The following is a 54,778-nucleotide window of genomic DNA, read 5'->3' on the forward strand; positions in this document are numbered from 1 at the left end:
GGCCAGCGGCGCAAGGAAGCGAAGAAGGCACAGGTGGAGGCCGAGTTCGAGCAACTGTCCGAGGAGCCGACGGCCGGTGGCTTCCCTGTGCCGCCGCTCGACCTGCCGCACTACCACGGCGTCCAGCGGGATCGCGTCTGACGGACCTCAGGCCAGGCCGAGCAGGGCGGGGATGCTCGCCACGCCCGGCAGGAGGTGGGTGTGGCGGACGGCGCCGAGGGTGGCGGCGTCCTGGCTGCCGGTGAGGACGCCGGCCACGACGCGGGCGCCGGCGTTCGTGCCGGCTTGCAGGTCGCGGACGGTGTCGCCGGCGGTCAGGACGCGGCCGACGTCGTGCACGCCGGTCGCCTCCATCGCCCGGAAGATCATGTACGGGGCCGGCCGCCCGGTGGTGACGTCGTCCACGCACACGACCGCGTCGAGGACGCCGTGCTCCCAGCCGACCACCTTCAGCAGCTCGGTGGTGACCTCGCGATCGAAGCCCGTGGTGAGCGCCACCTTGACGCCCGCGGCGCGCAACGTGCCGATCGCCTCGGGGACGCCGGGCAGCGGCGCGGGCGGCCGGGCGGCATAGGCGGCACCGAGCCGGGCACGGAAGTCGGCGAAGGCGGCGTCGATCACCTCGGCTGCCGGTTCGCCGGTCAGCAGGGCGGCGATGGCCTCGCGCTTGTCGGCGCCCATCCAGCGCTCGATGTCGGCGGCCGACGGTGTGCCGCCCGCCGCCCGCACGGCCTCCTCCAGGGCGAGGTAGACGGCGCCGTGCTCTTCCACGGTGGTGCCGGCGATGTCGAGGACCGCCAGTTCGATCACGGGGTTTCTCCTTGCGCGGCTCGCGCGGCGAGCGGGTGGCTGGGGCTGCGCAGCAGCGCGGGGTGGGCCTGCTGCGAGTTGTCGATGGTGAACGAGACGAGGTCGGGCCGGTAGCGGTCGTCGGAGAACTCGACGGGCTCGCCGGCGGCGGAGGAGGTCTGGCGGCGCTCGCGCAGCAGGGGCGCGCCGCGCGGGATGCCGAGGAGCGCGGCGTCCGTGTCGTCGGCGCCGACGGCGTCGATGACGTGGCGGGCCCGGCTGAGGTCGACGCCGCGTCCGCTGAGGTAGGCGAACACCGACCCGGAGTCGCAGTCGAAGTCGAACAGCAACCGCCCTATGGGCCAGACGAACGTGGTGCGCTCGACCATGGCGGGCAGGTCGTCCATGAGCCTCAGCCGCAGCATCTCCACGACCGGCTCGCCCTCCTCCAGCCCGAGCGCGTCGCACGCCTCCTGGCCGGCCGGGCGGCGGGCGATCTCGAGGGTGCGCTGCCCGGGCGTGCGGCCCATGAGCTGCACCCAGCGCGAGAACGACAGGAAGGTCTCGAACGGCTGGGGCATGCTCTGGCTGCGGACGACGGGAGGCTTGCCGCGCCCGCCGCCGATGAGGCCCTCGGCGCGCAGCGTGGCGAGGGCCTGGCGGATGGGGCCGCGCGAGATGCCCCACTGCTCGCACAGGTGCGACTCGGAGGGGATGGCCGCGCCCACCGGCAGCTCGCCGGAGCTGATGCGGCGGCGCAGGTCCGACGCGACGCGTTCGTGGAGAGGTGCGTCCATGCAACTTGACCATACAGGAGTGCGCACACTCCACGAAAGCCTGATCCCGCCTTCACCTGCGAAAATGACGGCCAGGCAAACGTGAGATGACATGTCCGGTCCGGGATTGACGCCGCCGGGCGGCGAGCGGCAGCGTACCTGTCATGACAAGTCACTTGCCGCGGGACACGTCCCTCGGCGCGGCCGATCTCGTGGTCGTGGGCGCGGGCATCGTGGGGCTGGCCCACGCCGTGGACGCCGTGGCCCGCGGGCTGTCCGTCGTCGTGGTCGAGCGGGACGAGCGCGCCGTCGGCGCCTCGGTACGCAACTTCGGCCACGGCTGCTTCACCGCCCAGGACGGCGACGCCCTGCGGTACGCGATGGCCGCCAGGACCGCCTGGCTGCGCCTGGCCAAGGAGGCGGGGCTCCGGCTCGACGAGAGCGGCACCGTCGTGGTGGCCCGCGCCGACGACGAGTACGCGGTGCTGCGCGAGTTCGCCGCCGCCCGCGACGGGCAGGTCGTGCTGCTCGACGGCCGCCGCGTGGCCGAGCGGGTGCCGGTCGGCGCCGGGGTGGTCGGGGGTGCCTGGCTGCCGCTGGACGTACGGGTGGATCCGCGCGAGGCCGTGCACGCCATCGCCGCCTGGCTGGCCGGGCAGGGCGTGCGCTTCCACTGGGCCACCACCGCGCACCTCGTCGAGCCCGGCCTGGTGATCACCAGCCGCGGCCGGATCAGGGCCGGGCACGTGGTGCTGGCCGTCGGCCACGACGTGGACCGGCACTTCCCCGGCCTGGCCGAGCGCGCCGGGCTGCGCCGCTGCGTCCTGCGCATGCTGCGGGTCGCCGACCCGCACGGCCGCCGCGTCGACCCGGCCGTGCTGTCCGGCTTCTCCCTCCTGCGGTACGCCGGCTTCGCCGCCTGCCCGACCGGGCCCGCGCTGCGCGCCCGCCTGGAGCGGGAACGCCCCGAGCTGACCGGCATCGGCCTGAACCTTATGCTCACCCAGCGCCCCGACGGCGACCTCATCGTCGGCGACACCCACGCCTACGCCGTCACGCCCGAGCCGTTCGGCGCCGACGAGCTCGACCGGCACATCCTGGACGAGGCCGCCCGCCTGCTCGGGTCCGGGCCGCTGGCGGTGCGCGAGCGGTGGCGCGGCGTCTACGCCTCGGCACCCGACCCGTTCCTGATCGCCGCCCCGATGCCGGGCGTGCGCGTCGTGTCGGTCACCTCCGGCATCGGCATGACCACCGCCCTGGGCCTGGCCCCCGAGATCCTCGACGACCTGCTGGCCTGACCAGCCCTTTTCCAGGAGATACCTATGCGCGCACGACCTGCCCTGGCCGCCCTGGCCGTGCTCCCGGCCCTGCTGCTGACCGGGTGCGGCGGCGGTGAGGCCACCACGGCCGCCTCGTCGACCTGCCCGAACGGGAAGATCCGCTTCGGCGTGGAGCCGTACGAGGACCCGGCCAAGCTCAAGCCCGCCTACGAGACGCTGGCCGCCGCGCTCCAGAAGACGCTGAACTGCCCGGTCGAGCTGAAGGTCGTCGAGGACTACTCGGCCGAGGTGCTGGCCATGCGCAACGGCCGGCTGGAAATGGCGCAGTTCGGCCCGCTCGGGTACGTCTTCGCCAGCACCAAGGCCGACGCCCAGCCCGTCGCCTCCTTCGCCGACGCCAAGGGCGCCCTGACCACCTACACCGCCGGCATCTGGGTGCCCGCCGACTCGCCGATCACCTCCGTCAAGGACCTGAAGGGCAGGTCGCTGGCGCTGTCCAGCCCCGGCTCGACCTCAGGGGACGCCCTGCCCCGTTACGCGCTCAAGACGCAGGGCGTGGCAGAAGCCGATGTCAAGATCGACTACGCGGGCGGCCACCCGGAGGCGCTGCTCGCCCTGACCAACGGCAAGGTGGACGCCGCCGAGATCAACAGCCAGCAGCTCGCCACCGTCCAGGCAGAAGGCGGCTTCGACCCCGCCAAGTACCGTCAGATCTGGACCTCCGACCCCATCCCGAACGACCCGATCACCGTGCACGGCAAGCTCGACCCCGCCGTCCGGCAGGCGATCACGTCGGCGCTGCTCAAGCTCGGGCCGGCCGACGTCGCCAAGGTCGGCGCCTTCCTCGACGTGAACCCGCCCGGGCCGCTCGTCGCCGTGCGCAAGGAGACGTACCAGCCGCTGTTCGACCTGGCCACCGCCCTCAACCTGACCGAGAAGGACGTATGACCATGACCTCGCCGACGTGGCCCGCCCCGCCACAGGTGGCGGCGAGGCTCGGCAGAGCCGCGTTGCACGTGCGCGGGCTGCGGAAGTCGTTCGCCGGCCGGACCGTCCTGGACGGTCTCGACCTGAGCCTCGCGCCCGGCGAGTTCCTCGCCCTGCTCGGCGCGAACGGCAGCGGCAAGTCCACCGCGCTGCGCTGCGCCGTCGGCCTGGAACGCCCCGACGGGGGCGAGATCCTGGTGCACGGCCGGCCCGCCGCGCCGCCGGATGGCGATGATCTTCCAGCAGATCCACCTCGTCCACCGCCGCACCGCGCTGGACAACGTCTGCGCCGGCGCCCTCGGACGGCTGCCGCTGCGCCGCTCGCTCGCCCCGCTCCTGTTCCCGCGCGAGCTGCGCGAGGAGGCCATGGTGTGCCTGGACCGCGTGGGCATGGCCGACCGGGCCGCCGAGCCGGCCGGGCGGCTGTCGGGCGGCCAGCGCCAGCGGGTCGCGATCGCCCGCGCCCTGTGCCAGCGGGCGGAGATCATCCTGGCCGACGAGCCGGTCTCCGCCCTCGACCCGGCCGCGGCCGAGCAGGTGGTCGCGCTCCTCGCCGACCTCGCCCACGAGCAGGGCCTGGCCGTCGCCGCCGTGCTGCACCAGCCCGACCTGGCCCGCCGGCACGCCGACCGCGTCACGGGGCTCCTGCACGGCCGCGCCACGCTCGACACCCCGGCCGCCGCCCTCACCGCCACCGACCTCGCCACCCTGTACGCCCCCGATCACCAGCACCACCCGGACGCCGACCAGGAGCACCAGTGAGCACCAGCGCGGGCGCGCTGCCGCCGGACAGCCGCCTCACCCCGCCCCGCCGGCGCCCGGTCACCACGCTCACCGCCGCCGTCACCGTGGCCGTCGTGCTCGCCCACGTGCTGGCCTGGAACGGCACCGAGTTCTCCCCCGCCGCCCTCGTCCAGGGCTGGCGCGGGATGGCCGACTTCGCCGGGCAGGCCCTGCCGCCGGACCTGTCATGGGACGGGGTGCTGCGGCCCGGCCTCCAGGCGGCGCTCGTCACGCTGGGCATCGGCCTGCTGGGCACCACGTTCTCGGTGCCGTTCGCGCTGGTGCTGGCATTGCTCGCGGCGCGCACGACGGCGCCGAACCGCTGGGCCTACCAGGCGGCCCGCTCGGTGCTGTCGTTCCTGCGCGCCGTGCCGGACGTCGTGTTCGCGCTGGTCTTCGTCACCGCCGTGGGGCTCGGCCCGTTCGCCGGCGTGCTGGCGCTGATCTTCCACAACACGGGGGTGATGGGCAAGCTGTGGGCCGAGGCGATGGAGGAGATCGACCTCGGCCCGCGCGACGCGCTGCGCGTCGGCGGCGCGTCGGGCGTCCAGGCCGCGGCGCACGCGGTGCTGCCCGCCGTGCTGCCGCAGTTCGTGGGGCTGCTGCTCTACCGCTTCGACGTGAACGTGCGCTCGTCCCTGGTGCTCGGCCTGGTGGGCGCGGGCGGCATCGGCTTCCTGGTCAACCAGTCGATCAAGCTCTTCCGGTTCGACGAGATGGTGACGCACCTGGCGATCGTCATGGTGCTCGTGGTCGCGGTGGACCAGCTCTCGGCGTACGTGCGCCGCCGCGTCGGCGGTTAGCGCGGGTCACACGGCCAGCGTGCGGCCGTGCTCGCCGCCCTCCACGGCCTGGACGTAGACGCGGGCGACGTCGGCCGCCGGAGTGCCGCCTTCGGGGTCCATGCCCAGGTCGAGGAGGGTTTCGCGGACCCAGCCGGGGCTGACGGCGTTCAGCCGGATCCCGCGCGGCATCTCGATCGCGGCGGCCCCGACGAACGCTTCCAGGCCGGCGTTGACGAGGTGCCCGAGCGAGCTGCCCGGGATCGGCGCGGCGAAGCGCCCGCTGGTGATCGTGACGGAGCCGCCGTCACGGACGTGGGCGAGTGCTCTGCGCACCAGCGTCACCTGGCCGATGAGCTTGCCCTGGAGCCCGCGCCAGTAGTCCTCGTCGGATGCCGTGTCCAGGGAGCTGAGGCCGCCGCTGGCGGCGCAGCACACGACCGCGTCCACCGGGCCGGTCTCGGCGAGCAGGGCGCCGATGGAGGCGGGGTCGTCCATGTCCACGCGGGGTGAGGTGTTGCGGGACGCGCGGACCACGTCGTGGCGTGCCTCCAGCGCTTGGGCGACCGCGCCGCCGATGGTTCCCGTCGCACCGATCACGATGACTTTCACGCTGCTCCTCCGTTGGGAAAGGGTTCGCAGGACAGACTGCGGCCGGCCGGCGGACCTCAGCCAGCCATCCGCCGTGCCTACACCTGACAGGTGCAGGCACCGGGCCCGCCGACCGGCGATACTGGCCCGCATGGACACATCGGGTGAGCTGGGCGAGTTCCTGCGATCGAGGCGGGCGCGGCTGCGTCCCGAGGACGCCGGGCTGCCGACGTTCGGCGGCCGGCGCCGCGTGCCGGGGCTGCGGCGCGAGGAGCTGGCCCAGCTCGCCGGCGTGAGCGCCGGCTACTACACCCGCCTGGAGCAGGGGCAGAGCCCGAACGCCTCCGACGCCGTGCTCGACGCCGTCGCCCGCGTGCTGCGCCTGGACGAGGCCGAGCGGGCCCACCTGTACGCGCTGGCCAGGCCGAAGGCGAAGGCGCGGCCCCGGGCGGCCAGGCCCGAGCGGGCCCGGCCCGGCGTAAGGCTCATGATCGGCTCGTTCGGGGACGTGCCCGCGCTGGTCATGGGCCGCTTCCTCGACGTCCTGGCCTGGAACCCGATGGCGCACGCGCTGCTGGCCGGGCACCTCGATCCCGACGCGCCCGACCGTCCCGCCGACCGGCCCAACATCGCGCGGATGTTGTTCCTCGACCCGCACATGCGGGAGCTGTACGGCGACTGGCCGGCCAAGGCCCGCTCGACGGTCGCGGACCTGCGGCTCATCGCGGGCCGGTACCCCGGCGCGCCGGGGCTGGCCGCCCTGGTGGGCGAGCTGACCGTGGGCAGCCCGGAGTTCGCGGCGCTGTGGGCTGCGCACGCGGTCGGCGACTGCGGCACCGACCCGCGCACCTACCACCATCCGGTGGTGGGCACGATGGAGCTGCTCACCGAGTTCATGACGCTGCCGAACGACGACGGGCAGCGCGTGGCCGTGTTCAACGCCGAGCCCGGCTCGCCGTCGGAGTCCGCGCTGAAGCTCCTCGCCGGCCTGACCGCCGCTCGGTGCCCGGCCGGGCTGGAGGCGCGCGAAGCCGGGCGGTGACCGCTCTCGGCCTGCTGCACCAGCTCGTACACGTGCCCTCTGAGCTGCGCGAAGCGCGGCAGCGAGCGGCCGCCCGCGCGCAGGTCCGCCGGGCCGGACCGGGCGGAGGCGTCACACCGCCGGCAACATCGCGATCCACGTGCCGGGGGCGGCAGTGCGGGCGGGGTGGTCAGCGGCGGAGGGCGACCAGTTCGCCCTTGCCGAGGTTGAGCGTGGTGACGGTCAGGGCCGGCTCGGCGAGGAGCAGGTCGCGGAGCGGGGCGATCTCCTCCGGGTGGGACAGGGCGTTGTCGGCCACCAGCACCCCGCCCTGGCGCAGCACCCGGAAGGGATGGGGCCACCAGGACGGGTACTCGGTGCGTTCGGCGTCGAGGAAGAGCAGGTCGACCGAGCCGTCCGGCAGGCCGGCGAGCGCGGTGCCGCCGTCGGCGACCCGGAACTCCACGTGCCCGGCCAGACCGGCCTCGGCGGTGGTGCGGCGGGCGTGCTCCTGGGCGGCGGCGTCGGTGTCGAGGCTGAGGACGTGGCCGCCGGTCGCCCGGGCGGCGTCGGCCAGCCACAGCGTGGACACGCCGCGGGAGGTGCCGACCTCCACCACGGCCCGCGCCCCGACGCTCTGCGCCAGGAACCACAGGAACTCCCCCGCGTCGGGCTCCAGGACCCGCCACCGGTCGAGCCGGTCCTGCTGGGCGGCGTCGTGCCGGGCCGCGGCTTCGTTCAGGGCCTCGATCGTCTTGCGTACTGTCTCGTCCACAGGAGAAGTGTGCCGTGGCCGCCGTTCCGTCGCGGCCCCGGGAGGCACCTGCGGCCACCAGGGGCCGCTACGCCGAGCGTGAGTAGGACAAGGGTGGCCGCGCCTGAGCCGACTGGAGCAGCTTGGCGCTGATCTGCTTGCGGGAGACGATGCCGAGCTTGGCGAACACCTTGCGCAGGTGCCACTCGACGGTGTGCGGGCTGATGAACAGCTGCGCGCCGATCTCGGGATTGGTCAGCCCCTCACCGGCGAGCCGGGCGATCTGCGCCTCCTGCGCGGTGAGCGCGGCCCGCTCCTCCACGGCCCGCCTGCGCACGGTCTCGCCGGTGGCCGACAGCTCGCGCCTGGCCCGCTCGGCGAACGCCTCCACCCCCATCCCGGCCAGCGACTCGTACGCGATGCCGAGCTGCTCGCGCGCGTCGACGCGGCGGCCCTCCCTGCGCAGCCACTCGCCGTAGAGCAGGTGGGCGCGGGCGAGCGTGGTGCGGACCTCGGTACGGCCGAGCCGCTCGATCGCCTCGCGGTACAGGGCCTCGGCGGCCTGGCCCTCGCTCACCTGGGCGCGCGCGCAGGCGGAGGTGCCGAGCGCCCAGTCGGTGCCGGTGGCCTGCGCCATCTCGTCGAGCGTGCGGGCGACCTCGGCGGCGCGGGGCCGCCGCCCGCTCCTGGCGGCGGCCTCGACGAGCTCGACCATGGACCTCATGTACGTGCCGCCGAGCGCCTGGGGGTGCTCGGCGCCGCGCTCGGCCGCCACGTACGCCTCCTCGTAGCGGCCGAGGCCGTTGCCGAGCACGGCGTTCGCCCATTGGGTGGCGGTGCGCACCTTGCCCTCGCCCTGGATGGCGGTGTCGCGCGTGATGGCCTCGCTGACCTGGCGCATCGTGGTCTCCCTGCCGCGCCACGCCTCCAGGACGAGGGCCGCGTACTGGGCCAGGAAGCGGCTGCCCGTCACCTCGCCGATCGTGGCCGCCTCGGCCACCAGCGTTTCCGCGACGCTGAGCTCGCCGGCCAGGACGCGGTTCGCGACGAGCATGTGCAGCGCCGACGGCAGCACGGACAGCGCTCCCGTCTCGCGGGCGAGGCCGGCCAGCCGCGCGGAGAGCACCGACCAGCTGTCGAAGTCCCACACGTTGTGGGCCATCCGGGAGGCGAACGGCAGCCAGCCGAGCCCTTCCTCCCTGGTCACCGCGTCGGCGCGGAAGGCGTCGAGGGCCCGGCGCACCAGCGGCACGCCCGCCGCGTACCCTTCGGTGGCCGACCGGGCCACGCCGTTCAGCAGCAGGTCGTGGCGCGGCGGCGGCGGGCCGGCAGGCGCGGCGAGCGTGGCCGCGGCGATGTCGGCGGCCTGAGCGCCGTCGGGCAGGTGGCCGGCGGTCATGGCGGCGTTCAGCGCGTCGCGGTAGGTCTCGCGGGCCAGGCCCGCGTCCAGCGGCTCCAGCCGCTTGCCGGCCTTGAGCAGCAGCGGCAGGGAGGCGCCGGCGCTGGTGGAGGCGAACGTGATCTGGCCGCGCAGCAGGTCGGCCTGGGCGCGGTCGCGCTCGTCGAGCGGGCTCAGCTCCGCCGCGTCCAGCAGCTCGTACGCGGCGTCGAACCCGCCGGCCCGGTACTTGGCCCGGGCCGCGGCCAGCCCTCTGACGCCGCGGCGCGCGGGATCGGGCGTCAGCTCGGCGGCCCGCTCCAGGAACGCCGCCGCCGCGGCCACGCCGCCGCGCGCCTGCGCCCGGCCGGCCGAGCGCTCCAGCTCGGCGGCCACCTCCTCGTCGGGGCCCGCCGCCGCGTTGGCGAGGTGCCAGGCGCGCCGGTCGGGGTCGGCGTCGGGGTCGGTGGCGTCGGCCAGCGCGCGGTGCACCCGCTGCCGGTCCTCCAGCGCGGCCACCCGGTAGGTCGCCGAGCGGACGAGGGGGTGGCGGAAGCGCACCCGTGTCCCGATGGTGATCAGCCCGGCCGCCTCCGCCGGCGCCGCCGCGCTCGCCTCGATGCCGAGCAGCTTGGCCGCCCGGGTCAGCAGGGTGACGTCGCCCACCGGCTCGGCCGCGGCGACGAGCAGGAGCTGCTGCGTCTCGGGCGGCAGCGGGCGGAAGCGGCGCAGGAAGCTCTGTTCGATCTGGCCGGCCAGCGGCCGGGTGCCGGGCCGGCCGAACCCGCCCGCCAGCTCCGCCGCACTCAGCCCGCGCGGCAGCTCCAGCAGGGCCAGCGGGTTGCCCTGCGCCTCGGCCACGATGCGGTCCCTGACCCGCTCGTCGAGCCGGCCGGGCGTCACCGAGTCGAGCAGGGCGCGCGCGTCCGTGTCGTTCAGCCGCGTCACCTCAAGCTGCGGCAGCCCGGTCAGCTCGCCGTCCAGGCAGGGCTCGCGGACGGCGAGCACCAGCCCGACCCGCTCGGCGAGCAGGCGCCGCGCGACGAACGCGAGGGTCTGCGCGGAGACCTGGTCCAGCCACTGCGCGTCGTCGACGAGGCACACCAGCGGCTCCTGCTCGGACACGTCGGACAGCAGGCTCAGCACCGCCAGCCCGACCAGGAAACGGTCGGGCGGCGTGCCCGCGCTCAGGCCGAACGCCGTGGCGAGCGCCGCGCGCTGCGGCGCGGGCAGCCGGTCGAGGCGGTCGAGGAACGGGGCGCAGAGCTGGTGCAGCCCGCCGTAGGCCAGCTCCATCTCCGACTCCACGCCGGCCGCCCTGGCGGTGCGGCAGCCGGCCGCGCTGTCGCGGGCGTGCTCCAGCAGCGCGGTCTTGCCGATGCCGGCCTCGCCGCGCAGCACCAGCACCGCGCCGCGGCCGGCCTGCACGGTGGCGACGAGCCGGTCCAGGGTCTCGCGTTCGAGCCGCCGGCCGCGTAGCGACGATCGGGCTTCCCTGCTCATTTCAGGCACCGCCTCCACCAACGGAACGAGGACGCCGAAGTGGGGGGAGGCGACCGGTTTTGATTTTATGTGTCGCGGTGCCCGCGCCGGCCGTCCGATGACCCGTTGAATCGGCGGCCCGTACGGTGACCTGCGCGTGTTGCACCGTCTCTCGCATCGAGGCGATCGAACGGCTCGGCCGCACCCGCATGCGCGACGGCCTCGCCCGCGCCCACCTGCTCCACGGCGAGTAGCTGCGCCGCGAAGGGCGTACGGACGACGCGGCGCAGCCGCTGCACACCGCGTGCGAGCTGTTCGCGGCCATGGGGATGGAGGGGTTCGCCGGGCGGGCCGAGCGCGAGCCGCTCGCCGCCCGCCTGTACGTCAGCCCGCGCACCGTCGAGTACCACCTCGGCAAGGTGTTCACCAAGCTCGGCATCACCTCCCGCCGCCAGCTCGGACGGGCCTCGTGACCGGCGGGCCGGACTACCGGTGGCGCCTGCGCGAGGTGATGGCCGCGCGGGGCCTGTTCTCGACGACCGCCCTGCGCCCGCTGCTGGCCGAGCGCGGCATCGGCCTGTCGCCGAGCCAGGTGTACCGGCTGGTGGCGGAGAAGCCGGAACGGCTCAGCCTGCGCACGCTCGTGGCCCTGCTCGACATCCTCGACTGCGCCATGGACGACCTCATCGAGCCGCTGCCGTCCCGGGCCGGCCGCCGGGGCGGACCAGGCCGCTCTCGTAGGCCAGGATGACGAGCTGCACCCGGTCGCGCACCTCCAGCTTGGCGATCGCCCTGGTGATGTGGGTCTTTGCGGTGAGCGGGCTGATGAAGAGCCGCTCGGCGATCTCGTTGTTGGACAGCCCCAGCGCCACGAGCCGCACCGCCTCCAGCTCCCGCGCCGTCAGGACGTCCAGCCGCCGGTCCGCGCCCGGCGAGAGGTCCTGCCGGTGGGCGAACTGCTCGACCACGCGCCGCGTCACGCCCGGCGACAGCAGCGCGTCGCCCGCGGCGACGGCGGCCACCGCCCGGCGCAGCTCGGCCGGCTCGACCTCCTTGGTGAGGAAGCCGCTGGCGCCGGCGCGCAGGGCGGCGAAGACGTGCTCGTCGCTGTCGAACGTGGTCAGGATGACGACCCGGCAGCCCGCGGCGCCCGGCTCCGCGAGGATGCGGCGGGTGGCGGTGATGCCGTCGGTGCCCGGCATGCGGATGTCCATGAGGATGACGTCGGGGCGGGTGCTCGCGGCCAGCCGCACGGCCTCGTCGCCGTCGCCGGCCTCGCCGACGACCGTGATGTCCTTGGAGCGGGCCAGCAGGCTGCGGAAGCCGGCCCGGACGAGAGCCTGGTCGTCGGCGAGGAGCACCCTGATCGTCATGCCGCCGAGCCTGCCACAGTGCCTGCCCCAGTGCCTGCCACAGGGATCTCGGCCCGGACGGCGAAGCCGCCGGGCACCGGCCCCGCGGTGAGCACGCCCCCGAGCGCGCTCACCCGCTCGCGCATGCCGGCCAGGCCGTGCCCCTCGGTCACCTCGGCGGCGCCCCGGCCGTCGTCGGTGACCTCGACGGTGACCGACTCCGGCCGGTAGCCGATCGTCACCCCGGCCCTGCTCGCGCCCGCGTGCTTGATCGTGTTGGCCAGCGACTCCTGGACGACGCGGTAGACGGCGATGGCGGGCACGGCCGGGACGGCGGCCGGGTCGCCGCGCTCGTCCAGCGTCACCTCCAGGCCGGCGGCGCGGGCGTCGGCGACGAGCGTGCGCAGGCCGGCCAGGTCGGGCTGCGGCGCGGTGTCGCCCGAGTCGTCACGCAGGGTCGTGATCAGGGTGCGCAGGTCGTTCATGGCGCGGTTGCGCACGTCCTTGGCCAGGCGCAGCGCGGTGGCGGCCGCCGCCGGGTCGTCCTCGTCGAGGGCGTCGGCGGCGACGTTGAGCTGCACGCCGACGAGGGCCAGCGTGTGGGCGATCACGTCGTGCACCTCGCGCGAGACGCGCAGCCGTTCCTCCGCCGCGCGTGCCCGCCCGTCGGCCTCGCGCAGCCGCTCGCGCCGGCGCGTCGCGGCGGCGTACAGCAGGCCCGCCGCGATGAAGGCCGCCAGCAGCAGCCCCTCGCCCGCGACGTGGAGCACGTAGCGGAACAGGTTCCGGTCCACGATCGCGCGGGCGTCGAACGCGGAGTACGCGAGCTGCGCCACGCCGACCACGGCCGCCCAGCGCACGCGGGGCGTGGTCGCGACGGTGAAGTACGCGGCCGCGACCGGCCAGATCCAGCCGGCCGGGGACCAGTTCCCCGCCAGGTGGTAGACGAGGACGCCGCCCACCGACAGCAGCAGCACGGCCACCGGCCACCGGCGCCTGACCAGCAGCAACGCCCCGAGGAACAGGCCGAGGGGGACCGCGTCGCCCATGGGCTGCCGCACGCCCGTGGCCAGGGCGATCGACACGAACACGACGAGAGTGACTGCGGCCAGCGCGACGTCGGCGATCCTCGCGAGGTGCCGGACGGGGGCGGGCTCGGCCATGCGCGGGCTCCTTGCTGCTCAGGGTGGGTGCCAGGGCCGGCGGGGTCACCGGCCCTGGCGGAAGTATCAGACGTGAGTGACCAGGAGCGTCACGCCCGCCTCGCCGCCGCAGTCGACGAAGACGGGGCCGACGCCGTTGCCGATCCTGGGCGAAAGGGTCGCCTTCGCCTCGAACCGCTTCGGGTCGTCCCTGACGATGCGGATGTTCTCCAGCACCGGATGCTCCCTGTCGAGGCCCGCGAGGACGGCCTTGAGCCCCTTGCCGCCGCCGCAGTGGCCGGTGATCGTCACCTCCTGGCCGCGCCTGGCGGTGGGGTTGGGGCTGACCTGCACCACCGCCCTGGCACCCTTCGGCGGCTTGGGCGCCGCCGTGCGCGCCGTCACGCCGGCCTTTTGGGCCGTCACATCGGCCGTGCGGGCGGTCACGTCGGCGGCGGCGATCGCGGTGGACGGGACGCCGGCCGCGCCCACGAGCCCGGCCATCAGGGCCAGCCCGGCGGCGACCGTCGTGAGGACACTCTTGAACATGATGTTTTCTCCCGGTTGTCGGCTTGTCCGGCCACGCTAGACGGGGCCTCACCGGGATCGCGTCCTCTCACGGCTGTCACTCTGAAGTGCACCGTTCGCCGTACACCTGCACCGAAGGGAGCAGGCGTGCGGACCTCACTGGGGCTGCAGGTAGACCACCGTCGCGAGCGGCACGCGCTCGCGGATGCGCTCCTCCGCGCCGCGCAACGCCTCGGCCACCTGCCCGTCCGTCACGGTGACGCGGGCCGCCACCAGCAGCTCCTCGGGGCCCAGGTGCAGGGTACGGAGCTGGGTGAAGTCGCGGATGGCGGTGTCGTGGCGCAGCACGTCCTCGATGGCCCGCTGGATCTCGGGCGACGCCGCCTCGCCGATGATCATGCTCTTGGTCTCCCGGGCCAGCGTCACCGCCACGACGATCAGCAGCAGGCCGATGGCGATCGAGCCGAGACCGTCGAAGAGCGGGTTCCCGGTGAGCAGGGCCAGCGTCACCCCGACGAGCGCGAAGGCCAGCCCCGCCAGGGCCGCGGTGTCCTCCAGCAGGACCACGGGCAGCTCCGGCGCCTTCGCCTCCCGGATGTACCTGGCCCACGACCGGCCGCGGCGCACCCGGCCGGCGTTGCGCACCGCCGTACGCAGGGACAGCCCCTCCATCACGATGGCCGCCACCAGCACCCCGACCGCCCACGGCCAGCTCTCCAGCGGATGCGGGTGCGCGACCTTCTCGTACCCCTCATAGAGCGCGAACAGCCCGCCGCCGAAGAACAGCACCACCGACACCAGGAACGCGTAGAAGTACCGCTCCCTGCCGAACCCGAACGGATGGTCGGGCGTGGGCTCCCGCTCCGCCCGCGTCCGCCCGAACAGGAGCAGCCCCTGGTTGCCCGAGTCGGCCACCGAATGGATGCTCTCGGCCAGCATCGACGACGACCCGGTGAAGACGAACGCCACGAACTTCGTCACCGCGATGCCGATGTTGGCCGCCAGCGCCGCCAGCGTCGCCTCCTGAGAACCGCTCCCGCTCACCCTGCTCCGCTCCTTCCGCCGCCGTCCACAGCGACACTGGCCAGTACCCGGGACGGGGCGGGACAAGCTTCGCGAGCGACGGAAACTGCCGGACGCCAGGCCGGCGACACGCCCCGCTCTCCACCTTGCGGCCTCGGCGGGTGCGGGACGTGGGCGATGTGCCGGGGTTATCGTGCGGGACGTGAGCGATGTGATCGAGTCCCACCGCGAACGCGTACGAGCCACCGACCCCCTCGTCGCCGTCACGGACCTCGGCAGCGTCACGGATCTCGGCGGCGGCGGCTGGATCGAGACCGCCGGCGCCGTCGGCGTGTCCGCCACCATCACGGCCGACCCCGCCGCCCGCGCGGTGCACTGGGGCCCGCCCACCACCCACTCCCTGCACGCCAGAGCCGCCGGCGACGACCCCGCGGACGCGCTCGGCCGCCTCCTCGACCGCTGGATCGCCGCCCTCGACCCCGAGCCGGGCGCCGGCCTCGTGGTGAGCTGGCCGAGCCGGGACACCGCACCGGTCGCGGCGCTCGCCCGGAGGGGGTTCGCACCGCGTTCCATCCGCGCCGTACGCACCCGCCCCGCCACCACCGGCGAGCCGCCCTCCCCCGGGGTACGGCAGGCGTCGGCGGGCGACCTGGACGTCCTGTGCGGGCTGTACCTGGAGCTGGTGGCCTACGAGGCGCAGTTCGGCTGGATCGAGGTGCTGCCCTCGACGCCCGCCGCCGCCCGCGCCGAGATCGAGGGCAAGCTGGCCCGCGGCGACGGCTGGTGCTGGCTCGCCGAGGCGGGCGGTGAGGCCGTCGGCATGCTCGCGGTCCACCACCCCGCGCACGCCGGCGGGCCCGCCACCTGCGTGAACGCCTCGCCGGTGGCGTACGTGGGCTCCATGTACGCGCGCCCGGGCAGCAGGGGACAGGGCGTCGGCGCCGCGCTGGCCGCCCACGCCCACGCCGTGGCGGCGGCGGCCGGCGTCGGCACGATCCTGGTGGACTACGTGGCCCCGAACCCGCTGTCCGGCCCCTTCTGGTCCCGCCAGGGCTACCGCCCGCTCATCACGACGTGGGGATGCCTCGTCCCGTTCGGCCATGGGGCCGCCCAGCGCGGCGGCTCAGCGCGGTGACGGGAGGACGGACAGGTCGCAGGCGTAGGCGTCGGGCGGGGCGTCCAGGAGCCAGACGATCATCGCTGCCAGCGACTCCGGGCGGATGCAGACCGCCGGATCGTACGGTCGCCCGAAGGCGCTCCTGACCTCGCCCAGCAGGTCGGTGGCCGTCGCCGCCGGGTGGACCGTGGTGACGCGTACCCCGTGGGCGGCCTCCTCCTCCCGCAGCGAGTCGGCCAGCTCCCGCAGCGCCGCCTTGCTGCCCACGAACCCCGACCAGCGGGCGACCCCCGTCAGGCCCGGCGAGGCGTTGACGAAGATCACGTGCCCTCTGGAGCGGCGTAACGCGGGCAGCGCCAGCCGGACCAGCTCGGCGGCGGAGGTCACGTTCACCGCCATCGTCCGCCGCCAGGTTTCGGGGTCGGCGTCGGCGACGGCCACGACGGGTGAGATCCCGGCGCAGTGCACCAGCGCCTGGACGTCGTCCAGGGGGCCGACGGCGGCGGCCAGCGTCTCAGGGGCGGCGAGGTCGGCCTCGATGCCCGGGACGTCCAGCCGGCCGATGTCGCGCCCCACGGCGGTCACCTGGTGGCCGGCCTGCGTGAGTGCGCTGACCAGCGCCGTTCCGATGCCTCCGGTGGCGCCGGTCACCAGCACGTTCCCCATCGACTTCCCCTCTCCAAGATCGCCCCGATCCTCGCACCCGCCGGGCCGCCCGTCATCCCGGGGACGTGGTGAGGAAGACGTCGCCGTTGCCGAGCGCGGCGCCGCCCTCCGGTGCCCCGTACGTCAGGCCCGCGATCGCGACCTGGCCGGAGGCGGTGGCGGCGGCGTACAGGTTGGGCTCGGCGAAGGGGTCGACGGCGTCGTCCCGCGCGGTGCCGAGCTGGCCGGCGGCGCGTTGCCGGCCGCGGCCGTCGAGGCGCAGGGTGAGGACGTCGGCGCCGCCGGCCGGCACCCCGACCCGGCCCCGCGTGTGCCCCGCGACCAGCACCTCGCCGCCGGGCAGCGGCGCGATGGCGGCGCCCTCGTCGGACGCCGAGGTGGCGAGCGTGTGCTGCCAGCGCCGCTTGCCTGAGGAGGTGTGGGCGACGGTCAGCGCGTCGCCGCCGGAGGCTCCCGTGGCGACGGCCAGGCCCGAGGTGGTGACGGTGACCGCGTTCAGCCGGTCGTCGCCGCCGCCTCCCACGGCGGCGGCCCACTTCCTGGCGGTGCCGTCGGCCGGGTAGGCGGCGATCCAGCCGTCCAGGCCGCCGAGCGCGGTCGTGCCGGGCATGGCGGCGCCGGTGCTGCCGACCACGTACACAGTGGCGTCGGCGTCGGCGTCGGCGTCGGCGTCGGCGTCGGCGTCGGCGTCAGTGCGGGCGGTGGCTGCGGTGGCGGTGGCTGCGGCGGTGGTGGCTGCGGCGGTGGCGATGCCGGTGGCCTTGTCCTCGCCCGGGCCGCCGTACTGGCGGATCCAGGCGACCTCGCCACCCGCGGTGAGGCGGGCGACGACGGCGTCCTTGTCGCCGGCGTTGGGCCCGTCGAGGGCGCCCTTGGTGTAGCCGGCCACGTAGGCGCCGCCGTCGGGGGCGGCGGTCAGGCCGTACAGGCGGTCGGCCGCGTCCGGCGCGCCGAACTGGGTGATCCACCGCACCGCGCCGTCGGCGCCGAGCCGGACCACGAACGCGTCGTCGGCGGCGTTGCCGGGGTGCCGGCCGTCCAGGTCGCCCTTGGTGTAGCCGGCCGCGAGCACCCCTCCGTCGGGCAGGGCCGCGAGGCCGTACAGGCGCTCGTCGGCCGCCGTGCCGAGCTGCCTGGTCCACTTCCCGGGACGGGTGACGACGGCGTCGAGGCGGCCGGCGTGCGGCTGGCCGCCGACGGGGCCGGAGGCCGCGTACGCGAGGGTCAGGGAGCCGTCGGCGTGGGCGGCGACGCCGCCGGCCCAGTCGGTGCCGGGGGTGCCGTGCAGCGGGGCGGGCAGGCCGGTCGGCGGCGTGGTGCTCAGGCCGGGGCCCAGCTCGGCCATGGCCTGCTCGAACGCGGGCGTCCACACCGTCCAGTCGTGGCCGCCGTCCAGGACGCGGAGCTGCGCGGAGATCGCGGGCGAGCGCCTGGCGGCGTTGTAGAGGGCGGCGGACTCGAAGTCGAGGTCGTGGCGGGCGTCGGCCGGGTCCGGGTTGGCGTACTCGTCGTCGCCGACCGCCACGAACAGCCGGACGGGCAGGTCCGGGTCCAGCGCGGGCAGCAGCGCGGGGTAGTTGAGCTCCCGGTACACCTCGTCGGAGAACTTCGTCCCGCCCGCCCCGAACGCGCCGTAGTCGCGGGCGGAGGAGTCGGACGGCGGCAGCGGCGTGTAGACGGCCGGGCTCAGCACGGCGGCGGCGCCGAACAGGTCCTGGTGCGCGAGCGCGAACCGCAGCGCGCCCGCGCCGCCCATGGAGTAGCCGCCGACGAGCCGCGCCTGCCTGATGGGCGCCGTCCGGTACGTGGCGTCCACGTGCGCGACCAGGTCCCGGGTCAGCGCCGTCTCGACGGGACGTCCGGGCAGGTCCGCGCCGGTGTAGCGGGAGTCGACGTACCAGCTGCCGCGCTCGCTCCAGGGCGCGTCGGGCATGACCGCAATGACGGGCGGGATGCGCTTGGTACGGATCATGTCGTCGAGGGTCGTGCGCACCCGCGTCCACGCCTGCATGGTGTCGCCGCGCCCGTGCAGCAGGTAGAGCACCGGGTAGCGGGCCTGGCTCCGGTCGTAGCGGGCGGGCAGGTAGACGTTGTAGGCGACGTCCTCGCCCAGGGCGGGCGAGGGGGCCGCGCCGGTGGCGAGCGTCCCGCTCACGCGCACGTCCGTCTCGCCTGGCAGTGCCGTCAGGACGAGCGCGACCAAGACGGCGAGCACACCGGCGAGGGTCCATCGGGGAACGGGGGGCATGTACTCTCCTGTAAACGTTTACCGTAGGCACGTGGTCGTTTCGGGAGAGTGTAGATCCACCCCGGGGGTGGCTCGGCGTCGGCCTGTGGGAGTCCGCGGCACTGTGACCCGGGGCTAGGGGCGGGTGTCGGCGAGGTCGTTGGCGGCGATGTAGCCGAAGGTCATGGCGGGGCCGATGGTCGAGCCGGAGCCGGCGTAGCTGTGGCCCATGACGGCCGCGCTGGCGTTGCCGGCGGCGTACAGGCCGGGGATGACGGTCCCGTCGGCGCGCAGGACGCGGGCGCGGGCGTCCGTGCGCATCCCGCCCTTCGTGCCGAGGTCGCCGGGGATGATCTCGAACGCGTAGAAGGGCGGCAGCCACAGCGGGGCCAGGCACGGGTTCGGCTTGACGAGGGGGTCGGCGTAGTAGCGGTCGTAGGCGCTGTCGCCGCGGCGGAAGTCGAGGTCCTTGCCGGTGGTGGCGAAGGTGTTGAAGCGGTTGACGGTGGCGCGCAGCGCGGCCTGGGGGACGCCGATCTTCTGGGCGAGCTGCTCGACGCTCCACGCCTGGAACGCGGCGCCGCTGTCGAACCAGGCGGCGGGCAGCGGCAGCAGCGGCGCGACGTCGCGGAACAGGTACTTGTTGCGGTAGTGCTGGTCGACGATCAGCCAGGCGGGGATGTGCGGGTCGGCGGCGCTGTCGCGGTCGTACATGACGTGGACGACGTCGCTGTACGGGGCGCCCTCGTTGACGAAGCGCACGCCCTTGCCGTTGACGAGGATGCCGCCGGGCAGGGTGCGCTCGGCGAGGCAGAAGTAGGGCTCGTCCGGCAGCGGGATCGAGGGGCCCCACCAGGCGTCGTCCATGAGGTCGAGCGCGGCGCCGGCCCGCTCGCCGGCTTCGATGCCGTCGCCGGTGTTCTCCTTGGCGCCGACGGTCCAGCTCGTGCCGATGGGCTGGCGCTGGAACTCGGCGCGCATGGCCGCGCTGTGCTCGAACCCGCCAGAGCCGACGATCACGCCGAGCCTGGCCCTGATCGAGCCGGCCGGGGTGCGCACGCCCGTGACGCGGCCGGCCTCGCTGGTCAGGTCGAGCAGCGGGGTGTTCAGCAGCACCGGGACGCCTGCGGCGAGGAGCCCGGCGCGCAGCCCGGCGGCCAGTGACTGGCCCATGGTCAGCGGCTTCTCGCCGCGCAGCGCGGCCTCGGTGCCGCGCAGGAGGCATGCGGCGCTCACCTCCAGGCCCTTGGGGTTGACGGCGGCGAGCGTGAGCCACTTGTAGTCGGCGCTGTGCACGACCATGCCGGCCGGGCTGGGGATGTACGGGGCGTTCAGCCGGGCCAGCTCGGCGCCGAGGAGGTTGCCGTCGAGCTGGGCGGGCTCGATGGAGCGGCCGTCCGGCATGCCGCCGGGCAGCTCGGGATAGTAGTCGGAGTAGCCCTGCATGAACCGGAAGCGCAGCGGGCTGTTGCGCAGCACGAACGAGATCATGGCGGGCCCGGCGGCCAGGAACGCGCGCTGCCGTTCGATCGGCACGGTGTCGCCGACGACGCGGGCGAGGTAGGCGGCGGCCTTGGCCGGGGTGTCCTGGACGCCGGCGGCGAGGATGACCTCGTTGTTGGGGATCCAGATGCCGGCGCCGGAGCGGGCGGCCGAGCCGCCGAATGTGGGCGCCTTCTCGATCACGACGGTGCGCAGGCCGCGCTTGGCCGCCGTCAGCGCCGCGGTCATCCCGGCGGCGCCGGCGCCGACGACCACGACGTCGTACTCGGCGTCAGCGAAGGAGGCGTCGGCGCGGGCGGGTGCGCTGCCCAGGGTGGCGCCCGTGACCAGCGCGCCGCCGGCGACGGCGGCGCCGCGCAGGAGGGTGCGGCGGGTGGGGCCCTGCGGGTGCGGGCCCGTGGTCGTTGATCCCGACATGCGCCCAAGCATGCGCTTGGTTGTTTCGGCTGTCAACGGCCGGTTTCCTAGGGAAATTCCCAGGGCCGTCCCGGACTCGGTGTCGGCGCGCGGGTCCTACGGTCGTCCTGCCGGCCCAGCACAGCGGCGGAGGGCGGCGGGAGAACGGAGGGCGCCGTGGCCGATGGCACAGAGCTCCGCATTCACGGCGTCGCCGGCAGCGCTCCCCAGTCGGTGCTGTTCGCCGACCCGGTGCCGGTGACCGCCGACGCGTCGGGCGTCGGCGTGTACGCGCCGTTCCCCGACACCGTCCCCGGCGTCCACCGCCAGGCCTACGTCTGGGGCAACCTCACCTCCGGCGGGCGGTGGCGGGCGTTCTGGCTGCTCCTGCTGCCGTTCGCGCTGTCGAACATCGCCTTCTTCATGACGCCCCGCTGCGCGCCGCCCGCGAGGGAGCGCGGGCACGCGCTGCGCCGCGCGGCCGAGCTGGGCCACCGCTGGTTCGCGCTGGCGCTCACCTGCACGATGATCACGGCGACGGCGGCCGCGTCGATGGACGTCGTCGCCTGGCAGTCCGTGCGGACGACCGAGGTCTCGGCGTTCCCGCCGGTCCGGTGGCTGACCACGGTCGCGAGCGGCGATCCGGCGCTCCGGCTGGCGCTCGCCTCGCTGCTCCCCCTGGTCGTGCTGGCCGCGCTCTGGCGGGTGGCCCACCTGACGTGGGTCAGGCTGGACCGGTACTGCCCTGACGGCACGGACTGGCAACGCACCCCGCCCGATCCCGATCTCCCGCTTCTCGCCCACCCCGGCATATGGAACGGCGGCGATCCCGTCGGCCGGATGCGTTCCCTGCACGTGGCGATCGGTTTCGCCGTCATCGCGATCCTGATGGCGGCGCCGTTCACCGCCCGCCCGCTCTTCGCCGCGCTGTGGGTCGCGGAGCTGGCCGTGCTCGTCGTCACGGTCGCGCTGGCGGCGCTGCCGCAGGTGGCCAGGCGCTACGGGGCGGGCGGCGAGCCGGGCTGGGTGGGCCGGCTGGAGCTGGCGTGCAGGATCGTGCGGGACGTGGCCGTGGCCGGTTACGCCCTCGCCTTCGCCGCCCTGGTCGTCGCACGGCCGTACGCGCCGCCCGAAGGTGCCCTGCCGGGCTCGCACGCCCTGCAGACCTGGCTGTTCCTCGCGCAGGTGATCCTGCTGGCCGCGATCGCCGTCCTGACCTACGCCCTGGCCAGGATCAGCGCCGCCCCGGGCGATGCCGGGCTCCGGTACAGGCGGGCCATGGGCGGGATGGCCGCCCCGGTCACGCTGCTGCTGGCGTGGATGCTGACCAAGGGGTTCGCCATCGGGCTGGCCTTCACGGTGGCCGAGATCGTGGGCCGGCCCTCGTACCCGGAAGGGGCGGGCGGGGACGCCATCGTGCTGCCCGCCGCCCACTGGTGGGCGGCGCCGGCGGGCCTGGCGACCCTGCTCGTGGCCGCCGTCGTCGCCGGCTGGCTGCTGCGGGTGCGCTCCGCCGCCGCGAAGGAGCCGCGGCGCGGGGAGCGGGTGAGCGAGAGCGTGCGCGGGGCGTGGGCGACCGCGGAGCTGACCGACCGCTGCGGCACCGTGCTCACGGCCCTGGCGCTGGTCCCGGCCCTGGCGATCGGCACCGTGGGCGTCACGACGCTCACGGCCGCGAAGCCGTGGGAGGGCTGGGTGATCGCCCTGAGCGTCGCCGTGCTCATCTGCCTCACGGCCGGGTTGCTGCTGCTCGGCTGGCAGGCGTACAGCAACACCGCGTTGCGCCGCACGGTCGGGGTGCTGTGGGACATCAGCACGTTCTGGCCGCGCGCCACCCATCCGCTCGCACCCCCGTGTTACGCCGAACGGGTGATCCCGGAGCTGGTGACCCACGTCCGCGGCCTGCTTGACGACGGCGGCGACCGGGTCGTGATCTCCGGGCACAGCCAGGGCAGCGTCATCGCGGCGGCACTCGTGCTGCAGGTGGACCCGGAGGTCAGGACGCGCACGCGGCTGCTGACCCACGGCTCGCCGCTGTGCCGCCTGTACGCGCGCTACTTCCCCGCCTACTTCGGCGCCGGCGCGATCGAGGCCGTACGGCAGGCGCTGCGCGATCCGGCCCGGCCGGCGGAGGCCACCTGGCGCAACCTCTACCGGCGTACCGACCCCATCGGCGGGGCGATCCTGGCCGGCGAGAACGACGTGGACCTGTGCCTGCGGGACCCCGAGCGCGACGGCGAGCCGATCCGCGGGCACGGCGACTACTACGTGGACGCCGCCTACACCCGCGTCCTCACCGGCTGGATCGCCCCGTGACCGCGGCGGTCACGCGGGCGTGCCGTGCCGGTGCCGCGGGCCGAGCGCGCGCAGCAGGTCCAGCGCCTCGGTGCCGCCGGGCGGCGGGGTGAAGATGCGCAGCCGCTGGTCCGCCGCCGGCGTCGCCAGCAGCTCGCAGTCGAACGCGATCCGGCCCAGCTCGGGATGGACGATCCGGTACGGGTGCGAGCGGCGCACCGCGACCTCGTGCCGTTCCCAGAGCGCTGCGAACTCGGGGCTGGCCGCGCGCAGCCGCGTGACCAGGGCGCGCGACGCCGCGTCGTCCCCGCGGTGCGCCACCGCGGCCCGCAGGTCGGCGACGAGCTGCCGGGCCAGCTCCTCGTGCTCCTCGGGCGCGAAGTGGCCGCGCACGTCCGGCTCGGTGAACCAGCGCAGCACGATGTTGCGGTCCTCGGGCGCCACCGTGCACACGCAGCCGAACAGGGCCTGCGCCAGGTCGTTCTGGGCCAGCAGGTCGCCGAGGTCGCTCAAGACCTGCACCGGGACGCTGTCGAGCCGGTCGAGCAGGTACAGCATGCTCGGCCGCAGGTACTCCCCCGCCCGCGCCCCCTCCGGCGGGCGGTGCCCGGCGAGCAGGTACAGGTGGTCCCGCTCGTCGACGGTCAGCCGCAGCGCGCGGGTCAGCGCGGCCAGCACCTGCGCCGACGGCTGCGGGCTCCTGGCCTGTTCGAGGCGCATGTAGTAGTCGGCCGAGATGTCGGCGAGCGCGGCGACCTCCTCGCGGCGCAGGCCCGGCGTGCGCCGCCGCGGCCCCTCCACGAGCCCGACGTCCCGGGGCGTGAGCCGTCCCCTGGATCGGCGCAGGAAGTCGGCGAGTTCGTCGCGGTTCATCCCCATGTGGGTAGTGATATCACCCTTCGTCGCTTCGCATCCTCGGACCGCCGGTCCTAGGGAGAGCGGTCCGTTCCACGGCCCCCTGGGGCGGCGGCATGGTGGAGCCGCAGCCGACAACGGGAGCAAGGGGAGAACGATGAAGGCAGTGCGGTTTCACGAGTACGGCGGGATCGAGGTCCTGCGGGTGGAGGAGGTGGAGCGGCCGGTGCCCGGCCCCGGGCAGGTGCTGGTCAAGGTGAAGGCGGCCGGGATCAACCCGGGCGAGGCGTACATCCGCGTCGGCGGGGTGCGCGAGCGGTGGCCGGCGACGTTCCCCTCCGGGCAGGGCACCGACCTGGCCGGCGTCGTGGTGGAGCTGGGCCCGCACGTGCGCGGCTTCGCGGTGGGCGACGAGGTGCTCGGCTACACCCACCGCAGGGCGAGCCACGCGCAGTACGTCGTGGTCGACGACACGGCGCTGGCCGTTCGCCCGCAGGGCCTGTCCTGGGACGTGGCGGGCTCCCTCCAGGTGGCCGGAGCCACCGCGTACGCCACCGTGTTCGCGGTCGAGCCGGGCCCCGGCGACACGGTCGTCGTGTCCGGGGCGGCGGGCGGCGTCGGGTCCCTGGCCGTGCAACTCGCGCGGCGGCGGGGCGCCACCGTGATCGGGCTGGCGAGCGAGCCGAACCACGCCTGGCTGAAGGAGCACGGCGTCATCCCGGTCGCGTACGGGCAGGGCGTGGCCGACCGCATCCGGCAGGCGGCCGGCGGGCGCGTGGACGCGTTCATCGACACGTGGGGCGACAGCTACGTGGAGCTGGCCGTGGAGCTGGGCGTGCACCCCGAGCGCATCAACACCATCCGCGACTGGCACACCGCGGCCAAGGTCGGCGCCCGCGCCTACGGGGAGAGCTCGGCGACGTCCGCGGTCGTGCTCGGCGAGCTGGCCCGCCTGGCCGCGCGCGGGGAGCTGGACGTGCCGATCGCCCGCACCTACCCCCTCGACCAGGTCCGGGACGCCTTCCGCGAGCTCGAACAGCGGCACACGCACGGCAAGATCGTGCTCAGGCCGTGGCCGGACGAGGAGCGCTGATCACCTCCCGGCGGGCAGCTCGACGCCGGCCGCCCGCAGCCGCGCCTCGACCAGCGCGTTCAGCCGGGTCCACGCCGGCTTCCCGGCCCAAGGTCAAGATCAACGGCCGCCGATCGCCTCGGAGGCGTACTCCCACAGCCGGTCCGCGGCGGCCGGGTCGACGGACCAGCTCGCGACGCCCTTCTTGGCGTCAGGCCCGCCCTGGACCACTTCGGCCTCCTGGTTGTCGTGGGTGAAGAAGCGGCCGGTCACGCCGTCCATCAGCGGGGAGGCGGCGAGCAGCACGGAGGTGGCCGCGCCCTGCTCGGGAGTGGTGAAGTGGTCGGGGGTCAGCAGGTTGCCCTCGTCGTCCATGGCGCCGGCCGCGCGCATGGCGTCCGCGTCGAGGTGCCGCTGCAGGTTCGTGTGGACGTAGCCGGGTTCGAGGGCGTTCGCGGCGATGCCGTCGCCGGCCCAGCGGCGGGCGGCGGCGACCGCGAGCAGCACGTCGGCCGTCTTCGACTGGGCGTAGGCGATCCATGGGTCGTACGGGCGGCGCTCGAAGTGCGGGTCGTCGAAGTCGACCGGCGCGAGGAGCTGGGCGCCCGAGCTGACCATGACCACCCTGGCGCCGCCGGCCTGCCGGAGGTGGTCATGAAGGCCGGTGATCAGCGCGAAGTGCCCGAGGAAGTTCGTGGCGAGCTGCAGCTCCCAGCCGTTGGCGGCGAGCCGGCGAGCGGGCAGCGCCATGATGCCGGCGTTGGCGACGACGGCGTGCACCGGCCCGCTCCACCCGGCGACGAACGCGCGCACCGACTCCAGGTCGCTCAGGTCGAGGGCCCGCCGGCCGGGCGCGGGGTTGCGGGTGGCGACCGTCACCTCGGCCCCCGCGCCCGCCAGGGCCCGCACGGTCTCCAGGCCGATCCCGGAGGCGCCGCCGGTGACGATGATCCGCCGGCCGGTGAGGTCGACGCCGGCGAGGATCTCGGAGGCGGTGGTCTTGCTGGTGAACGGGGTGGTGATGAGTGCCATGACTCAAGGGTAAGAACGTCAGGCTGGACGGAGAATACTTGTCAGTCCGGGATAGTTGCGCGACCGTCCAGACCCCGGAGGCTTGACCTTGTCACTGGCGTCAGCGTTTACGCTCGACCCGCCCGCCATCGACGAACGGACCCGCATGAGCACCGACCCGAGCCTCCTCCTCCAGCACGACCAGAGCTTCTTCGACGCCCTGACGGCCGCCGACGCGGGCCTGCTGCGGAGCCTGCTGTCGGACGACTTCGTCCTGGTCAGCGTCGAGAACGGAGCCGTCGCCGACAAGGAGCTGCTGCTCAGTTCGGTCGCCTCCGGCTCGCTGAGCTTCCCCCGCATCGACGCCTTCCCTGAGGAGTCCGTCGTGCGCTTCTTCGGGGACGTCGGCATCGTCGTGGGCCGTACCGGGATGAACTTCACCGGCCCGGACGGCTCCGCCTTCCACGCCGCGAGCCGCTACACCCACGTTTACGCCGCCACCCCCTCCGGCACCTGGCACCTGGTCTCCGCCCAGGGCACCGCGATCACGACCTGACCCGAGGCTCCGCCAGGCCCCTCCCCTGGTGCGCTCGCGGCGGCCTCGACGGTCGGGGGCTTCCCGCGCCGCCCCCGGCGGGGCGGCGCTCGGCCCTGAGGCGTGATCAGAACACCTGGGCCAGGCAGCCCAGGGCGACCGCCACCACGATGACGGCCACCGCCAGCGCTCTCACCGAGCTCGGCAGACTCAGCACGACGACCTCCCGTTTCACGCGCAGTACCGGACGAGCCATTCGTCCGCGTCGTAGGCCCAGCGGGCCGGGTCGGGGGCGGTGGCCGGGTGCTCCTCGACCGTGTCCTCCGGCCGGACCCGCTCGGGCAGCCGCCCGAAGCGACGGCGGCGCGCCGTCTCGGCGGCGTCCCGGACGGCCGGCATGTCAGGCGGCCTTCGCGTTGATCGTGACCGGGATGTTGCCGCGGGTCGCCTTGGAGTAGGGGCAGAGCTGGTGGGCCGCCGCGCCCAGCTCCTCGGCCGTCCGCTGGTCGACGCCGCCGAGCTCCAGGTTGAGCACGGCGCTGAGGCTGAACTCGCCGTCGTCGCCGTGGTGCAGGGTGGCCTCGACGGTGATGGCCGTGCTGGTCAGCTTGACCTTGCGCTGCGCGGCCGCGCGCCTGACCGCACCGAGGAAGCAGGAGCCCCAGCCGGCGGCGAAGAGCTGCTCGGGGTTGGTGGCACCGCCCGCGCCGCCGAGCTCCTTCGGGATGGCGAGGGTGGTGTCGAGCATGCCGTCGTCGGCCTGGACCCGGCCGCCGTTGCGGCCCTCGCCCGTGACGGTGACGACCCCGGTGTAGCTGACAGCCATGGCTGTGTCCCTTCTGAACGGGTGCGCCGGAGAACGCCTTCAACGTCACCGGCTTAACTGGTGACGATACTGGCGACTTCGGCGTCACCTGTCAAGCCGGTGACGCGCGTACGGGACTCGGCGGCGCGGCGCCGGCACCACGCAGCAGCGTGTCCACCACGACGTCGGCCGCCTGCGCCGGGCTCAGGTCGGGCAGCCGCTCGGCGGCGTGCTCCAGCAGCGACGGCAGGACGGTCGCCACCCAGCCGGGCGGCAGGTCGGAGCGCAGCAGCCCCTCGTCGGTGGCCCGCCGCAGGAAGAGGTCCACCTCCTCGATGAGGCGGCGGCGGCGCTCGCGGATCGTCTCCTCGCGCAGCATGCGGCTCGTCTCCACCGGCCATTTGCGGTTGACGGCGATGATGCCCTCGGCGTACCGGTGCAGCGCCACCGCCACGGGGGCCTCGCGCAGCCGGGCCGCCTCCACCGCCTCCTCGACCGCGTCGTATCGTGCTCCGTAGACGGCGGCCATGAGCTCTTCGCGGGAGGCGAAGCGGCGGTAGACGGTGCGACGGTCCACCCCCGCCGCGGCGGCGATGGCGGCGATGGTCACCGAGGGGTCGTCGGCGAGCATGCGGGCGCCCGTGCTCAGGACGCGCTCCAGGTTGCGTGTCGCATCTGCTCTCACCTCGCCAAAGGTACCGGCTGTCGTGTCACGGATAAGTGGAATTTATGCCTTCAACCGCTACGCATATGAGGCGGTTGAGCCGCTCCCGCCTGTGTACCTGCGCCGGACGGCGACGCACAGTCGAATGACTGAACGCTCCTGCCACCCGGGGCGCCGTGTCCTGCCCGGGCCAGGATTCCGCCTGGCCGGCGCGGGTAGCGTGCCTCGGTATCCCGCCGTCATCTGACTGATGTGCCGCAATCCTCCGCCGGACGACAGTAGGAGCAGGCCGTGAACCGCGCGGCCGGACACACGGAGGACTTCCATGATGAACAGGCGCACCTTCGGCAAGGTCGTCGGTCTGGCGACCGGCGCGACCGTCGCCTCGCTGGCGGGCCTGCCCGCCCTGTCCACCGCCGCAGCGGGCGCGCGGGGCACGGCCCCGACGCTGCCGCCCGTCACGCCGGGCACGCACACCTCGTTCCCGGCGCTGAAGCAGGTCAGGGCGGGCGTGCTGGACATCGGTTACGCCGAGCTGGGGCCGGCGCGCGGGCCGGTGGTGATCTGCCTGCACGGCTGGCCGTACGACATCCACAGCTTCGTGGACGTCGCCCCGCTGCTGGCGGCGCAGGGGTACCGCGTGATCGTGCCCTACCTGCGCGGCCACGGGACGACGCGGTTCCTGTCCTCCCGTACGGTGCGCAACGCCCAGCAGTCGGCGATCGCCCTGGACATCGTCGCGCTCATGGACGCACTCAAGATCGAGAAGGCGGTGCTCGCCGGCTTCGACTGGGGGTCGAGGACCGCCGACATCATCGCGGCGCTCTACCCGCAGCGTTGCAAGGCCCTGGTGTCGGTGAGCGGCTACCTCATCACCAACCTCCAGGCCAACCTCTCCCCGCTGCCGCCCAAGGCCGAGTACGCCTGGTGGTACCAGTACTACTTCGCCACCGAGCGCGGCCGCCTGGCCATGCAGGACAAGGACAAGCGGCGCGAGCTGGCCCGCCTGGTCTGGGACACCGTCTCCCCGACGTGGAAGTTCGACGACGCCACCTTCGACCGTACGGCCGCGGCCTTCGACAACCCCGACTACGCCGCCATCGTGATCCACAACTACCGCTGGCGGCTGAGCCTGGCCGAAGGCGAGCGCCGCTACGACGCGGTCGAGCAGCGGCTCCAGGCGCGGCCGGTCATCAAGGTGCCGACGATCGTCCTCGACGCCGAGCTCGACCCCTTCACCGCGCCGAACGACAGCGGCTACCGCGACCGGTTCACCGGCGCCTACGAGCACCGGACGCTGCCCGGCATCGGCCACGACCTGCCGCAGGAGGCGCCGACGGCGTTCGCGCAGGCCGTCGTGGACGTCGACCACCTCTGATCTGTCACCGCTTAGCGCATGTTTACTCTTTAAGTGCTACGTTAGTGAGACAGTTAGAGCCCACAAGGAGATCCCCATGGCCAAGACCTGGCTCATCACCGGCGCGTCCCGCGGCCTCGGGCGCCGCCTCGCCGAAGCCGTCCTCGACGCCGGAGACCACGTCGTCGCCACCGCCCGCGACCCCAAGCAGCTCGACGACCTGGTGGCCCGGCACGGCGACCGCGTGCGCGCGGTCGCGCTCGACGTGACCGACGCCGCCGCGGCCGTCCGGGCCGTCGAGGCGGCCACCGGCGCCTTCGGCAGCCTCGACGTGGTCGTCAACAACGCCGGCTACGGCAACAGCGCGGCCATCGAGGAGATGCCCGAGGACGACTTCCGCGCCCAGATCGAGACGAACCTCTTCGGCGTCGTGAACGTCACCCGCGCCGCCCTACCCGTCCTGCGCAGCCAGCGATCGGGGGTCTTCGTGCAGGTCTCCTCCATCGGCGGGCGCGTCGGCGGCACGCCCGGCATGGGCGCCTACCAGACGGCGAAGTTCGGCGTCGAAGGCTTCTCCGAGGTCCTCGCCAGCGAGGTGGCGCCCTTCGGCGTCAAGGTGATCATCGTGGAGCCGGGCGCGTTCCGTACGGACTGGCAGGGCTGGTCCATGGAGATGCACCCGGTCGGCCCCGACTACGAGCAGACCGTGGGCGCCATCCACCGCTTCCGGCGCGAGAGCGACGGCACCCAGGCCGGCGACCCGGCCCGCGCGGCCAGGGTCATCATCGACGTCGTCCGCGACGCGAACCCGCCCCGGCGGCTGCTGCTCGGCAGCGACGCCGTCGCCTCCGCCCAGAAGGCCGGCGAGCTGCGCGCCGCCGAGACCGAGAAGTGGGCCGACGTGAGCCGTTCGACCGACTTCCCCGCCGGCGGGCGCTGACCTTCCGCAAGGAACCTCCACGAACGCCGGGGCCGCCCGCCACCCGCGCCCACCCTGGCCCCGCCTCTCGACATGACCGGCCCGGCACAGCGTGGACCTGCCGGGCGTGCGGGCCAGGGGTGCGGCGCGCACGCCGTCCCGTGACTCGTCCTCTTGACAACGAGAAGGATGGGCTGATCATGCGCTGTGAAGCATTGCATAGGAAGCTTTCCTATTTAATACTGCGATCAGCGCAGCGAGTCGTTCCCGAACGGCGGCGCCCCCGTGGCGGCGAACACCATCACCCCCGCCCACGCGAACACGTCGGCGGCCGGCCCGACCGGCTCGCCCGCGAGCTGCTCCGGCGCCATGTGGCGGGCGTGCCGACGATGCTGCTCGTCACGGTCAGCGAGTGCCCCATGGCGCGGGCGATGCCGAAGTCGATGACGCGCGGCCCGTCGCGGCCCAGCAGCACGTTGGCCGGCTTGAAGTCGCGGTGCGCCACCCCGGCGCGGTGGATCGCGGCCAGCGCCGTCGCCGTCGCGACCGCGAGCCGCTGCAGGTCGGCGCCGGTGTGCCGGCCCGCCTGGCTGAGCGCGGGCCCCTCGACGTACTCGGTGACGATGTACGGCCGCCCGTCGCCCCGCCCGTCGCGGAGCACCTTGATCGCGACCGGCGCGGTGTCAGGTCGTTGCCCCAGGTAGACGACGCCCTGGCCGCCCGCCCCGAGGCGTCCGGGCAGCCGGTAGGGCCCACGGCGGGGGGATCGTCCTCCCGGAGCGGTTCGGCCTGCGGCATGACTCGCCCATAACGGCATCAACGGATCTTCAGCACCATAGCGGGAATGTCGGTATACAGGGGAAGCAGCTCGCAGCCTCACGACACCGGCCGGGAACCCTCGCTCCAGCCCCGGCACCCCTGGAACTCGATACCAGAAAACCCCACAATGGGCGGATTGTCCGTTTTCATGGCAAGATGCGGGACGTCCAGCGTGTTCCGGATCTGGAGGAATCCCATGCGCAAACCCCTCGGGGTGCTCGCCGCCGTGCTCGGCCTGGCCGCCTGCGCCCCGTCCACCGGCAGCACGCAGGGCGCCCCCTCCGCGGCGGTCACCCCCCAAGCGGACCCGACCACCACCACCCCGACCCCCACACGGACCCCCGAATCGGACAAGTGCCGCGTCACCGTGGCCCGCCCGGACGTCACCGCCCTCACGATCCAGACCTCGGCCGTCCGCCGCGACTGCGTCCGCCCCGCGCTGCTGCGCATCCGGATCAAGCGCGCCGTACCCGGGGAGGACCCGGTCGTGAAGAGCGGCGCGGCCAAGAAGGACCGCATCACCCTGAAGACCCCCTGCAAGCCGGGCACCTATTACGCGGTCGCCACCGACTACTCGACGGACACCGCCACCTCGAAGGCCGTCCGCCTGACCTGCGCCACCCCGACCCCCACCCCCACCCCCACCCCCACTCCTACGGCCACGCCCACCCCGGCCCCCAGGAAGACGGCGGCGCAGGCGACGTCCGTCGGCACGGCGCTGGAGAATGAGGTCGTCCGGCTGACCAACGCCGAGCGGGCCAAGGGCGGCTGCGACCCGCTCCGCGCGGACGCGCGCCTGCGCAGGGCGGCGTTCGGCCACTCCGCCGACATGGCCAGGCGTGGCTACTTCGACCACGACTCGCAGGACGGCCGCGACATGGTGGACCGCATCCGCGCGACCGGCTTCTCGGGCTCGGCCTGGGCGGAGAACATCGCGAAGGGGCAGCGGACGGCCGCCCAGGTGGTCCGGGACTGGATGAACAGCGCCGGCCACCGGGAGAACATCATGAACTGCTCCTACACCCACATCGGCGTGGGCGCGGCGAAGGACTCCAGCGGCCAGACCTACTGGACGCAGGACTTCGCCGCCCGCTGACGGAAGCTACAGATAGCCGGGGATGTCCTCGACCCTGTAGTAGACGGGCAGGCCGCGCTCGGTCGCGATCCGCACGTCCTGATCGGCTCCGGTGGACTCCCCCGGCAGCCGCAGGACCGCGTCACAGTGCCGCAGCAGCCGCTCCGCCGTCGGATACATGATCTCCTCGGCGACGGGATCGGCGGGCCCGCTGCCGCCGGCCCCGCGCAGCACGGGCAGGGCGACCCACTCCCCGATCATCGGGACGTGCCCGCTGCGGAAGACGGGCCACGCCGCCTCCTCCAGCCGGGCCAGGTTGCGTGCCATCAGTTCGGGGTCGTCGCCCGTACCGGAGCGGTACGGGCCGGCAATGAGAATCATCATGGGACGGGACTATAATACGAAGAAATCGGAAAGAACAAGGAGAAACGTGCATGCTGGCCGCGCAACGCCGGGAGCTGCTCCTGGAACGCCTCGCCCGGGACGGCAAGATCATCGCCAAGGACCTCGCCACCGAGCTCGGCCTGTCGGAAGACAGCATCCGCCGCGACCTGCGTGACCTCGCCGCCGCCGGCCTGTGCCAGCGGGTGTACGGCGGCGCGCTGCCCGCCTCCCCCGCGATCGCCGACTACGCCACCCGCCAGGGCGTCGAGGTCTCCGGCAAGCAGCGGGTGGCCGCCGCCGCGGCCGCGCTGGTCAGGCCCGGCAGCACCGCGATCATCGACGGTGGCACCACGGCCCTCGCCGTCGCCCGCGCCCTCCCGCCCGACCTGCGCGCCACCGTCGTCACCCACAGCCCGACCGTGGCCGGCGCCCTCGCCGAGCACCACGACGTGGAGGTCTACCTGATCGGCGGCCGGCTGTTCAAGCACTCGATGGTCTCCTGCGGCGCCGCCGCGGTGGAGGCGGCCCGCGGCGTCAACGCCGACCTCTTCCTGCTCGGCGTCACAGGCGTGCACCCGGAGACGGGCCTGACCACGGACGACGCCGACGAGGCCGCGATGAAACGCACGCTGGCCCGGCAGGCGGCCGACACGTATGTGCTGGCCAGCTCGGAGAAGATCGGCGCCGCCTCCCGCTTCTCGGTCCTGCCCCTGACGGAGGTGGCCGCCGTCATCACGGACACCGACCCCGGCAACGCCACGGTACGAGCACTCGGCATCCCCGTCATCCACGCCCCCTGACACTGCTGCACGATCATGCACGTTTCACCGTCCGGTGCACGATCACGCCGTAGGTTGACACGCGACATCGCCGTCAACCAGCATTGACGCCGTGACCGACGCTCCCCTTGACGACCTCGTCCGCCGTACCGCAGAAGAGCTGGCCGCCCGGCGGCGGGGGGCGGTCGCGGTCGGCGCGATCCGGGGAGAGGAGCGCGCGACGCACGGCGCCGGCCCGCACACCGTGTTCGAGATCGGCTCGATCACCAAGACGTTCACCGCGTTGACGCTGGCCAGGCTGGCCGGGCGCGGGGAGGTCGCGTTCGAGCAGCCCGTGCGGGAGCTGCTGCCGGACGGCGCCGCCGTGCCGCGGCGCGACGGCCGGGAGATCGAGCTGGTGCACCTGGCCTGCCACACCTCCGGCCTGCCCCGGCTGCCCAAGGGGCTGATGCCGGGTGCCCTGCTCTCGCTCGACCCCTACGCCGGCTGCACCGAGGAGGTGCTGCTGGCGGGGCTGGCCAGGACGCGGCTGCGGTCCGTGCCCGGCAGCCGGTTCCGCTACTCCAACCTCGGCGGGGGGCTGCTGGGGCTGGCGCTGGCCAGGCAGGCCGGGCTGGGCTACGACGAGCTGGTCCAGCGGGAGATCTGCCGCCCGCTCGGGCTGGCGGACACGCGGGTGGTGCTCGACGGCGAGCGGGCCGGACGGCTCGCGCCCGGGCACTCGCGCTCCGGCCGGCCCCGCCCGGGGTGGCGGCTGGCGGCCCTGGCGGGCGCGGGCGGGCTGCACTCCACGGTGCACGACCTGCTGCGGCTGGCGGCGGCCACGTTCGGGTCCGGCCCGCCGGAGATCGCCGAGGCCGTCGCGCTGACCCGCGCCGCCGGCCACCCGATCAGCGGCGTCTCGACCGCGCACGCGGGGTGGCTGTCGGTGGAGCGGGCGCGGGACAAGGGCGGGCCGCGGGTGCTGTTCCACAACGGCGGCACCGGCGGCTACCGCTCCCTGCTGGCCGTGATCCCCGAGCGGCGGACCGCCGTCGTCGTCCTCAGCGCCGACGCGCGTTCGGTGGACGCGGCGGGGATGCGGCTGCTCTCCGACCTCACCGACCGCGACGGAACGGACGAGCCGCCACCCCACGGGCCGGGGACGCCCTGACGCGACAGAGAGCCCGCGCGCCCGTCACGCGTCGCGGTGCCCGCCTCTCGGGGTCCCGTACGGGTCGTGGGGCGTGTCGGCGTAGGCCCACTGGTGGTCGCGGGCGTGCCGGCAGGCCGTCTCGACGTCTCCGGCGCGCATGACGTCCAGCAGCTCGTGGTGCTCCTCGGCCACCCGCTCCAGCTCGGGCCCCGTGACCATGAGGGCGATGGCGGTGCGGGCCTCGATCTGCAGCGCCTCCCAGGCGCGGGTCAGCAGCGCGTTGCCGCCGGCCTGCACGACGTGCCGGTGGAAGCGGGCGCTGGCCAGGCCGATGCCGGGCACGTCGCCGTCGCGGGCGCAGCGGCGCATCTCCTCGACCGCCTCCTGCAGAAGGTCGAAGGGCAGCGTGCCGGCCAGCAGGGCGAGCCGGGTCGCGGTCTCCTCCAGGGCCGCCCGCAGGATGTACGCCTCGCGGATCGTCTGCTCCACGAACGGCAGCACCCGGCTGCCGTGGCGGGGCTGGCTCTCGATGAGGCCGAGCCCTTCCAACTGCCGCAACGCCTCCCGCACGGGGGCCTGGCTGGTGCCGAACTCCTGGGCGATCTTCGTCTCGATCAGGCGGTCACCCTCGCCGAGCTCGCCGGAGACGATCCGGCGCAGGAGCCCGTCGCGGATCTGCCGGCTGAGGGTCGGCCGCGCGGACCGCGGCCCAGCGGACTGAGGGGCGGACTGGGGCGCGGGCTGGGAGGCGGACTGAGGGGCGGGCTGGGCACCGGGCTGGGCAGGGCCGAGGTTGCCCGTGGGTTCCGGCAACGAGCCTCCCGATGTCGAAAGAGGGGCCTTGACTCTCCGATCATGCCATCTACTCTCCAATTATCGATATCGATAATGGGAGCGCGAATGCTGATATCGGTTGAGATGCCAGACAGCGCCGAAGCGGCTCACGCGAGCCTCCAGGCGGACGCCGTCCCCCTGGGCGGCGGCACCCACCTCCTGACCAGGATGAACGACGAGGCCGGCCCCGACCTGCGGGTGGTCAGCCTCCGCAAGGCGGGGCTGCGCGGCATCGACGTGGACGGCGACACGGTGACCCTGGGAGCCGCCACCACCCTCGCCGACCTGGAGGACGACCCCCGGCTGGGCTACCTGGCGGGGTGCGTGCGCTCGATCGCCTCCCCGCCGGTCCGCAGCCTCGCCACGGTGGCCGGCAACCTCTTCGTGCCGCAGCCGTACGGCGACCTGGCCGCGGCCCTGCTGGCCCTGGACGCCGAGCTGGACGTGCTCGGCGCGGCCGGGCTGCGCCGCGAGCGGCTGGAGCGGGTGGTCGCGGACGGCCTGCCCGAAGGCGAGCTGGTGACGAGGATCCGGTTCACCGCTCCGGCGCCGGGCACGTTCCGCTTCCACAAGGCGAGCCGGCGGCGGCTGAACTCGGGCTCCATCGTCACGGTGGCCGCCCGCCTCACGGTCGAGGACGGCCTGGTCGCCGACGTGCGGCTCGTGCTGGGCGGCCTCTCGCGCCGCCTGCTGCGGGCGGTGGGCGCCGAGCGCGTGCTGCGGGGCGCGCCGCTGACCGCCGAGGTCGTCGCCGAGGCGGCGGGGGCGGACGTCATCGAGCCGTTCGACGACGCCTACGCCTCCGCGTGGTACCGCGCCCGGGTCTACCCCGTCCACCTGCGTCGTGCCCTGCTCGGGGCCTGAAAGGGGAGCCTATGCCCTCGACCATCGTCACCCTCAAGCTGAACGGCACGGAGCGGGAGCTGATCGCCCGCCCGTCCACGACGTTGCTGAGCGCCCTGCGCGACACGTTCGGCCTGACGGGGGCCAAGCGCGGGTGCGGGCAGGGCGGCTGCGGCAGTTGCACGGTGCTGCTGGACGGCCGGCCCGCGGTCTCGTGCCTGATCCCCGTCGTGACGGTCGACGGCTGCGCCGTGGAGACGGTCGAGGGGCTGGCCGACGGCGACCGGCTGGATGACGTGCAGCAGGCGTTCGTCGACCATTTCGCGACGCAGTGCGGCTTCTGCACCCCCGGGATGATCATGTCGGCGACGGCGCTGCTCAACCGGGAGCCGGCGCCGACCCGCCAGGACGTCACGGAGGCGATCTGCGGGAACGTGTGCCGCTGCACCGGCTACGAGCCGATCGTCACCGCCGTCCTGTCCGCCGCGGAAAGCCGCCGCGACAGCGCCGCGGAACGCCGCCGCGACAGCGCCGCGGAACGCCGCCACGACGGCGCCGGGGAACGACACCGCGACGCCGCCGCGCCGCTCTCCGGAAAGGCCGCCGGCTGATGGGCCGCCTCACGCCGATCGACCCCACGTACTTCAAGGACGAGCGCGCGGGCGACTTCACTGTCATCGGCTCGGCGGTCCAGCGCTCGGACGCCCGCGGCCACGTCACCGGCCGCACGCTGTTCTTCGAGGACCTGACGCCGCCGGGCCTGACCCACGTCAAGATCCACCGCTCGACGCGGCACCACGCCCGCATCGACCGGGTCGACGTCTCCGGCGCGCTGGAGGTGCCGGGCGTGCTGCGGGTCATCACCCACGAGGACGTGCCGAACAACTGGTACGTCGTGCTGCGCCTGATCGGGGTGGGCCCGGACGACGAGCCGGTCCTGGCCGAGGACCGGGTGCTCTACCGGGGCGAGCCGATCGTCGCCGTGGTCGCCGAGACGGAGGAGGCCGCGCGCGAGGGCGCCGCCCGGGTCGTGGTCGACTACACGGACCTGCCCGCCGTCCTGGACGTCGAGGCCGCGCTGGCCGACGGGGCGCCGATCATCAAGCAGGCGGGCACCAACCACTTCGTGTACGAGGGGCACCCGTGCCGCCGGATCCGCTTCGGCGACGTCGAGCGGGGCTTCGCCGAGGCGGACCGGATCATCGAGGGCCGCTACAGCTCCTCCCCCATCGAGCACGCGCCGGTCGAGCCGACGGGCTGCATCGTGGTCCCGCAGGGCGACGGCCGGCTGCGCATCCACAGCAACACCCAGGCCGCCTTCTTCACCCTCGACAACACGGCGCTCATCCTCGGCGTGCCGCCCACGAGCCTGCGCGTCGTGGGCGGCACGGTCGGGGGCGGGTTCGGCGGCAAGGTGGACGTCATCGTCGAGCCGCTGGCGTGCCTGGCCGCGATGCTGACGGGCCGGCCCGCGAAGTACGTCTACAGCCGCGCCGAGGAGATGCAGGTGTCCTCGACGCGGGCGGCCGAGCACATCCACATCAAGGACGGCGTCATGGACGACGGCCGGATCGTGGCCCGCCAGGTCACCCTTTACGTGGACGCGGGCGCGTACTCGCGGCACAGCCCGTACGGCACGACCAAGGCGGCGGCGCACATGCCGGGCCCGTACACGATCCCGAACGTGCACGTGGACTGCTACTGCGTCTACACGAACCGGACGCCGTCCAGCGCCATGCGCGGCTTCGGCGTCACGATCGGCGACTTCGCGCTGGAGTCGCACATGGACCACGTCGCCAGGGAGCTGGGCATGGATCCGCTGCGGCTGCGGCTGAAGAACGCCTACCGGGACGGCGACATGAAGGCCCACCGCAAGATCGCGTCGGGCACGGCGCTGGTCGAGGTGATCCAGAGCGCGGCGGACCTGGTGGGGCACGACCTGCCGCCGGAGTACCGGGCGATGTCGTCGGCCGAGCGGCCGGAGGGCTGAGCGATGGCGATACGGCAGGGGTGCGGGTACGCGGCGGTCAACTACCCGACCGGCATGAACCTGGGCGGCGACCCGTCGCAGGCGCTGGTGCACGCGACGACCATGGGCGGGTTCGTGGTCACGCTCTCCTCGGTGGACCTCGGGCAGGGGCTGCGGACGGTCGTCGCGCAGTGCGCGGCGGAGACGCTCGGCGTCCCGATGGAGAACGTCATCGTGGACACCGCCGACACCGACACCGGCCCGCACTGCATGGGCACGTTCGCCAGCCGCGGCACCCACCGGGTCGGCAACGCGGTGATCATGGCGGCCCGCGAGGCGAGGGAGGTGCTGCTGCAGGTCGCCGCGGACGAGCTGGAGGTGGACGCGGAGGACCTGGAGACCGACGGCACGGGCTTCGTCCGGCTGAAGGGGGCGCCGGAGAAGAAGATCCACGTCAGCGAGGTGGCGCTGGCCGCGCACTTCCGTCAGGGCCGGACCATCTCGGGGCGGGGCATCTTCCTGAAGGAGCCGAGCACGCCGGTGCCGGAGACCGGCGAGATGGACCCCGACTCCTGCCAGGCGCACGCGTGCACGGTGGCCGAGGTCGAGGTGGACGACGAGACCGGCGTCATCGAGGTGCTGCGGCTCTACAACACCTACGAGGTGGGCCGGGCGCTCAACCCGGCGATCGCGACGCAGCAGGTCGAGGGCGGCGCGTGGATGGGGTTGTCGCACGCGTTGTTCGAGTCGACGGAGCCGTACTATCCGCACTCGCGCGAGCACGGCCCGCTCGACTTCGCCGCGTACCTGATGCCGGGGCCGGCGGACCTGCCGGAGCAGACGAGCGTGTTCCTCGAACGGCCGGCCGGCAACGGGCCGTTCGGGGCCAAGGGCATCGGCGAGATGACGGCGAACGCGCCGATCCCCGCGATCGCCAACGCCGTGTTCGACGCGGTCGGCGTGCGGCTGACCAGCATGCCGTTCACGCCGGAGAAGGTGCTGCGCGGGTTGGACGAGCTGAGGGCCGGCCGTGCTGGCTGACCAGGAGACGCTGGGCCGGCGGCTGGGCGCGGAGGGCTACCTCGCCGACGAGGGCCTGCTCACCGCCGTCCGCCTGGCGGGCGTGCTCGGGCTGCCGCTGCTGCTGGAGGGCGAGCCGGGCGTCGGCAAGACGGAGATCGCGAACGTGCTGGCGCGGGTGCTCGGCCGGGAGCTGATCCGCCTGCAGTGCTACGAGGGCCTGGACGCCTCCCAGGCCCTGTACGAGTGGGACTACCCGAAGCAGTTGCTGTCGCTGCGGGCGGCCGAGGTGGAGGGGCGCGGCGTCGGCGACCTGTACCGGGAGGAGTTCCTCCTGCAACGGCCGCTGCTGCGGGCGCTGCGGGCGGCGTCGGGGGCGGTGCTGCTGATCGACGAGATCGACCGGGCGGACAGCGAGTTCGAGGCGTTCCTCCTGGAGTTCCTCGGCGACTTCCAGATCACCATCCCGGAGCTCGGCACCATCAGGGCGGCGAGCGTCCCGTTCGTCATCCTCACCTCGAACCGGACCCGCGAGCTGCACGACGCGCTCAAGCGCCGCTGCCTCTACCACTGGATCCCCTTCCCGGACGCCGAGCGGGAGCAGGCGATCATCCAGGCGCAGGCGCCCGGCCTGGACGAGCGCAGCGCGGCCCGCCTGGTGGCCGCCGTGCACCGGATCAGGGGGCTGGCCCTGCTGAAGCGGCCGGGCATCGCGGAGTCGACGTCGTGGGCGCGCGGCGTGCAGGCGCTGACCCGCGAGGGGGCGGGCTGGCTGGAGGCGATGCGCCGGTCGGCGGGGCTGCTCGTCAAGTACGAGGAGGACCTGTCGCTGGTCGGCCGGCACGCCGCGGAGGTGTTCGGTGACTGAGCGGGCCCTCGTGGCGCGGGTCCGCGAGCACGTGCACGGGTTCCTGCGGGACCTGCACGGGCAGGGCCTGCGCGTCCCGGTGTCCAAGCAGCGGGTCTTCCTCCAGGCGATCGAGGTCGCCGGCCCGCGCGACGCCACGGAGCTGTACTGGATCGGGGCGAGCACGCTCACCGTCTCCCGCGAGGACCTGGAGGTGTACTCCCCCACGTTCGAGCGCTGGTTCGGGGCCGCCCGCGCGCGGCCCGTCCCCGAGCGGGAGTCCCCGGACGAGGAGGAGCCGGCGCCGCGCGGGAAGGGCGACGAGGCGCCCTTCGCGGCGGCGCCCGGCGGGGAGGCGGGCCTGGAGGCCGGCTTCTCCGAGCGCGTGGGCCGCCCGGCGTTCGGCACGGCGAGCCAGGACGAGCGGGCCGTGCTCGCGCTGCTGCGCCGGGAGCTGCGCGGCGCCGTGCCGACGGTACGGTCCCGCCGCCGCCGGCCCGCCCGCCGGGGCCCGTGGATCGACGTCGCCAGGATCTGCCGCGAGTCCCGCCGCGGCCACGGCGAGATCGTCACGCTGCGGCGGCGCGACCGGCCCCGCCGGCAGCGCCGGGTGCTGCTGCTCATCGACGTGTCGGGGTCGATGAAGCAGCACAGCGCCGCCTACCTCCGCTTCGCGCACGCCATGGTCGGCTGCCTCGACCGCGTCGAGGTGTTCACGTTCGGCACCCGGCTGACCCGCGTCACCGAGCCGCTGCGGGCGCGGGACGTCGACGCGGCCGTGGCCGCGCTGAGCGAGGTCGTGCTGGACGCCGAGGGCGGCACCCGGATCGGCCCCTCGCTCCAGGAGTTCCTCGGCAACGCCCGCCACGTCACGATGGCGCGCGGCGCCCTGGTGATCGTGCTGTCCGACGGGCTGGAACGCGGCGACCCCCTGCCCATGGAGGCGGCCGTGCGCCGGTTGTCGCTGCTGGGGCACCGGTTGCTGTGGTGGACGCCGCTCGCCTGCGACCCGGCGTACCGCCCGGTCACGCGCGGCATGGCGGCCGTGCTGGGCAGCGTGGACGCGCTCGCGGGCGTACGGGACCTGCGGACGGCGTACGAGCAGGTACAGACCTTGGCCAGGGAGTGATCACCATGCCGGAAGCGGCCCCGTACTCGGGCGACATCGTCGACGCGCACCACCACATCTGGCGGGTCGCCGACCTGCCGTGGCTGTCCGGGCCGATGGTGCCGCGCATCTTCGGGCCGTACGAGGCGATCAGGCGCGACTACCTGATCGACGAGTACGCCGCCGAGGCCACGGCCTGCGGCATCACCGAATCCGTCTACGTCCAGACGAACTGGCCGCTCGACCGGGTCGTGGACGAGGTGCGCTGGCTGCGCGACGTCCACGAGGAGACGGGCCGGCCGTCGGCGGTCGTCGCGGCGGCCGACCTGTTCGACGACGACACGCCGCAGGTCCTGCGGCGGCAGGCCGCGCTCACCCCTCTGGTCCGGGGCATCCGGCAGCAGCTGCACTGGCACGAACGCCCGGAGTTCCGCTTCGCGACCGCGCCCGACCGGATGAAGGACCCGGTGCTCCGCAAGAGCCTCGGCGCGGTCGCCGGCCTCGGCTGGCTGTTCGAGCTGCAGGTCTTCCCCGAGCAGATGGCGGACGCGGCCGAGCTGGTCGCGGCCTTCCCCGACCTCACCTTCGTGCTCGTGCACGCGGGCATGCTCATCGGCGAGGAGTACGTGGAGCCGTGGCGGGCCGGGCTGTCCGCGCTGGCGGAGCTGCCGAACGTGGTGGTCAAGCTCACCGGCCAGGGCACGTTCGTCCACCGCGTGGACCCCGAGCTGATCTCCTTCGTCGCCGGAGAGGTGCTCGCCCGCTTCGGCGCCGGCCGGGCCATGTTCGGCACCAACTTCCCGGTCGAGCGGCTCTGGACCACCATGCCGCACCTGGTCGGCGCGTGGAAGGACGCGCTGGCCCACCTGCCGCCCGCCGATCAGCACGCCGTCTTCGCCGGCACCGCCCGGCGGGTGTACGGGCTGGGCGGCTGACATCAACGAAAGGGAGTACCCAGGAATGGCACTGTTCGTCCTGACCTACGGCTACAACGACACCCCGCTGCGCGCGGAGCGCCGCGACGACCACCTGGCCCACCTGAACAAGCTCTGGGAGCGGGGCGCCGTCGTCGCGGCCGGCCCGTACACGGACCTGACGGCCGGCATGATCGTGCTGCGGGCGGAGGACGAGGCGGCGGCGCAGGCGCTCGTCGACCAGGACCCGTACACGCAGCTCGACGTCACCAAGGACCGCACGCTGCGGGAGTGGCGGGTGACGGTCGGCTCCCTCGACTGACCTTCGCGGTGCGGCCGGCGGCGGCCTGCCGCCGGCCGCGCCGGGTCACTCCTTCGGGTCCAGCACGAACACCGGGATCTGCCGGTCGGTCTTCGTCTGGTACTCGGCGTAGGCCGGATAGGCCGCGACGGCCCGCTCCCACCACTCCGCCCGCTCCGCGCCCTCGGCCTCCCGCGCGACGTACCGCTTGGTGACGGTGCCGTCCTGCAGCGTGAACTCGGGGTGCGCCTTGATGTTGTAGTACCAGGTGGGGTGCTCGGGAGCGCCCCCCTTGGACGCCACGACGGCGTACCGGCCCTCGTGCTCCACCCGCATCACGGGGGTGTAGCGCAGCTTGCCGCTCTTGGCACCGCGCAGGGTCAGCAGCACGATCGGCGACCCGGCGATGTCGATGCCCTCGGTGGTGCCGGTCTCAAGGATCTTCTTCGTCTGGTCCCGTACCCAGTCGCTGGGGCTCAGCTCTACAGTCTCGTCCGACATGCTCACCACCAACAACCCCCGCCCGTTCGCCATTCCTGCCGTTGGTCAGGTCAGGTCAGGCCGGGCAGTGCACGGTCGTGCAGCCAGGCGGACAGCAGCGGGGCGACCGGGCGGGCGGTGTGCCGCTGGACGTGCTCCGTGAACCCCCCGGTGGTGACGGTGCCGTGGCGGTGGGCGGCGGTCCAGGCGCGCAGGGCGGTGAAGAACGGCTCGTCGCCCATCGCCCCGCGCAGCGCGTGCAACGTCAGCGCGCCGCGCTTGTAGACGCGGTCGTCGAACAGGGCCGGCGCGCCCGGGTCGGACAGGACGAAGTCCTGAGGGAGCTGGGTGAGGCGGTGGCGCCAGCGCCGGGCGTGCTCGGCGGCGGGCGGGCCGCCCGACGACTCCGACCAGAGCCATTCGGCGTACGTGGCGAAGCCCTCCTGCAGCCAGATGTCGCTCCAGCGGGCCACGGTGAGGCTGTTGCCGAACCACTGGTGGGCCAGCTCGTGCGCGACCAGCCGCTCGCCGCCGCGCACGCCGTCCACGTGGTTGCGGCCGAAGATCGACATGCCCTGCGCCTCGACCGGGATCTCCAGGTCGTCGTCGGCCACCACGACCGTGTAACCGCTGAACGGGTAGGGGCCGAACAGGTCGCCGAACAGCGCCATCATCTGGCCCTGCCGGGCGAAGTCGTGGCGGACGCGGGCGGCCAGCCGGGGCGGGTGGGCGAGCCGGGCGCCGCCGTACTCGGAGATCTGGTAGCGGCCGATCTGCACGCTGGCCAGGTAGGTCGCCATGGGCTCGGGCTGCTCGTAGATCCAGGTCGTGTTCCCGGCGCCGCGCCGCCTGGCCAGCAGCGCGCCGTTCGCGATGACCTGGTACGGCGTGGCCGTCGTCACGGAGATGCGGTAGGACGCCTTGTCGCCGGGACGGTCGTTGCACGGGAACCAGGACGGCGCGCCGATCGGCTGGCCGGCGACGAGCGCGCCGTCGCTCAGCTCCTCCCAGCCCAGCCCGCCCCAGGGGCTCGGCACCGGCACGGGCTTGCCGGAGTAACGCACCCCCACGACGACCCGCTCCCCCGCGGCCAGCGGCCGGGACGGTGTCACGCGCAGCTTGCCCCGGCCGTGGGCGTGGCGGGCGGGCATGCCGTCCACCGTGACGCCCGCGACCCTGAGCTGGGCGAAGTCCAGCTCCAGCGCGCTGAGAGGCTCCGCGGCCGTGACCGTCAGCAGGGCGGTGCCGTCGAGCCGGTTGGCGGGGACGCGGTAGGTCAGCCTCAGGTCGTAGTGCGAGACGCCGTAGCGGTGGTCGCCGTGCGCGGGGAAGTACGGGTCCCCGGGCAGGTGCGGGGTGCTGTGGATCTGCTCGGTCATCGCCATGCCGAGACCGGGTTGCCGAACCAGCGGGTCCGATCGGGCACGTGCTCGCCCCGCATGACCAGGGACGCGGGGCCGACCGTGGTGTCGGCGCCCACCCGTGCCGCCGGCAGCACCACGCCGTGCGGGCCGAGGGTCGCGCCGGCGTCGAGGGTGACGGTGTCCATGCTCATGACCCGGTCGTGGAAGAGGTGGGTCTGCAGGACGCAGCCCCGGTTGACGCACGCGCCGTCGCCGAGGGTCACCAGATCCGCCTCGGGCAGCCAGTACGTGTCACACGTGACCCCATGTCCGATGCGTGCCCCGAGGGAGCGCAGCCACACGTTCAGCGGCGCGGTTCCCAGCCACGGCTGGGCGAACCAGGGCGCGGCCAGCACTTCGACGAAGTTGTCCGCCAGCTCGTTGCGCCACACGAACGAGCTCCACAGCGGCCGGCTGCCCGCGCCGATCCGGCCGACGAGCAGCCACTTGGCGGCCGTGGCGACCGCCGCCGCCACCACGCCGGCGACCGCCATGATCACGCCGCTCAGCGCGATCGCCGCCGCGAAGCCGTACCGGGCGGCGACGGCCTCGAACGCGGCGGCGGCCAGGACGGCGAGCGCCACCGCGGCCATGGCGGGCACCACGCGGAACGCCTCGACGACGGCCCGCGCCACCTTGTACCGGGCGGGCGGGTCGTAGGTGCGGTTCCTGTCGCCCTCCTCCGCGGTGCGGCGCAGCTTCATGGGCGGCATGCCGACGTACGACGAGCCGGACTTGGCCTTCTTCGGCGTCGCCGACAGCACGCCGACCAGCCCGTCCTTGGGCACCTTGCGGCCGGGGGCGGTCATGCCCGAGTTGCCGAGGAAGGCGCGCTTGCCGATCCGCGCGGTCGCGATGCGCATCCAGCCGCCGTCGAGCTCGTACGGGGCCACCATCGTGTCGTCGGCCAGGAAGGCGCCGTCTCCGACGGACGTCATCGTGGGCAGCGCGAGCACCGTGGACAGCTCGGCGCCCCGGCCCACCTTCATGCCGAGCGCCCGCAGCCACGCCGGGGTCAGGACGCTCGCGTACAGGGGGAACAGCCAGACGCGGGCGGAGGCCATCAGCCGGCCGGTCGCCCACGCCTGCCACGCCTGCCGGCTGTGCACCGGGTGCTGCCCGGCGTGCAGGCCGAGGCCCAGCAGCCGCACGCTGCCCAGCGTGAGCAGGGCGAACGCGGCCATGCCGGTGACCGTCGCGAGCGGCACGCCGGGCAGGGCGGCGGCCAGCGCCGCGCCGAGCGTGCGCGCCTCGCGGGCGAACCAGGCCAGGACCGCGAAGGCGGCCCCGGCGGCGGCGACGGGAAGGAGGCCGAGCGCCACGGCGGTCACCCCGTACAGGGCGGTCCACCAGGGGGAACGCGCGGCGCGCTCGCCCGGCTTGCGCGACCTGCCCTGGCGGAACGCGGGCACGCCGGCCCACAGCTCGCCGGACGGCACCGTGCCGGCGACCGCCGACCCGGGCGCCACCTGCGAGTTCTTGCCGATCTTGGCGCCGGGCAGGAGCGTGGAGCGGGAGCCGATCGTGGCGCCGGCGCCGATCCTGATCTCGCCGACGTGCAGGACGTCACCGTCGAACCAGTGCCCGCTGAGATCCACCTCCTGCTCGATCGACGCGCCCCTGCCGACCTTGAGCAGGCCCGTGACGGGCGGCGGCGAGTGCAGGTCCGCGTCGGCGCCCACCTGCGCGCCGAGCAGCCGGGCGTACCAGGTCATCAGGGGCGCGCTGGCGAGGTCGGGCACGCCGAGCCTGGCCGCGAACTGCTCGGCGAACCACAACCTCAGGTGGACGCCGCCGCCGCGCGGATGCCCGCCGGGCCGCACGCCATGCAGCAGCAGCCGGGCGAGCGCCGCCGACAGGCCGACCCGGCCCATGGGGGTGAGGAACGCCAGCGCGCCCAGCGCCACCCACCACCAGGACAGCGCGGGCGCCCACGGCGGGGCCAGCACGTTGCCGAGCGCGGCCAGGGGGACGATCCAGCGCATGGCGCCGGCCGTGAGCAGCGGCACCATGAGCAGCGCCTGGACCGTCGCGGCCCGGCGTGGCATGGGCGTCACGGGCGGGCGGGCGGCCTCGGAGCCGCCCCTGGTGGCCAGGAGCGCGGCCAGGCCGGCCAGCGTCGGGTGCGCGTACACGTCGCCCACGGCCACGTCGGGGTGGTCGGGGCGCAGCACGGACACCAGCCTGGCCGCGGCGAGGCTCGTGCCGCCGCTGGCGAAGAAGTCGTCGCCGGGCCCTTCCGGCGCCACTCCCAGGATCGCGGTCCAGTGCCCGGCCAGCCGCGCCTCGGCGGGAGTCAGCTCCGAGACGGCGAGTCGCCCGGTCAGGGGCCAGGGCAGCGCGTCGCGGTCGATCTTGCCCGAGGTGCGGGTCGGGAGCGCGCCGACCGGCGCCAGGCGCGGCACCAGGGCGGCGGGCAGTGAGTCGGCGAGCAGGTCGCGCGCCTCGCCGGCGTCGAAACCGGGGCCGGTGACGACGTACCCGACGAGGAGCTGATGCCCGCCTCCGGCGGTACGGACGGCCGCCGCCGCGCCGGTGACACCGGGCAGCGCCTGCAACGCGGCGTCCACCTCGCCCAGCTCGATCCGGCGCCCGCCCAGCTTCACCTGGTCGTCGGCCCTGCCGACGAACACGAGCCCTTCCGGGTCGGCCCGCACCAGGTCGCCGCTGCGGTAGGCGCGCGCCCAGCCCAGCGACGGTAACGGCGCGTACTTCTCGGCGTCCTTGACCGGGTCGAGGTAGCGGGCCAGGCCCACGCCGCCGATGACCAGCTCGCCGGTCTCCCCCATGGCGACCGGCTCGCCGTCGTCGCCGACCACCGCCAGGTCCCACCCGTCGAGGGGCAGCCCGATGCGGACGGGCTGCTCACCGGTGAGCGGCGCCGCCGACGCGACCACCGTCGCCTCCGTGGGGCCGTAGGTGTTCCACACCTCCCGCCCCGGCACGGCCAGCCGCGCGGCCAGCTCCGGCGGGCACGCCTCCCCGCCGAAGATCAGCAGCCTGATCCCGTCGAGGTGCTCGGCCGGCCAGAGCGCGGCCAGCGTCGGCACGGTCGAGACGACCGTGATGCCCTTGCCGGCCAGCCACGGCCCGAGGTCCATGCCGGTGCGTACGAGCGCCCTGGGCGCGGGCACCAGGCAGGCGCCGTGCCGCCAGGCCAGCCACATCTCCTCGCACGAGGCGTCGAAGGCCACCGACAGCCCGGCCAGCACGCGGTCACCCGGGCCGATCGGCCGCTCCCGCAGGAACAGGCCCGCCTCGGCGTCCACGAACGCCGCCGCGGAGCGGTGCGTCACCGCGACACCCTTCGGCTTGCCGGTCGAGCCGGAGGTGAAGATGATCCACGCGTCGTCGTCCGGCGCGGGCGGGCCGCCGTCGTTCCGGCCTTCCCCGAGCACGGTGATCTTGTCGCTGATGACCGCGTCCACGGCGGCCTCGCTGAAGACCAGCTCGGCCCGCTCGTCCGGGTCGTCGGCGTCGACCGGCACGTACGCGGCCCCGGCGGCGAGCACCGCGAGGATGGACAGGTACAGCTCGGCCGTCCCCGACACCACCCGCACGCCCACCCTGGCGCCGCGGCCGATCCCCGCCTCCGCCAGCTCCGCGGCCATCCGGTCCACCTCCGCGCGCAGGTCGCGGTAGCTCCAGCACACGGTGCCGTCGTCGAGCGCGGGCGCGTCGGGGTGCAGGCGCGCGGTCTCGTCGAGGACGTCGACGAGGGTACGAGGGGACGCCGCCAGCACTCCGGCGGGATAAACCGCGGAAGCGGCCTTCCGGGACACATCGACCGAGTCGCTACGCAAACGCCGCTCCTTGGGGTCAGGCGGTCGATGCCTCGGGAAGGCACACGGGCCCCCGCATCATCCGCCACCGTCGTGGCGTTCGCCACCCCACACGCAACGGCCGCCGCGACCGTACCTATTCCGCCACTACGTCCCCTTACTCGCGAAACACACGGCGCCCATAGTGACATCCGCATCTGTTCGCGCAGGCCACCGAAGGTGCAGGGTGGGGCTTCATCACCCGCTCGACCGCTTCACAAGGAGCCCACCATGGCAAGCGTGCAGATCACCCGCACCTACCCCACCACCCCCGAGCACGTCTGGCAGCTGTGGACCACCCCGGAGGGCATCGCCTCCTGGTGGTCGCCCGACGGCTTCACCGTCGAGGTCGGCAAGCTCGACCTGCGGCCCGGCGGCGACCTCATCTACACGATGACCGCCACCGCGCCGGAGCAGATCGCGTTCATGGAGAGCCACGGCATGCCGCTGAGCACCGAGTCCCGCAAGACGTTCGTGGAGGTGTCCGAGCCCGGCAGGCTCTCCTACACCTCGCTCGCCGACTTCATCCCCGGCGTCGACCCGTACGACTTCCTCACCGTGGTCGAGCTGGAGCCGGTCGAAGACGGCGTCCGCGTCACGATGACGGCCGACGCGATGCACGACGAGGAGTGGACACAGCGGCTGGCCGCCGGCCGGGCCAACGAGCTCGACAACCTCGGCCGCGTGATCGACGCGGGCGTGCGGGCCTGAGCCCGGCATGACCCTCCCCCTCTCCCCGTCCCGGCCGCCGCTGGTGGTCGCCGATCGGCCGGGTCACCTACCCTGGTCAGCCAGGGCACGTGGACGAGGGGCGGTTCGGCTGGTGGGGTTCTGGCGGTCCGACCGCGTCGTCCGGCTCGCGCCGGCCGGCGCGGTCGCCTGCAGCGGCCTGCTGCCCCTGCTGCAGGTCGCGCTGGCCTTCAGCTATCCCGGCAACGACACCCGCACCGGGCTGTGGAGCGTCGCGGCGACCGCCGCGTACCTGCCCCTCCACCTGCACCACGTCCGGTACGCGGCGCGCGCCGCCCGGCAGCCGGCCGGCCACTGGACCTTCGCGGCGATGGCCGTGATCGTCCTCGCCGCCACCCCCGTGGCCGGGAACATGTGGCCGCGCGCCTACACGAGCCTCGCCGTGTCGGCGGTCCTGGTCCTGCCCGGCCCGTGGGCGTTCGCGGCGTACCTGTCGCTGGTGCTCGCGGCGGCGCCCGCGTCCCTGCTGCTGGGCCTGCCGTGGAACGCCGCCCCATGGCTCACGCTCTCGGCGCTGTGCGGCAGCGGGGCCGTGCTCATGCTCGTGTGGCTGTCCGCCGCCCTCGTCCGCCTGCGGTCGGCCAGGGAGGTGCTCGCCCAGCGGGCGGTGGCGCAGGAGCGACGCCGCATCGACGACGACCTCCGCACCACCCTCGGCACGGCCCTGGAATCCCTCGCCACCCGCGGCACCCGCGCCACCAGCCTCCTGACGCCGCTGCTCGACGCGCAGGCCGAACTCAGCGAGCGGACCAAGCTGGACGGGCGGGCCGGACTGGACGGGCGGGCCGGACTGGACGGGCGGGCCGGACTGGACGGGCGGGCCGGACTGGACGGGCGGGCCGGACTGGACGGGCGGGCCGGAGTCGGCAGGCGAGCCGAGCTCGACCGGCGGCGGGCCGAGCTGGTGGCCGAGCTGTCCGGGCTCGCCGACGATTCCCGGCGCACGCTCGCCGACGCCCGGCAGCGGGTGCGCGGCTATCGGCAGCCGTCCCTGCGCGCCGAGCTCGACACGGCCGCCGCCCTGCTGTCCGCCGCCGGCATCGAGACCCGCCTGCACCTTCCCCGAACGGGCGTCCCCGACACGATCGCACCGCGGCCCCGTGCGGCCCTGCGCGCGACGGTCACCCGCCTGCTGCGCGCCGACGGGCTGCGCACCTGCACGATCACGGCGGTCGCCCAGCCGGGCGGGGCACGCCTGGAGGTGCGCACCGACGACACCACGGAGACCATCGACGTCCGGCCCGCCACCGACCCGACGGAGGCCGACCCGACGAAGGCTGGCACGTCGCAAGCGAGCCCGTCGGAGGTCCGGTAATGACGCCGCCGATCACGCCGCGCTGGGTCGTGCGCCACCCCCTGTGGCCGCTGATCGCCCTGCACGTCGTGCTGGCCGGGCAGGTCCCCGTCTACACGGCCCTCGGCATGGACGGCCCGGCCGGCGACCCGCTGGCCGGCACCGTCGCCTTCGTCCTGGCCCTCTGCCTGAGCCTGCGGCACAGCCTGGCCGCCACCAGGGGCGGGCGCCCGGCGGGCTGGCCGTGGACCCTGGCGGCCCTCGTCGCCCTCGCCAACGTCCCGCTGTGGTGGTTCGGCTCGAACTGGCAGGCTTTCACCGGTTTCGCGCTCGCGTCGATGGTGATGCTGCTCCGCGGCCGCCCGCTGTTGCTCGCGGCGATCGCGCAGCTCCTGCACAACCCGGTGAAGGAGGTGATCGGCATGCTGCACGACGACGCCTACACCGTCGCCCAGGCCCTGCTCCTGGGCTCGTACAGCCTGTTCAGTCTGGTCCTGTACGCCGGCACGCTGGTCGGCGGCGCCCGCCTGGTGCGGCTGCTGCACGAGCTGGAGGCCACCCGCACCGAGCTGGCCGCCACCGCCGTCGGCGAGGAACGCGTCCGCGTCTCGCGCGACCTGCACGACCTGCTGGGCCAGAGCCTGTCGGCCATCTCCCTCAAGGGCGACCTGGCCCTGCGCCTGCTCGCGAAGGACGCCGCCGCGGCCCGCGCCGAGGTCGAGAGCCTCACGGGCGTCGCGAGGGACGCGCTGCGGGACGTACGCGCGATCACCCGCGACGAGCACTCGGTGTCGTTGCGCACCGAGATCGACGGGGCCGCGGCCCTGCTCGGCGCCGCCGGCGTCGACACCCGCCTCGACGTGGCCGACGTCCCGCCCCTGTCCGGCGCGGCCCAGAGTGCCCTGGCCTGGGCGATCCGCGAGGGCACCACGAACCTGCTGCGCCACAGTGACGCCCGCACCTGCACCATCACCCTCACCCGGCGTCAGGGCACGGTCCGCCTGGAGATCGTCAACGACGGCGCCCACCCGGCCCCGGCACCCGCACCCACCGGAGCGACCGGCCCGAGCCCCACCCCACCCGGCACGGAGCTGTCCGAGGCGGCCGACCCGAGCCCCACCCCAGCCGGCACAGGGCTGGCCGGGCTGGCCGAGCGGGCCCGGGCCGCGTCCGGCACCTGGCTCACCACCGTCCGCGACGGCCTGTTCACGCTGTCGGTAGAAGTCCCCGAGGAGGTCGCGTGATCCGTGTGCTGATCGCCGAGGACATGCACATGATCCGCTCAGCCCTGGTCGCCCTGCTGTCGCTGGAGGACGACATGGAGGTGGTGGCCGAGATCGAGCGCGGCGACGAGGTCCTGGCCACCGCCCTGCGCACCGGGCCCGACGTGGCGGTCCTCGACATCGACCTGCCGGGCCTGGACGGTCTGTCCGCCGCCGAGCAGCTGTCGGCCCGGCTCCCGGCCTGCCGCACGCTCGTCCTGACCGGCCTCAGCCAGCCCGGCAACCTCCTGCGCGCCCTGAAGGTCCACGTCAGGGGCTTCATCGTCAAGGACGCCCCCGCCCACTCCCTCACCGACGGCATCCGCCGCATCGCCCGCGGCGAACGCGTCATCGACCCGGAGCTGGTCGCCGCCGCTCTGGAGACCGGCAGCAGCCCGCTCACCCCGCGCGAGACCGAGGTCCTGCGCGCCGCCGCCACCGGCATCCGCGTCGCCCAGATCGCCACCGACCTGTCGCTGTCGCAGGCGACGGTCCGCAACTACCTGTCGAACGCGATCAGCAAGGTCGGCGCCCGCAACCGCATCGACGCCATCCGCATCTCCCGCGACGCCGGCTGGCTCTGACCCTCCCCAGCGTGCCCTCTCAGGCGGCGGCCCGGGTGGCCGCGTAGCGGTCGGAGGCGGCGGTGAGCCTGGCGAGCCGGTCGGGCGACAGGTCGAGGGGCCCATGACCTCTTCCCCTCGAACTGCCTGAAGCCGTGGTTTCAAGCACGTCCATACGGTTACCGCATTCTGGCGACAAACATCTCACCGCAGCCCAGAAATGCGTAAACAACTGCGGCCCGCGGAGAAGCCTTACACGCTGCGCCAAAAAGCAACACCCAAGTCGCAAGGATGTTCAACCGTGACGCAACCGCCACTCCCCAACCTTGCCCCCGGTAGCCACTTATTCATGTAGCAAGAAGAACACAGCGACCGGGAGGCATCCCCCGATGGATCCAACTGCCCTCATCTCCGCATGCGTGGCATGCGCCGGCATCCTCACCACCATCGTGAGCACGTGGTTGTCCCGCCGCTGGCATCGCGCACTCCTCCGAGAGTTGACCAAAGCGGCCGACGCAACCCCATACGGACAGGTATCGGGCGCGAGCCGATGAGTGATCAGCATCCAGAGCGACCAGCGCTAGACTCCGCAGCCGGAACGCGCCGTGCGGTACGCGAAGCCTTCGTATCGTTCGCGGAGAACGAGTATGCACGTTTGAAAATGTTCCTCATGCGTTACGGCGCCTCTCATGAAGACAGCGAGGACGCAGCACAGGAGGCATTCCACGACGCGTGGCGGCTGCTGATCAATCGGCCATTCCAATGGATGTCCATCCGAGAGCCGGAGGCATGGGTCCGAGCTGTCGCCACTCGCGCCCTTGCGCGCCCTCGCGGCCAGAAGCGGCGTCAGGTCCCGACAATTCCCTTCGACTCGGATACGCCAATCACGACCGGATCGGCCAGGACTGGGCCGACCAGGTGGCCCTCGAATCCGATGTCCGCGCGGCCCTGCGGGCCCTTCCTCCCGACCAACGCCTTGCCATGGCCTATCGCATGGACGAGTTCAGCTATGCCGTCATCGCCGAGCAGTTGGGCATGACCGAGCAGCAGGCACGCGATCTCGTCAAAAAGGCCCGCACCTCTCTGAAAAGGACTCTCCCCTACCATCTGAACGAGAGGAAGGAGACGAGTGACCGCCTCGGACCACGACGATTCAGCAGCGCAGATGACTGACGAAGAACTCGACCGCCTACTCGACTCGGCCAATGCCACTCTCGCCAGAAGGGTGGAAAAGAGCACCGACGTCAATGTCCTGCTCACGAATTTGCTCGACATGCGTCCGGAAAGGCCGACGCCCGAACTCACCCCGTTCATGGCGCACGTCCGGCTCCGCCAGACCATCGCCGACGTCTATCGTGCCACCGTGCTCGCGAACAGCCTCGTACAGGTCACACCAGCCTCAGAACGACTGGACGGTGTGCTGCAGGCCGTCGACGCGGCCTTCAACAAGGCGTGCGCGGACAACCTGCACGAGGTGGAAGCGCTGGTGCAGCTGCTCAATGTGGCCATGGCCCGCGCGCTGAAAGCCGCCATGGCGCCCACCACGACAGACGATCTTCTTCTCGAGGCATACATGAGCACCCTCACGGGGTCACTGGTCAGCACGTTGGGACGTAGCCTTGCGCGGGCGAGCGACCTTGCGATGGACCTGCCACGATTTTCCGAGGACACCTACAAGTCGGCGGCACGGGACCTCTGCGGGGCAGATCTGTCGGGCCATGATCTCGGTTCGATTCAAATGCTCCATGATTTCACCTGGGACAGCCGGACGATCTGGCCGGCCGCGCTGGAGAGTGAGGCGAAGAAACACTCGGACCTGGTAGGCGAAGGGCTGTATCGCATCAGAAGGAAGACACCTCCCTGCCACAGAAATTCGGCCATGGCCACGCCTTGACGGCTGCTCAGGCAGTTGTCGCCTGTCCTTCATGCCGGAGCACGCTCGGCAGTGGCGCTACGCCTACTCGAACAGGTCGCGGTTGGCCTGGCCCCAGGCCAGCTTGCGGGCCGCCTCCTCAAGGAAGCCGTTGGCGACCCAGTCGGCCTGGGGCTGCCGCCCGGCCCCGGCCAGCAGGCGGACCTGCCGGATCACGTCCCGCTGCACCTCGAAGACCGCGTCGACCAGCCCCTCAGTCGAGGTCAGGCCGTAGGCGGTGGCGAACACCTCCAGGCGGTGCCGCCGGTCGGGCGGGGCCGGGTAGCGCAGCCAGCGCAGGCATTCGGCGTCGTCGCGGAACGGCGCGAGGTACTCCAGCGCGTAGGCGACGTCGTGCAGCCGGGGCCGGGGCCGGGCGTAGTCCCAGTCGAGGATTCCGACGGGGCGGTCGCCGCGCCAGACGATGTTCCACGGGCCGAAGTCGCCGTGGCAGATCACGTCGTCGTCGCCCGCCTCCGTCTCGCCGCTCGACCACGTCAGCCCGTCGGGCAGGCGGAAGCCCGCGACCGCGTCGTGGTAGTCGCGCAGCAGGAGGGCGAGGGACACCAGGCCGCCGTCCTCGACCACCTTGACCCAGCCTTGGGGGCCGGACTCGCCCTCGATGTAGGTGAGGATCTCCCGTCCCTCCTCATCGATCCCCAGGACCCGGGGCGAGTATGGGAAGCCCGCCGTCTCCAGGTGCCGGAGCAGGACGTGCACGGCCGGCGTCCACGGGTGGATGGGCCTGCGTACGGTGTCGCCGACGCGCACCACCCTGCGATGCGCGAAGTCCTGCAGAATCTCCATGGGTACCTACGATCCTCAAGGCCGGCGGCCGGCCGTCAGCGCTTCCGGTAATACTTCAGAAACATGTCCACCCCGGTGGTGATGAGGTCGTCGGTGAACCGGGGGTCGAGGCGGTCGCCGTAGGCGCTGTGCACGATGTGCGGGTAGAGCACCAGCGCGTAGAACTGGACGATCGCCAACTCCATCTGGGGGATGTCGAGGTCGTCGCGCGCGGCCAGCGCGGTGGCCAGCGGCTCGGCGAAGCGGTCGGGGCCGTGCCGGCGCCAGAGGCGGCCCAGCTCGGGGAAGCGCCGGGCCTCGGCGGTGATGAGCGCGCGCAGCGCGAGCACGTCGGGCTGGGCGATGCCCTCGACCCACTCGCGGGCGGT

Annotated in this window: 55 protein-coding genes and 1 pseudogene (1 of these 56 cut by a window edge); 30 read left to right on the plus strand and 26 right to left on the minus strand. The window is 73.8% G+C overall.

Annotated elements, in window-relative coordinates; all coding sequences use genetic code 11:
• Positions 1–147: 147 nt before the first annotated feature.
• Together HCN51_RS05375 and HCN51_RS05380 are read right to left on the minus strand one after the other, a co-directional pair.
• Positions 148–810 carry a phosphonatase-like hydrolase gene (locus HCN51_RS05375; protein ID WP_168007427.1) on the minus strand — a complete coding sequence of 221 codons (663 nt, stop codon included), beginning with the start codon at positions 808–810 and terminating at the stop codon, positions 148–150.
• Positions 807–1,586: a GntR family transcriptional regulator gene (locus tag HCN51_RS05380; RefSeq protein WP_168007429.1), complete on the minus strand. Its 780-nt coding sequence runs from the start codon at positions 1,584–1,586 to the stop codon at positions 807–809. Before HCN51_RS05380 ends, HCN51_RS05375 begins: the two co-directional genes overlap by 4 nt.
• Positions 1,587–1,729: 143 nt before the next feature.
• Between HCN51_RS05380 and HCN51_RS05385 the strand changes: the two genes are divergently transcribed.
• The 4 genes and pseudogenes from HCN51_RS05385 (at position 1,730) to phnE (ending at position 5,418) form a co-directional block, all read left to right on the plus strand.
• Positions 1,730–2,863, plus strand: a complete 1,134-nt coding sequence (locus HCN51_RS05385) for a TIGR03364 family FAD-dependent oxidoreductase (RefSeq protein WP_168007431.1) — start codon at positions 1,730–1,732, stop codon at positions 2,861–2,863.
• 24 nt (positions 2,864–2,887) lie between these two features.
• Positions 2,888–3,793 carry a phosphate/phosphite/phosphonate ABC transporter substrate-binding protein gene (locus HCN51_RS05390; protein ID WP_168007433.1) on the plus strand — a complete coding sequence of 302 codons (906 nt, stop codon included), beginning with the start codon at positions 2,888–2,890 and terminating at the stop codon, positions 3,791–3,793.
• A gap of 2 nt (positions 3,794–3,795) precedes the next feature.
• Positions 3,796–4,594 (plus strand): annotated as a pseudogene (locus HCN51_RS61090) (phosphonate ABC transporter ATP-binding protein).
• A complete protein-coding gene (gene phnE / locus HCN51_RS05405; protein ID WP_346433541.1) occupies positions 4,591–5,418 on the plus strand; it encodes a phosphonate ABC transporter, permease protein PhnE in 828 nt (275 codons plus the stop codon). The pseudogene HCN51_RS61090 and the gene phnE overlap by 4 nt, the downstream one beginning before the upstream one ends.
• Before the next feature lie 6 nt (positions 5,419–5,424).
• Here phnE and HCN51_RS05410 read toward each other — a convergent pair whose 3' ends face one another.
• A complete protein-coding gene (locus HCN51_RS05410) occupies positions 5,425–6,009 on the minus strand; it encodes a short chain dehydrogenase (protein WP_168007437.1) in 585 nt (194 codons plus the stop codon).
• Between the two features lie 130 nt (positions 6,010–6,139).
• Between HCN51_RS05410 and HCN51_RS05415 the strand changes: the two genes are divergently transcribed.
• Positions 6,140–7,030 carry a helix-turn-helix transcriptional regulator gene (locus tag HCN51_RS05415; protein WP_206066612.1) on the plus strand — a complete coding sequence of 297 codons (891 nt, stop codon included), beginning with the start codon at positions 6,140–6,142 and terminating at the stop codon, positions 7,028–7,030.
• A 169-nt stretch (positions 7,031–7,199) separates the two neighbouring features.
• Here HCN51_RS05415 and HCN51_RS05420 read toward each other — a convergent pair whose 3' ends face one another.
• Together HCN51_RS05420 and HCN51_RS05425 are read right to left on the minus strand one after the other, a co-directional pair.
• Entirely contained in the window at positions 7,200–7,784 is a 585-nt protein-coding gene (locus HCN51_RS05420; RefSeq protein ID WP_168007439.1) for a class I SAM-dependent methyltransferase, read from the minus strand.
• 67 nt (positions 7,785–7,851) lie between these two features.
• Entirely contained in the window at positions 7,852–10,644 is a 2,793-nt protein-coding gene (locus HCN51_RS05425) for a helix-turn-helix transcriptional regulator (RefSeq protein ID WP_168007441.1), read from the minus strand.
• Between the two features lie 302 nt (positions 10,645–10,946).
• Here HCN51_RS05425 and HCN51_RS59020 point away from each other — a divergent pair, with 302 nt between their 5' ends.
• Both HCN51_RS59020 and HCN51_RS05435 read left to right on the plus strand, forming a co-directional pair.
• Complete coding sequence (locus tag HCN51_RS59020) at positions 10,947–11,096, plus strand: LuxR C-terminal-related transcriptional regulator (RefSeq protein WP_240972491.1); 150 nt, start codon at positions 10,947–10,949, stop codon at positions 11,094–11,096.
• On the plus strand, positions 11,093–11,374 hold the full coding sequence (locus HCN51_RS05435) for a helix-turn-helix domain-containing protein (protein WP_346433542.1): 282 nt from the start codon (positions 11,093–11,095) through the stop codon (positions 11,372–11,374). The genes HCN51_RS59020 and HCN51_RS05435 overlap by 4 nt, the downstream gene beginning before the upstream one ends.
• Here the strand turns inward: HCN51_RS05435 and HCN51_RS05440 are convergent.
• From HCN51_RS05440 to HCN51_RS05455, 4 genes are all read right to left on the minus strand, one after another.
• Positions 11,307–11,996 (minus strand): response regulator transcription factor, encoded by a 690-nt coding sequence (locus HCN51_RS05440; RefSeq protein ID WP_168007443.1) that lies wholly within the window; start codon positions 11,994–11,996, stop codon positions 11,307–11,309. The two genes, HCN51_RS05435 and HCN51_RS05440, sit on opposite strands and share 68 nt — an antisense overlap.
• Positions 11,993–13,138 (minus strand): sensor histidine kinase, encoded by a 1,146-nt coding sequence (locus tag HCN51_RS05445; RefSeq protein WP_168007445.1) that lies wholly within the window; start codon positions 13,136–13,138, stop codon positions 11,993–11,995. The genes HCN51_RS05440 and HCN51_RS05445 overlap by 4 nt, the downstream gene beginning before the upstream one ends.
• A 66-nt stretch (positions 13,139–13,204) precedes the next feature.
• On the minus strand, positions 13,205–13,666 hold the full coding sequence (locus tag HCN51_RS05450; RefSeq protein WP_168007447.1) for a hypothetical protein: 462 nt from the start codon (positions 13,664–13,666) through the stop codon (positions 13,205–13,207).
• A gap of 135 nt (positions 13,667–13,801) precedes the next feature.
• Positions 13,802–14,689 carry a cation diffusion facilitator family transporter gene (locus tag HCN51_RS05455; RefSeq protein ID WP_168007449.1) on the minus strand — a complete coding sequence of 296 codons (888 nt, stop codon included), beginning with the start codon at positions 14,687–14,689 and terminating at the stop codon, positions 13,802–13,804.
• Between the two features lie 181 nt (positions 14,690–14,870).
• Here HCN51_RS05455 and HCN51_RS62130 point away from each other — a divergent pair, with 181 nt between their 5' ends.
• Positions 14,871–15,803, plus strand: a complete 933-nt coding sequence (locus tag HCN51_RS62130) for a GNAT family N-acetyltransferase (protein WP_168007451.1) — start codon at positions 14,871–14,873, stop codon at positions 15,801–15,803.
• On the opposite strand, the gene HCN51_RS05465 is transcribed toward HCN51_RS62130, so the two are convergent.
• The 3 genes from HCN51_RS05465 to kstD form a co-directional block, all read right to left on the minus strand.
• A complete protein-coding gene (locus HCN51_RS05465) occupies positions 15,792–16,451 on the minus strand; it encodes an SDR family NAD(P)-dependent oxidoreductase (RefSeq protein WP_168007454.1) in 660 nt (219 codons plus the stop codon). The genes HCN51_RS62130 and HCN51_RS05465 overlap by 12 nt on opposite strands.
• A gap of 52 nt (positions 16,452–16,503) precedes the next feature.
• A complete protein-coding gene (locus tag HCN51_RS61095) occupies positions 16,504–18,699 on the minus strand; it encodes an alpha/beta hydrolase-fold protein (RefSeq protein WP_168007456.1) in 2,196 nt (731 codons plus the stop codon).
• 114 nt (positions 18,700–18,813) lie between these two features.
• A complete protein-coding gene (gene kstD, locus HCN51_RS05475) occupies positions 18,814–20,598 on the minus strand; it encodes a 3-oxosteroid 1-dehydrogenase (RefSeq protein ID WP_168007466.1) in 1,785 nt (594 codons plus the stop codon).
• A gap of 156 nt (positions 20,599–20,754) precedes the next feature.
• On the opposite strand from kstD, the gene HCN51_RS05480 reads away from it, so the two are divergent.
• Entirely contained in the window at positions 20,755–22,893 is a 2,139-nt protein-coding gene (locus HCN51_RS05480) for a hypothetical protein (RefSeq protein WP_168007468.1), read from the plus strand.
• A 9-nt stretch (positions 22,894–22,902) separates the two neighbouring features.
• Here HCN51_RS05480 and HCN51_RS05485 read toward each other — a convergent pair whose 3' ends face one another.
• Positions 22,903–23,745: a helix-turn-helix transcriptional regulator gene (locus tag HCN51_RS05485; protein ID WP_206066614.1), complete on the minus strand. Its 843-nt coding sequence runs from the start codon at positions 23,743–23,745 to the stop codon at positions 22,903–22,905.
• A gap of 139 nt (positions 23,746–23,884) precedes the next feature.
• On the opposite strand from HCN51_RS05485, the gene HCN51_RS05490 reads away from it, so the two are divergent.
• Entirely contained in the window at positions 23,885–24,820 is a 936-nt protein-coding gene (locus tag HCN51_RS05490; RefSeq protein WP_168007472.1) for an NADP-dependent oxidoreductase, read from the plus strand.
• 99 nt (positions 24,821–24,919) lie between these two features.
• On the opposite strand, the gene HCN51_RS05495 is transcribed toward HCN51_RS05490, so the two are convergent.
• Positions 24,920–25,831, minus strand: a complete 912-nt coding sequence (locus HCN51_RS05495; RefSeq protein WP_168007474.1) for an SDR family NAD(P)-dependent oxidoreductase — start codon at positions 25,829–25,831, stop codon at positions 24,920–24,922.
• Positions 25,832–25,976: 145 nt separating this feature from the next.
• Here HCN51_RS05495 and HCN51_RS05500 point away from each other — a divergent pair, with 145 nt between their 5' ends.
• A complete protein-coding gene (locus HCN51_RS05500; protein WP_168007476.1) occupies positions 25,977–26,366 on the plus strand; it encodes a YybH family protein in 390 nt (129 codons plus the stop codon).
• A gap of 210 nt (positions 26,367–26,576) precedes the next feature.
• Here HCN51_RS05500 and HCN51_RS05505 read toward each other — a convergent pair whose 3' ends face one another.
• The 3 genes from HCN51_RS05505 to HCN51_RS05515 all read right to left on the minus strand — a co-directional run bounded on the left by HCN51_RS05505 (position 26,577) and on the right by HCN51_RS05515 (position 27,835).
• Positions 26,577–26,744, minus strand: a complete 168-nt coding sequence (locus HCN51_RS05505) for a hypothetical protein (protein ID WP_168007479.1) — start codon at positions 26,742–26,744, stop codon at positions 26,577–26,579.
• 1 nt (position 26,745) lies between these two features.
• Positions 26,746–27,171: an organic hydroperoxide resistance protein gene (locus tag HCN51_RS05510; RefSeq protein WP_168007481.1), complete on the minus strand. Its 426-nt coding sequence runs from the start codon at positions 27,169–27,171 to the stop codon at positions 26,746–26,748.
• A 91-nt stretch (positions 27,172–27,262) separates the two neighbouring features.
• A complete protein-coding gene (locus HCN51_RS05515; protein WP_206066615.1) occupies positions 27,263–27,835 on the minus strand; it encodes a TetR family transcriptional regulator in 573 nt (190 codons plus the stop codon).
• Positions 27,836–28,139: 304 nt separating this feature from the next.
• Here HCN51_RS05515 and HCN51_RS05520 point away from each other — a divergent pair, with 304 nt between their 5' ends.
• Together HCN51_RS05520 and HCN51_RS05525 are read left to right on the plus strand one after the other, a co-directional pair.
• Entirely contained in the window at positions 28,140–29,192 is a 1,053-nt protein-coding gene (locus HCN51_RS05520) for an alpha/beta fold hydrolase (protein ID WP_168007483.1), read from the plus strand.
• A gap of 76 nt (positions 29,193–29,268) precedes the next feature.
• Positions 29,269–30,111, plus strand: a complete 843-nt coding sequence (locus tag HCN51_RS05525) for an oxidoreductase (RefSeq protein ID WP_168007485.1) — start codon at positions 29,269–29,271, stop codon at positions 30,109–30,111.
• 280 nt (positions 30,112–30,391) lie between these two features.
• Here HCN51_RS05525 and HCN51_RS05530 read toward each other — a convergent pair whose 3' ends face one another.
• The gene (locus tag HCN51_RS05530; RefSeq protein ID WP_240972492.1) at positions 30,392–30,907 is read right to left on the minus strand and encodes a protein kinase domain-containing protein; all 516 of its coding nucleotides are present in this window, start codon (positions 30,905–30,907) and stop codon (positions 30,392–30,394) included.
• 198 nt (positions 30,908–31,105) lie between these two features.
• Here HCN51_RS05530 and HCN51_RS57980 point away from each other — a divergent pair, with 198 nt between their 5' ends.
• The gene (locus HCN51_RS57980; protein WP_206066616.1) at positions 31,106–32,005 is read left to right on the plus strand and encodes a CAP domain-containing protein; all 900 of its coding nucleotides are present in this window, start codon (positions 31,106–31,108) and stop codon (positions 32,003–32,005) included.
• A 6-nt stretch (positions 32,006–32,011) separates the two neighbouring features.
• On the opposite strand, the gene HCN51_RS05540 is transcribed toward HCN51_RS57980, so the two are convergent.
• Positions 32,012–32,368, minus strand: a complete 357-nt coding sequence (locus tag HCN51_RS05540) for a DUF4406 domain-containing protein (protein ID WP_206066617.1) — start codon at positions 32,366–32,368, stop codon at positions 32,012–32,014.
• Between the two features lie 50 nt (positions 32,369–32,418).
• On the opposite strand from HCN51_RS05540, the gene HCN51_RS05545 reads away from it, so the two are divergent.
• On the plus strand, positions 32,419–33,168 hold the full coding sequence (locus HCN51_RS05545) for a DeoR/GlpR family DNA-binding transcription regulator (RefSeq protein ID WP_168007487.1): 750 nt from the start codon (positions 32,419–32,421) through the stop codon (positions 33,166–33,168).
• A 91-nt stretch (positions 33,169–33,259) separates the two neighbouring features.
• A complete protein-coding gene (locus HCN51_RS05550; protein ID WP_168007489.1) occupies positions 33,260–34,300 on the plus strand; it encodes a serine hydrolase in 1,041 nt (346 codons plus the stop codon).
• A gap of 24 nt (positions 34,301–34,324) precedes the next feature.
• On the opposite strand, the gene HCN51_RS05555 is transcribed toward HCN51_RS05550, so the two are convergent.
• Entirely contained in the window at positions 34,325–35,095 is a 771-nt protein-coding gene (locus HCN51_RS05555) for a GntR family transcriptional regulator (protein WP_168007491.1), read from the minus strand.
• A gap of 105 nt (positions 35,096–35,200) precedes the next feature.
• On the opposite strand from HCN51_RS05555, the gene HCN51_RS05560 reads away from it, so the two are divergent.
• Genes HCN51_RS05560 through HCN51_RS05595 form a run of 8 tightly spaced genes read left to right on the plus strand, consistent with a single transcriptional unit; the run spans position 35,201 to position 42,139 of the window.
• Positions 35,201–35,980 (plus strand): FAD binding domain-containing protein, encoded by a 780-nt coding sequence (locus HCN51_RS05560; RefSeq protein WP_168007493.1) that lies wholly within the window; start codon positions 35,201–35,203, stop codon positions 35,978–35,980.
• Positions 35,981–35,991: 11 nt separating this feature from the next.
• Positions 35,992–36,570, plus strand: a complete 579-nt coding sequence (locus HCN51_RS05565) for a (2Fe-2S)-binding protein (RefSeq protein ID WP_168007495.1) — start codon at positions 35,992–35,994, stop codon at positions 36,568–36,570.
• Positions 36,570–37,949: a molybdopterin cofactor-binding domain-containing protein gene (locus HCN51_RS62135; protein WP_168007497.1), complete on the plus strand. Its 1,380-nt coding sequence runs from the start codon at positions 36,570–36,572 to the stop codon at positions 37,947–37,949. The genes HCN51_RS05565 and HCN51_RS62135 overlap by 1 nt, the downstream gene beginning before the upstream one ends.
• A 3-nt stretch (positions 37,950–37,952) precedes the next feature.
• Entirely contained in the window at positions 37,953–38,969 is a 1,017-nt protein-coding gene (locus HCN51_RS62140; protein ID WP_168007499.1) for a molybdopterin cofactor-binding domain-containing protein, read from the plus strand.
• Positions 38,959–39,816: an AAA family ATPase gene (locus HCN51_RS05580; protein ID WP_168007501.1), complete on the plus strand. Its 858-nt coding sequence runs from the start codon at positions 38,959–38,961 to the stop codon at positions 39,814–39,816. Before HCN51_RS62140 ends, HCN51_RS05580 begins: the two co-directional genes overlap by 11 nt.
• A complete protein-coding gene (locus HCN51_RS62145) occupies positions 39,809–40,924 on the plus strand; it encodes a VWA domain-containing protein (RefSeq protein ID WP_168007503.1) in 1,116 nt (371 codons plus the stop codon). Before HCN51_RS05580 ends, HCN51_RS62145 begins: the two co-directional genes overlap by 8 nt.
• Positions 40,925–40,929: 5 nt before the next feature.
• Positions 40,930–41,838, plus strand: coding sequence for an amidohydrolase family protein (locus HCN51_RS05590; RefSeq protein WP_168007505.1), 909 nt, complete (start codon positions 40,930–40,932; stop codon positions 41,836–41,838).
• Between the two features lie 25 nt (positions 41,839–41,863).
• Positions 41,864–42,139: a YciI family protein gene (locus HCN51_RS05595; RefSeq protein WP_080036694.1), complete on the plus strand. Its 276-nt coding sequence runs from the start codon at positions 41,864–41,866 to the stop codon at positions 42,137–42,139.
• A gap of 45 nt (positions 42,140–42,184) precedes the next feature.
• Here the strand turns inward: HCN51_RS05595 and HCN51_RS05600 are convergent, their stop codons facing one another.
• The 3 genes from HCN51_RS05600 to HCN51_RS05610 are packed head-to-tail and all read right to left on the minus strand — an operon-like array spanning position 42,185 to position 47,804.
• Positions 42,185–42,619: a nitroreductase family deazaflavin-dependent oxidoreductase gene (locus HCN51_RS05600; RefSeq protein ID WP_168007507.1), complete on the minus strand. Its 435-nt coding sequence runs from the start codon at positions 42,617–42,619 to the stop codon at positions 42,185–42,187.
• Positions 42,620–42,669: 50 nt separating this feature from the next.
• Positions 42,670–43,983: a M1 family metallopeptidase gene (locus tag HCN51_RS05605; RefSeq protein ID WP_240972493.1), complete on the minus strand. Its 1,314-nt coding sequence runs from the start codon at positions 43,981–43,983 to the stop codon at positions 42,670–42,672.
• Entirely contained in the window at positions 43,974–47,804 is a 3,831-nt protein-coding gene (locus HCN51_RS05610) for a Pls/PosA family non-ribosomal peptide synthetase (protein ID WP_168007509.1), read from the minus strand. The genes HCN51_RS05605 and HCN51_RS05610 overlap by 10 nt, the downstream gene beginning before the upstream one ends.
• A 249-nt stretch (positions 47,805–48,053) precedes the next feature.
• Here HCN51_RS05610 and HCN51_RS05615 point away from each other — a divergent pair, with 249 nt between their 5' ends.
• The 4 genes from HCN51_RS05615 (at position 48,054) to HCN51_RS05630 (ending at position 51,712) form a co-directional block, all read left to right on the plus strand.
• Positions 48,054–48,533: an SRPBCC family protein gene (locus HCN51_RS05615; RefSeq protein WP_168007511.1), complete on the plus strand. Its 480-nt coding sequence runs from the start codon at positions 48,054–48,056 to the stop codon at positions 48,531–48,533.
• A 112-nt stretch (positions 48,534–48,645) separates the two neighbouring features.
• Positions 48,646–49,887 (plus strand): hypothetical protein, encoded by a 1,242-nt coding sequence (locus tag HCN51_RS05620; RefSeq protein ID WP_168007514.1) that lies wholly within the window; start codon positions 48,646–48,648, stop codon positions 49,885–49,887.
• Positions 49,887–51,110 (plus strand): sensor histidine kinase, encoded by a 1,224-nt coding sequence (locus HCN51_RS05625; protein ID WP_168007516.1) that lies wholly within the window; start codon positions 49,887–49,889, stop codon positions 51,108–51,110. The genes HCN51_RS05620 and HCN51_RS05625 overlap by 1 nt, the downstream gene beginning before the upstream one ends.
• Positions 51,107–51,712, plus strand: a complete 606-nt coding sequence (locus tag HCN51_RS05630) for a response regulator (RefSeq protein ID WP_168007517.1) — start codon at positions 51,107–51,109, stop codon at positions 51,710–51,712. Before HCN51_RS05625 ends, HCN51_RS05630 begins: the two co-directional genes overlap by 4 nt.
• A gap of 19 nt (positions 51,713–51,731) precedes the next feature.
• Here the strand turns inward: HCN51_RS05630 and HCN51_RS61100 are convergent, their stop codons facing one another.
• Positions 51,732–51,866: a hypothetical protein gene (locus HCN51_RS61100; RefSeq protein WP_277349924.1), complete on the minus strand. Its 135-nt coding sequence runs from the start codon at positions 51,864–51,866 to the stop codon at positions 51,732–51,734.
• A gap of 743 nt (positions 51,867–52,609) precedes the next feature.
• Here HCN51_RS61100 and HCN51_RS61105 point away from each other — a divergent pair.
• Both HCN51_RS61105 and HCN51_RS05640 read left to right on the plus strand, forming a co-directional pair.
• On the plus strand, positions 52,610–52,864 hold the full coding sequence (locus HCN51_RS61105) for a sigma-70 family RNA polymerase sigma factor (RefSeq protein ID WP_168007518.1): 255 nt from the start codon (positions 52,610–52,612) through the stop codon (positions 52,862–52,864).
• Complete coding sequence (locus HCN51_RS05640) at positions 52,821–53,585, plus strand: hypothetical protein (RefSeq protein ID WP_168007519.1); 765 nt, start codon at positions 52,821–52,823, stop codon at positions 53,583–53,585. The genes HCN51_RS61105 and HCN51_RS05640 overlap by 44 nt, the downstream gene beginning before the upstream one ends.
• A gap of 63 nt (positions 53,586–53,648) precedes the next feature.
• On the opposite strand, the gene HCN51_RS05645 is transcribed toward HCN51_RS05640, so the two are convergent.
• Together HCN51_RS05645 and HCN51_RS62150 are read right to left on the minus strand one after the other, a co-directional pair.
• Complete coding sequence (locus tag HCN51_RS05645; RefSeq protein ID WP_168007520.1) at positions 53,649–54,410, minus strand: aminoglycoside phosphotransferase family protein; 762 nt, start codon at positions 54,408–54,410, stop codon at positions 53,649–53,651.
• A 35-nt stretch (positions 54,411–54,445) separates the two neighbouring features.
• Positions 54,446–54,778, minus strand: partial view of a TetR/AcrR family transcriptional regulator C-terminal domain-containing protein gene (locus tag HCN51_RS62150; RefSeq protein ID WP_168007521.1) — the 3' portion only. 294 nt of this gene lie beyond the right edge of the window; the window shows 333 of its 627 coding nt (coding positions 295–627); its start codon lies beyond the right edge, outside the window; its stop codon occupies positions 54,446–54,448.

Origin of the sequence: Nonomuraea composti (assembly GCF_012034275.1) — a bacterium.
In the GTDB taxonomy this organism is placed as follows: domain Bacteria; phylum Actinomycetota; class Actinomycetes; order Streptosporangiales; family Streptosporangiaceae; genus Nonomuraea; species Nonomuraea composti.

Excerpts from the sequence above, each read along its gene's own strand:
- HCN51_RS05450 (WP_168007447.1), bottom strand. The coding sequence starts at position 13,666 with ATGTTCAAGAGTGTCCTCACGACGGTCGCCGCCGGGCTGGCCCTGATG.
- HCN51_RS05560 (WP_168007493.1), top strand. The coding sequence starts at position 35,201 with ATGCCAGACAGCGCCGAAGCGGCTCACGCGAGCCTCCAGGCGGACGCC.
- HCN51_RS05520 (WP_168007483.1), top strand. The coding sequence starts at position 28,140 with ATGATGAACAGGCGCACCTTCGGCAAGGTCGTCGGTCTGGCGACCGGC.
- HCN51_RS05645 (WP_168007520.1), bottom strand. The coding sequence starts at position 54,410 with ATGGAGATTCTGCAGGACTTCGCGCATCGCAGGGTGGTGCGCGTCGGC.
- HCN51_RS05385 (WP_168007431.1), top strand. The coding sequence starts at position 1,730 with ATGACAAGTCACTTGCCGCGGGACACGTCCCTCGGCGCGGCCGATCTC.
- HCN51_RS05600 (WP_168007507.1), bottom strand. The coding sequence starts at position 42,619 with ATGTCGGACGAGACTGTAGAGCTGAGCCCCAGCGACTGGGTACGGGAC.
- HCN51_RS62140 (WP_168007499.1), top strand. The coding sequence starts at position 37,953 with ATGGCGATACGGCAGGGGTGCGGGTACGCGGCGGTCAACTACCCGACC.
- HCN51_RS61100 (WP_277349924.1), bottom strand. The coding sequence starts at position 51,866 with ATGGACGTGCTTGAAACCACGGCTTCAGGCAGTTCGAGGGGAAGAGGT.
- HCN51_RS05415 (WP_206066612.1), top strand. The coding sequence starts at position 6,140 with ATGGACACATCGGGTGAGCTGGGCGAGTTCCTGCGATCGAGGCGGGCG.
- HCN51_RS05615 (WP_168007511.1), top strand. The coding sequence starts at position 48,054 with ATGGCAAGCGTGCAGATCACCCGCACCTACCCCACCACCCCCGAGCAC.
- HCN51_RS05500 (WP_168007476.1), top strand. The coding sequence starts at position 25,977 with ATGAGCACCGACCCGAGCCTCCTCCTCCAGCACGACCAGAGCTTCTTC.
- HCN51_RS59020 (WP_240972491.1), top strand. The coding sequence starts at position 10,947 with ATGGGGATGGAGGGGTTCGCCGGGCGGGCCGAGCGCGAGCCGCTCGCC.
- HCN51_RS05445 (WP_168007445.1), bottom strand. The coding sequence starts at position 13,138 with ATGGCCGAGCCCGCCCCCGTCCGGCACCTCGCGAGGATCGCCGACGTC.
- HCN51_RS05390 (WP_168007433.1), top strand. The coding sequence starts at position 2,888 with ATGCGCGCACGACCTGCCCTGGCCGCCCTGGCCGTGCTCCCGGCCCTG.
- HCN51_RS61095 (WP_168007456.1), bottom strand. The coding sequence starts at position 18,699 with ATGCCCCCCGTTCCCCGATGGACCCTCGCCGGTGTGCTCGCCGTCTTG.
- HCN51_RS05525 (WP_168007485.1), top strand. The coding sequence starts at position 29,269 with ATGGCCAAGACCTGGCTCATCACCGGCGCGTCCCGCGGCCTCGGGCGC.
- HCN51_RS05440 (WP_168007443.1), bottom strand. The coding sequence starts at position 11,996 with ATGACGATCAGGGTGCTCCTCGCCGACGACCAGGCTCTCGTCCGGGCC.
- HCN51_RS05485 (WP_206066614.1), bottom strand. The coding sequence starts at position 23,745 with ATGAACCGCGACGAACTCGCCGACTTCCTGCGCCGATCCAGGGGACGG.
- HCN51_RS05465 (WP_168007454.1), bottom strand. The coding sequence starts at position 16,451 with ATGGGGAACGTGCTGGTGACCGGCGCCACCGGAGGCATCGGAACGGCG.
- HCN51_RS05540 (WP_206066617.1), bottom strand. The coding sequence starts at position 32,368 with ATGATGATTCTCATTGCCGGCCCGTACCGCTCCGGTACGGGCGACGAC.
- HCN51_RS05495 (WP_168007474.1), bottom strand. The coding sequence starts at position 25,831 with ATGGCACTCATCACCACCCCGTTCACCAGCAAGACCACCGCCTCCGAG.
- HCN51_RS62135 (WP_168007497.1), top strand. The coding sequence starts at position 36,570 with ATGGGCCGCCTCACGCCGATCGACCCCACGTACTTCAAGGACGAGCGC.
- HCN51_RS57980 (WP_206066616.1), top strand. The coding sequence starts at position 31,106 with ATGCGCAAACCCCTCGGGGTGCTCGCCGCCGTGCTCGGCCTGGCCGCC.
- HCN51_RS05505 (WP_168007479.1), bottom strand. The coding sequence starts at position 26,744 with ATGCCGGCCGTCCGGGACGCCGCCGAGACGGCGCGCCGCCGTCGCTTC.
- HCN51_RS05625 (WP_168007516.1), top strand. The coding sequence starts at position 49,887 with ATGACGCCGCCGATCACGCCGCGCTGGGTCGTGCGCCACCCCCTGTGG.
- HCN51_RS05380 (WP_168007429.1), bottom strand. The coding sequence starts at position 1,586 with ATGGACGCACCTCTCCACGAACGCGTCGCGTCGGACCTGCGCCGCCGC.
- HCN51_RS05530 (WP_240972492.1), bottom strand. The coding sequence starts at position 30,907 with ATGCCGTTATGGGCGAGTCATGCCGCAGGCCGAACCGCTCCGGGAGGA.
- HCN51_RS05545 (WP_168007487.1), top strand. The coding sequence starts at position 32,419 with ATGCTGGCCGCGCAACGCCGGGAGCTGCTCCTGGAACGCCTCGCCCGG.
- kstD (WP_168007466.1), bottom strand. The coding sequence starts at position 20,598 with ATGTCGGGATCAACGACCACGGGCCCGCACCCGCAGGGCCCCACCCGC.
- HCN51_RS05510 (WP_168007481.1), bottom strand. The coding sequence starts at position 27,171 with ATGGCTGTCAGCTACACCGGGGTCGTCACCGTCACGGGCGAGGGCCGC.
- HCN51_RS05490 (WP_168007472.1), top strand. The coding sequence starts at position 23,885 with ATGAAGGCAGTGCGGTTTCACGAGTACGGCGGGATCGAGGTCCTGCGG.
- HCN51_RS05590 (WP_168007505.1), top strand. The coding sequence starts at position 40,930 with ATGCCGGAAGCGGCCCCGTACTCGGGCGACATCGTCGACGCGCACCAC.
- HCN51_RS05565 (WP_168007495.1), top strand. The coding sequence starts at position 35,992 with ATGCCCTCGACCATCGTCACCCTCAAGCTGAACGGCACGGAGCGGGAG.
- HCN51_RS05595 (WP_080036694.1), top strand. The coding sequence starts at position 41,864 with ATGGCACTGTTCGTCCTGACCTACGGCTACAACGACACCCCGCTGCGC.
- HCN51_RS05425 (WP_168007441.1), bottom strand. The coding sequence starts at position 10,644 with ATGAGCAGGGAAGCCCGATCGTCGCTACGCGGCCGGCGGCTCGAACGC.
- HCN51_RS05605 (WP_240972493.1), bottom strand. The coding sequence starts at position 43,983 with ATGGCGATGACCGAGCAGATCCACAGCACCCCGCACCTGCCCGGGGAC.